The organism is Campylobacter sp. CH278, assembly GCF_004378845.1.
Classification (GTDB): Bacteria; Campylobacterota; Campylobacteria; order Campylobacterales; family Campylobacteraceae; genus Campylobacter_D; species Campylobacter_D jejuni.
On sequence record NZ_RYXZ01000001.1, the window covers coordinates 230686 to 288356 of the forward strand.

At 30.6% G+C, this 57671-nt stretch carries 54 protein-coding genes and 3 pseudogenes (2 of these 57 only partly in view); 37 read left to right on the forward strand and 20 right to left on the reverse strand.

The window, feature by feature from the left end; translation table 11 throughout:
• The 5 genes in view from ELQ04_RS01175 to fliW are tightly spaced (each overlapping or abutting the next) and all read right to left on the reverse strand, a layout consistent with a single transcriptional unit that may run on beyond the window.
• Window positions 1-244: the 5' portion of a hypothetical protein gene (locus ELQ04_RS01175; protein WP_044778066.1), read on the reverse strand. It extends 209 nt beyond the left edge of the window; the window shows 244 of its 453 coding nt (coding positions 1-244); it begins with the start codon at window positions 242-244; its stop codon lies beyond the left edge, outside the window.
• A complete protein-coding gene (locus tag ELQ04_RS01180; RefSeq protein WP_002936695.1) occupies window positions 241-903 on the reverse strand; it encodes a hypothetical protein in 663 nt (220 codons plus the stop codon). The genes ELQ04_RS01175 and ELQ04_RS01180 overlap by 4 nt, the downstream gene beginning before the upstream one ends.
• Window positions 900-1202: a type II secretion system protein gene (locus tag ELQ04_RS01185; RefSeq protein ID WP_002936694.1), complete on the reverse strand. Its 303-nt coding sequence runs from the start codon at window positions 1200-1202 to the stop codon at window positions 900-902. The genes ELQ04_RS01180 and ELQ04_RS01185 overlap by 4 nt, the downstream gene beginning before the upstream one ends.
• A complete protein-coding gene (locus ELQ04_RS01190) occupies window positions 1199-1930 on the reverse strand; it encodes a pyrroline-5-carboxylate reductase (RefSeq protein WP_002936693.1) in 732 nt (243 codons plus the stop codon). The genes ELQ04_RS01185 and ELQ04_RS01190 overlap by 4 nt, the downstream gene beginning before the upstream one ends.
• Window positions 1930-2319, reverse strand: coding sequence for a flagellar assembly protein FliW (gene fliW, locus ELQ04_RS01195; protein ID WP_002852982.1), 390 nt, complete (start codon window positions 2317-2319; stop codon window positions 1930-1932). Before fliW ends, ELQ04_RS01190 begins: the two co-directional genes overlap by 1 nt.
• Before the next feature lie 160 nt (window positions 2320-2479).
• On the opposite strand from fliW, the gene ELQ04_RS01200 reads away from it, so the two are divergent.
• Entirely contained in the window at window positions 2480-3127 is a 648-nt protein-coding gene (locus tag ELQ04_RS01200; RefSeq protein WP_002936691.1) for an outer membrane protein assembly factor BamD, read from the forward strand.
• A gap of 16 nt (window positions 3128-3143) precedes the next feature.
• On the forward strand, window positions 3144-5519 hold the full coding sequence (lon, locus tag ELQ04_RS01205; RefSeq protein WP_002936688.1) for an endopeptidase La: 2376 nt from the start codon (window positions 3144-3146) through the stop codon (window positions 5517-5519).
• 60 nt (window positions 5520-5579) lie between these two features.
• Here lon and rpsR read toward each other — a convergent pair whose 3' ends face one another.
• From rpsR to rpsF, 3 genes are read right to left on the reverse strand one after another with little or no spacing between them, the layout of a single operon-like run.
• Complete coding sequence (gene rpsR / locus ELQ04_RS01210; RefSeq protein WP_002853032.1) at window positions 5580-5840, reverse strand: 30S ribosomal protein S18; 261 nt, start codon at window positions 5838-5840, stop codon at window positions 5580-5582.
• A 10-nt stretch (window positions 5841-5850) separates the two neighbouring features.
• Window positions 5851-6402, reverse strand: coding sequence for a single-stranded DNA-binding protein (locus ELQ04_RS01215; RefSeq protein WP_002921394.1), 552 nt, complete (start codon window positions 6400-6402; stop codon window positions 5851-5853).
• An 8-nt stretch (window positions 6403-6410) separates the two neighbouring features.
• The gene (rpsF, locus tag ELQ04_RS01220) at window positions 6411-6788 is read right to left on the reverse strand and encodes a 30S ribosomal protein S6 (RefSeq protein ID WP_002812868.1); all 378 of its coding nucleotides are present in this window, start codon (window positions 6786-6788) and stop codon (window positions 6411-6413) included.
• A gap of 216 nt (window positions 6789-7004) precedes the next feature.
• On the opposite strand from rpsF, the pseudogene ELQ04_RS01225 reads away from it, so the two are divergent.
• Both ELQ04_RS01225 and ELQ04_RS01230 read left to right on the forward strand, forming a co-directional pair.
• Window positions 7005-8280 (forward strand): annotated as a pseudogene (locus ELQ04_RS01225) (MFS transporter).
• Window positions 8277-9278, forward strand: coding sequence for a sugar phosphate isomerase/epimerase family protein (locus tag ELQ04_RS01230; RefSeq protein ID WP_002936684.1), 1002 nt, complete (start codon window positions 8277-8279; stop codon window positions 9276-9278). The pseudogene ELQ04_RS01225 and the gene ELQ04_RS01230 overlap by 4 nt, the downstream one beginning before the upstream one ends.
• On the opposite strand, the gene ELQ04_RS01235 is transcribed toward ELQ04_RS01230, so the two are convergent.
• The 7 genes and pseudogenes from ELQ04_RS01235 to ELQ04_RS01265 all read right to left on the reverse strand — a co-directional run bounded on the left by ELQ04_RS01235 (window position 9271) and on the right by ELQ04_RS01265 (window position 14703).
• Complete coding sequence (locus ELQ04_RS01235) at window positions 9271-10131, reverse strand: VirK family antimicrobial peptide resistance protein (RefSeq protein WP_002936681.1); 861 nt, start codon at window positions 10129-10131, stop codon at window positions 9271-9273. The genes ELQ04_RS01230 and ELQ04_RS01235 overlap by 8 nt on opposite strands.
• Window positions 10124-11230, reverse strand: coding sequence for an RIP metalloprotease RseP (rseP, locus tag ELQ04_RS01240; RefSeq protein WP_002936679.1), 1107 nt, complete (start codon window positions 11228-11230; stop codon window positions 10124-10126). The genes ELQ04_RS01235 and rseP overlap by 8 nt, the downstream gene beginning before the upstream one ends.
• Window positions 11227-11763, reverse strand: coding sequence for a CDP-diacylglycerol--glycerol-3-phosphate 3-phosphatidyltransferase (gene pgsA, locus ELQ04_RS01245; RefSeq protein ID WP_002936675.1), 537 nt, complete (start codon window positions 11761-11763; stop codon window positions 11227-11229). Before pgsA ends, rseP begins: the two co-directional genes overlap by 4 nt.
• Before the next feature lie 124 nt (window positions 11764-11887).
• Entirely contained in the window at window positions 11888-12493 is a 606-nt protein-coding gene (locus ELQ04_RS01250) for an NAD(P)H-dependent oxidoreductase (RefSeq protein ID WP_002936673.1), read from the reverse strand.
• Complete coding sequence (locus ELQ04_RS01255; RefSeq protein WP_134224421.1) at window positions 12493-13113, reverse strand: NAD(P)H-dependent oxidoreductase; 621 nt, start codon at window positions 13111-13113, stop codon at window positions 12493-12495. Before ELQ04_RS01255 ends, ELQ04_RS01250 begins: the two co-directional genes overlap by 1 nt.
• A 63-nt stretch (window positions 13114-13176) precedes the next feature.
• Window positions 13177-13603: pseudogene (locus tag ELQ04_RS01260) on the reverse strand (GNAT family N-acetyltransferase).
• 11 nt (window positions 13604-13614) lie between these two features.
• A complete protein-coding gene (locus tag ELQ04_RS01265; RefSeq protein ID WP_002936670.1) occupies window positions 13615-14703 on the reverse strand; it encodes a CinA family protein in 1089 nt (362 codons plus the stop codon).
• Between the two features lie 98 nt (window positions 14704-14801).
• Between ELQ04_RS01265 and ileS the strand changes: the two genes are divergently transcribed.
• The 22 genes and pseudogenes from ileS to ELQ04_RS01375 all read left to right on the forward strand — a co-directional run bounded on the left by ileS (window position 14802) and on the right by ELQ04_RS01375 (window position 40182).
• A complete protein-coding gene (ileS, locus tag ELQ04_RS01270; protein WP_002936669.1) occupies window positions 14802-17555 on the forward strand; it encodes an isoleucine--tRNA ligase in 2754 nt (917 codons plus the stop codon).
• Window positions 17549-17659 (forward strand): membrane protein, encoded by a 111-nt coding sequence (locus tag ELQ04_RS01275; protein ID WP_002869114.1) that lies wholly within the window; start codon window positions 17549-17551, stop codon window positions 17657-17659. Before ileS ends, ELQ04_RS01275 begins: the two co-directional genes overlap by 7 nt.
• Complete coding sequence (gene gatA / locus ELQ04_RS01280) at window positions 17656-19017, forward strand: Asp-tRNA(Asn)/Glu-tRNA(Gln) amidotransferase subunit GatA (protein ID WP_002936668.1); 1362 nt, start codon at window positions 17656-17658, stop codon at window positions 19015-19017. The genes ELQ04_RS01275 and gatA overlap by 4 nt, the downstream gene beginning before the upstream one ends.
• Before the next feature lie 9 nt (window positions 19018-19026).
• Window positions 19027-20484: an IMP dehydrogenase gene (gene guaB, locus ELQ04_RS01285; protein WP_002936667.1), complete on the forward strand. Its 1458-nt coding sequence runs from the start codon at window positions 19027-19029 to the stop codon at window positions 20482-20484.
• Window positions 20481-20654 carry an exodeoxyribonuclease VII small subunit gene (xseB, locus tag ELQ04_RS01290; RefSeq protein ID WP_002853034.1) on the forward strand — a complete coding sequence of 58 codons (174 nt, stop codon included), beginning with the start codon at window positions 20481-20483 and terminating at the stop codon, window positions 20652-20654. The genes guaB and xseB overlap by 4 nt, the downstream gene beginning before the upstream one ends.
• Window positions 20647-21423 (forward strand): carbon-nitrogen hydrolase family protein, encoded by a 777-nt coding sequence (locus tag ELQ04_RS01295; protein ID WP_002936666.1) that lies wholly within the window; start codon window positions 20647-20649, stop codon window positions 21421-21423. Before xseB ends, ELQ04_RS01295 begins: the two co-directional genes overlap by 8 nt.
• An 11-nt stretch (window positions 21424-21434) precedes the next feature.
• Window positions 21435-23398: pseudogene (locus tag ELQ04_RS01300) on the forward strand (LTA synthase family protein).
• 63 nt (window positions 23399-23461) lie between these two features.
• On the forward strand, window positions 23462-24760 hold the full coding sequence (murC, locus tag ELQ04_RS01305) for a UDP-N-acetylmuramate--L-alanine ligase (RefSeq protein WP_079264650.1): 1299 nt from the start codon (window positions 23462-23464) through the stop codon (window positions 24758-24760).
• Window positions 24753-25103, forward strand: a complete 351-nt coding sequence (locus ELQ04_RS01310; protein WP_002936652.1) for a hypothetical protein — start codon at window positions 24753-24755, stop codon at window positions 25101-25103. Before murC ends, ELQ04_RS01310 begins: the two co-directional genes overlap by 8 nt.
• Window positions 25093-27303 (forward strand): endonuclease MutS2, encoded by a 2211-nt coding sequence (locus ELQ04_RS01315; protein ID WP_134224422.1) that lies wholly within the window; start codon window positions 25093-25095, stop codon window positions 27301-27303. The genes ELQ04_RS01310 and ELQ04_RS01315 overlap by 11 nt, the downstream gene beginning before the upstream one ends.
• An 8-nt stretch (window positions 27304-27311) precedes the next feature.
• Window positions 27312-31250 carry a restriction endonuclease subunit S gene (locus ELQ04_RS01320; RefSeq protein WP_002936646.1) on the forward strand — a complete coding sequence of 1313 codons (3939 nt, stop codon included), beginning with the start codon at window positions 27312-27314 and terminating at the stop codon, window positions 31248-31250.
• Between the two features lie 42 nt (window positions 31251-31292).
• On the forward strand, window positions 31293-31994 hold the full coding sequence (locus tag ELQ04_RS01325; RefSeq protein ID WP_002936643.1) for an NAD-dependent deacetylase: 702 nt from the start codon (window positions 31293-31295) through the stop codon (window positions 31992-31994).
• A complete protein-coding gene (locus tag ELQ04_RS01330) occupies window positions 31987-32586 on the forward strand; it encodes a LysE family translocator (protein WP_002861777.1) in 600 nt (199 codons plus the stop codon). The genes ELQ04_RS01325 and ELQ04_RS01330 overlap by 8 nt, the downstream gene beginning before the upstream one ends.
• Before the next feature lie 3 nt (window positions 32587-32589).
• Complete coding sequence (gene dapE, locus ELQ04_RS01335; RefSeq protein WP_002936635.1) at window positions 32590-33687, forward strand: succinyl-diaminopimelate desuccinylase; 1098 nt, start codon at window positions 32590-32592, stop codon at window positions 33685-33687.
• Window positions 33688-33696: 9 nt separating this feature from the next.
• Window positions 33697-33888, forward strand: coding sequence for a sulfur carrier protein ThiS (thiS, locus tag ELQ04_RS01340; protein ID WP_002936633.1), 192 nt, complete (start codon window positions 33697-33699; stop codon window positions 33886-33888).
• Window positions 33885-34688, forward strand: coding sequence for a thiamine biosynthesis protein ThiF (gene thiF / locus ELQ04_RS01345; protein ID WP_079264648.1), 804 nt, complete (start codon window positions 33885-33887; stop codon window positions 34686-34688). The genes thiS and thiF overlap by 4 nt, the downstream gene beginning before the upstream one ends.
• A gap of 2 nt (window positions 34689-34690) precedes the next feature.
• The gene (locus tag ELQ04_RS01350; protein WP_002936629.1) at window positions 34691-35467 is read left to right on the forward strand and encodes a thiazole synthase; all 777 of its coding nucleotides are present in this window, start codon (window positions 34691-34693) and stop codon (window positions 35465-35467) included.
• Window positions 35468-35469: 2 nt separating this feature from the next.
• Entirely contained in the window at window positions 35470-36615 is a 1146-nt protein-coding gene (gene thiH, locus ELQ04_RS01355; protein ID WP_002936626.1) for a 2-iminoacetate synthase ThiH, read from the forward strand.
• Window positions 36605-37210, forward strand: coding sequence for a thiamine phosphate synthase (locus tag ELQ04_RS01360; RefSeq protein WP_002868654.1), 606 nt, complete (start codon window positions 36605-36607; stop codon window positions 37208-37210). The genes thiH and ELQ04_RS01360 overlap by 11 nt, the downstream gene beginning before the upstream one ends.
• A complete protein-coding gene (locus ELQ04_RS01365) occupies window positions 37207-38097 on the forward strand; it encodes an AraC family transcriptional regulator (RefSeq protein ID WP_002936623.1) in 891 nt (296 codons plus the stop codon). The genes ELQ04_RS01360 and ELQ04_RS01365 overlap by 4 nt, the downstream gene beginning before the upstream one ends.
• A 62-nt stretch (window positions 38098-38159) precedes the next feature.
• Entirely contained in the window at window positions 38160-39011 is an 852-nt protein-coding gene (locus ELQ04_RS01370; RefSeq protein ID WP_002894502.1) for an ATP-binding protein, read from the forward strand.
• 7 nt (window positions 39012-39018) lie between these two features.
• Window positions 39019-40182, forward strand: a complete 1164-nt coding sequence (locus ELQ04_RS01375) for a CynX/NimT family MFS transporter (RefSeq protein ID WP_002894504.1) — start codon at window positions 39019-39021, stop codon at window positions 40180-40182.
• Here the strand turns inward: ELQ04_RS01375 and murG are convergent.
• Window positions 40153-41181, reverse strand: a complete 1029-nt coding sequence (gene murG / locus ELQ04_RS01380) for an undecaprenyldiphospho-muramoylpentapeptide beta-N-acetylglucosaminyltransferase (RefSeq protein WP_002936618.1) — start codon at window positions 41179-41181, stop codon at window positions 40153-40155. The genes ELQ04_RS01375 and murG overlap by 30 nt on opposite strands.
• Window positions 41178-42341, reverse strand: a complete 1164-nt coding sequence (ftsW, locus tag ELQ04_RS01385; protein WP_134224423.1) for a putative lipid II flippase FtsW — start codon at window positions 42339-42341, stop codon at window positions 41178-41180. The genes murG and ftsW overlap by 4 nt, the downstream gene beginning before the upstream one ends.
• Window positions 42342-42480: 139 nt before the next feature.
• Between ftsW and ELQ04_RS01390 the strand changes: the two genes are divergently transcribed.
• From ELQ04_RS01390 to ELQ04_RS01405, 4 genes are read left to right on the forward strand one after another with little or no spacing between them, the layout of a single operon-like run.
• The gene (locus ELQ04_RS01390) at window positions 42481-43926 is read left to right on the forward strand and encodes an acetyl-CoA carboxylase subunit A (RefSeq protein WP_002936606.1); all 1446 of its coding nucleotides are present in this window, start codon (window positions 42481-42483) and stop codon (window positions 43924-43926) included.
• Between the two features lie 3 nt (window positions 43927-43929).
• Window positions 43930-44181: a hypothetical protein gene (locus ELQ04_RS01395; RefSeq protein WP_134224424.1), complete on the forward strand. Its 252-nt coding sequence runs from the start codon at window positions 43930-43932 to the stop codon at window positions 44179-44181.
• Window positions 44181-44900, forward strand: coding sequence for an arginyltransferase (locus ELQ04_RS01400; RefSeq protein ID WP_002853863.1), 720 nt, complete (start codon window positions 44181-44183; stop codon window positions 44898-44900). Before ELQ04_RS01395 ends, ELQ04_RS01400 begins: the two co-directional genes overlap by 1 nt.
• Window positions 44901-45707 (forward strand): adenylosuccinate lyase, encoded by an 807-nt coding sequence (locus ELQ04_RS01405; protein ID WP_002936599.1) that lies wholly within the window; start codon window positions 44901-44903, stop codon window positions 45705-45707.
• Between the two features lie 22 nt (window positions 45708-45729).
• Here ELQ04_RS01405 and cmeF read toward each other — a convergent pair whose 3' ends face one another.
• Genes cmeF through cmeD form a run of 3 tightly spaced genes read right to left on the reverse strand, consistent with a single transcriptional unit; the run spans window position 45730 to window position 50761 of the window.
• Complete coding sequence (cmeF, locus tag ELQ04_RS01410; protein WP_044778074.1) at window positions 45730-48747, reverse strand: multidrug efflux RND transporter permease subunit CmeF; 3018 nt, start codon at window positions 48745-48747, stop codon at window positions 45730-45732.
• A gap of 2 nt (window positions 48748-48749) precedes the next feature.
• Complete coding sequence (cmeE, locus tag ELQ04_RS01415) at window positions 48750-49490, reverse strand: multidrug efflux RND transporter periplasmic adaptor subunit CmeE (protein WP_002861762.1); 741 nt, start codon at window positions 49488-49490, stop codon at window positions 48750-48752.
• The gene (gene cmeD, locus ELQ04_RS01420; RefSeq protein ID WP_002936591.1) at window positions 49487-50761 is read right to left on the reverse strand and encodes a multidrug efflux RND transporter outer membrane subunit CmeD; all 1275 of its coding nucleotides are present in this window, start codon (window positions 50759-50761) and stop codon (window positions 49487-49489) included. The genes cmeE and cmeD overlap by 4 nt, the downstream gene beginning before the upstream one ends.
• A 125-nt stretch (window positions 50762-50886) precedes the next feature.
• On the opposite strand from cmeD, the gene lepA reads away from it, so the two are divergent.
• The 7 genes from lepA to flgR all read left to right on the forward strand — a co-directional run.
• A complete protein-coding gene (gene lepA, locus ELQ04_RS01425) occupies window positions 50887-52683 on the forward strand; it encodes a translation elongation factor 4 (RefSeq protein ID WP_002936583.1) in 1797 nt (598 codons plus the stop codon).
• Window positions 52684-52759: 76 nt separating this feature from the next.
• Entirely contained in the window at window positions 52760-53404 is a 645-nt protein-coding gene (mapA, locus tag ELQ04_RS01430; protein ID WP_002936576.1) for an outer membrane lipoprotein MapA, read from the forward strand.
• Window positions 53401-53976, forward strand: coding sequence for a ComF family protein (locus ELQ04_RS01435; protein WP_002877707.1), 576 nt, complete (start codon window positions 53401-53403; stop codon window positions 53974-53976). Before mapA ends, ELQ04_RS01435 begins: the two co-directional genes overlap by 4 nt.
• Before the next feature lie 40 nt (window positions 53977-54016).
• A complete protein-coding gene (gene gyrA, locus ELQ04_RS01440; RefSeq protein WP_002936575.1) occupies window positions 54017-56608 on the forward strand; it encodes a DNA topoisomerase (ATP-hydrolyzing) subunit A in 2592 nt (863 codons plus the stop codon).
• A gap of 63 nt (window positions 56609-56671) precedes the next feature.
• Entirely contained in the window at window positions 56672-57187 is a 516-nt protein-coding gene (flgP, locus tag ELQ04_RS01445; RefSeq protein WP_002852972.1) for a flagellar assembly lipoprotein FlgP, read from the forward strand.
• Entirely contained in the window at window positions 57163-57612 is a 450-nt protein-coding gene (flgQ, locus tag ELQ04_RS01450; protein ID WP_002853668.1) for a flagellar assembly protein FlgQ, read from the forward strand. The genes flgP and flgQ overlap by 25 nt, the downstream gene beginning before the upstream one ends.
• Window positions 57613-57668: 56 nt before the next feature.
• Window positions 57669-57671: the 5' end (the start) of a fla regulon two-component system response regulator gene (flgR, locus tag ELQ04_RS01455; RefSeq protein WP_002892246.1), read on the forward strand. Its footprint extends 1299 nt past the window's final position; the window shows 3 of its 1302 coding nt (coding positions 1-3); it begins with the start codon at window positions 57669-57671; its stop codon lies off the right edge, out of view.

The window sequence follows — 57671 nt, forward strand, 5'->3', positions numbered from 1 at the left end:
TCAAAGCTTTTGCGTAATTAAAATATATATTATCTAAACATTCTTTATTTTCTTGCTTTGCTTGATATAAAAAATATTTAGAAAATTGTGTTGCATTGTGATTTAAAATTTGAGCTTGAAGGTAGTAATAACTATCTTGGATTATTTTTGGAGTATAGCTGGATATGTTTAAGGTCAAGCTCATCCATAGACTTATTAGCAGTATTAAAAAAATTGTCCAAATTAAAACATAAGCTTTTTTCATAGTAAAATTCTTTTTTCAAGACAATATTTTGTTTGTCTTTTTAGACAAATTTTTAATTTATTGTTTTGCAGGTTAAATGAGCTTATGTTTTTAGAAATTAATCCTTGTTGGTTTAATTGTTCATTAAATTTTGGCTTTATTTCATATATAAGTTCTTCATTTTGCAATTTGATAACTAATTGAGCTTGCAAAGGAATAAAACTACCTGTAAAATTTGCAGATATACCATTTTCCAAGATGGATATTTTTTCAATCTTATTAATTTTATAAGCATAGCTAATATGCTCATTGTCGTTATATAAATCTTTTCTATTTTGGAGTTGTGTTTTAAAATCAGAATGAGGTGAATAAAGTGTATGATTATTTTCTAAAATAAGAGCAGAATTAATAAGATAAAGTTTATTATCTTTTAGGCTAATTAACTCATCTTTTAAAAGACATTTTAATGTATTTTGTGAAAATGTAATATTAATACAATTTTGTATTAATTTTTCTATTTTAAGCAAGTTTAAATGTGCTTGAGTGATAAGATTGTTTGTATGCAAAGCAGTGAAATTTAAATGGTAAAAATCCATTAAAGGTTTTGAAAGCAAGCTAGTTATAAAAGTAAAAAGTATTAGTGATATTATAAGTTCAAAAAGTGTAAAAGCTTTGCTCATTCTTTAAAATAAACGCTATAATTTTGATCTTGAAGGTATAATTTTTGAAATTGAAATATACCATCATTAACAAACTGTTCTTGTAAAACTATAGGTTTTAAGGCTGAGGTTTGAAGTATGATGGTTTTAAAAATAGGCTTTTCATATAATTCTTCTTGAAGTTTATAGAGTCTTTCAAAAATATTTAAATTTTCATAGTTTTTGTAAAGTTGAGTATAGTAATAAAAAATACCAATGAAAATTAAAGATATGATCGTTATAGCACTAATGCTTTCTATAAGTATGAAAGCCTTTTTCATTTAGTGCTGCTAGCATTTATGGCTTCAAAAAAACTTCCGCGAATTCCTTTTTGTTCGAGTATTTTTATGCCTTTTATTGTAACTCCGCCAGGAGAGCAAATATTTTCTTTAATAATGGCTGGATGTTCATGTTCTAGCAAAGCGCTAGAGCTTTTAAATAAAGAGCGTGTAAGATTAAGACTAAGTTCTTTTGACAAACCTTCATAAACTCCAGCATTAGCAATACTTTCTGCTATAAGTGCTAAAAAAGCAGGAGCGCAGTCGCTAATCGCCATAGCTGCATTCATTTGCATTTCATTGTCTAATTTATAAGCTGAACCAAAAGTTTTTAAAATGTCTAAAATTTCATTTTCAAAATGAGAGTTTTTAAGTATATATGGTGTAGTTGAAGCCTTATATTTAGCTGCTGTATTAGGCATTATTCTAACATAATTTTGAGCTTTGATGGTTTGTAGTTTTTCAAAATCAACATTGGCTAAAACAGAGATTAAGATGCGTGCTTGTCCTTTTAGCATTTGGGCAATATTTTCTAAAGCATAAGGTTTGAAAGCCAAAATAACATCTTTGCCCTCTATGTTAAAATCTTTGTAAAGTAAGGTTTTAAAGCCTTCCTTGGCAAGAGTTTGAAGCTTTTCTAAGCTTCTTCCTACTATGCAAATTTCATAACTATCTTTTAATCCATAGGCTAAGGCTGTTGCCATAGCTCCATTTGCAAGTATATAGAGCATTATTTTTTAATATAATTAGCAATTTGATCAGCTTGAAAAAAGTCCGGATAATTAACTGTATCTAGTATCACTTGTACCATAGTATTATTATCAAGATTAATGACTACTGGAGCTAGAAAATTCACTGTCGATTCTTCAATGCTTTTTGCTATGGCTACTATATTAAAAATTTTCATATTAGATTCAGGTGTTAAAGAAAGAAGCTCTTGATAGTAAGTTGGTATATCAAATTCATAATCAGGTCTAATCAAATAAGGATTAATTAAAACAAAAGAAAAGTCTTTACCATCAAGACTTTTAAGTCTTACAAATACTTCATCGATAGTTGAAAATTCCATATTTTTGGTTTCTTCAAAACCTAAGATAGGGCATTTAACAGCTAGGGTCATGTTTTCTCCTCAAGTTATAATGTTTAATATTTTAACATAAAATAAGCAATAATCATTCCAAAATTTTAAATTATTTAATTAATTTTATTATAATTTTAGAAGAACATAATTATAAAATCGTTAAAATATAGATTTTTGAGAATATAAATCAAGGTGAAGTATGAAAAAAGGTATTTTTTTATTGGTTTTTTTAAGTGTTTTTTTTAATGCGTGTAGTACGAAAAATGATGAAGGTTTATACAATCTTAGTGCTAGTGAGTGGTATAAGCAAATTATTAAAGATTTGCAGGACAAGGATTTGGAAAAAGCCGATGATCATTATAATGGTATGGCAAGTGAGCATGTTGCCGATCCTTTATTGGAAACTACTTTAATTATTTTAGCACAAGCTCATATGGATGAAGAGGAATATAAGTTAGCTGATTTTTATTTAGATGAATATAATAAAAAATTTGGAAATTCACGCAATGCTGATTATATTCGTTATCTTAAAATTAAAGCAAAATTTGATGCATTTGCAGTCCCAAATCGTAATCAGGCTTTAATGCTTGAAAGCCAAAAAGAAATAGATACTTTTTTGAAAGATTATCCTTATACAGAATATGAACCTTTGGTTCAGACAATGCTTACAAAATTTAATTTAGCGGTTTTTTATCTTAATAGCACTATAGAAAATCTATACCAGCGCATAGGGCATGATGAAAGTGCACAAATTTATAAACAAAGACTTCAAGAAAGTGAATTTTATCAGCAAAGTATTATCAAACCTGAGCTTCCTTGGTATAGAAGTATATTTGAAAGATTTTAATAAACAAGGAAAATAAATGCAGATTGAAGAGATACAAAATTATCCAGCAAATTTACCAGTATTGGTTGAAGATGAATTATTTTTATATCCTTTTATGATAACTCCTATTTTTATTAACGATTCATCCAATATGAAAGCTTTAGATCTTGCGATTAAAAATGATAGCATGCTTTTTGTTGCACCTTCAAAGTTGGAAAATGGAAGAAATTTTGATGAAATTTATAATTGCGGAGTGATTGGGACTATCATGCGAAAAGTTCCTTTGCCTGATGGAAGAGTGAAAATACTTTTTCAAGGATATGCTAAGGGTAAAATTATAGAGCAAATTTCTAATAAACCTTTAGAAGCCAAGATAGAACTTATAAAAGAAGACTTTTTAGAAGGAACTAAAAAAGAAGCACTTCTTGAAGTTTTAAAAGAGAAAGTAAAAAATTTGGCAAATATTAGTCATTATTTTTCTCCAGATCTTTTAAGAACAATTGAAGAAGGTTTTGATGCATCTAGGATTTGCGATTTGATTTTAAATACTGTGCGTATTAAAAAACAAGTTGCTTATGAGTTTTTTGTTTTAACAGATCTTGAGCAAAAATTAGTAAAATTAATAGATTTAATTGCTCAAGAAATAGAAGCTAATAAAATTCAAAAAGAAATTAAAAATAAAGTACATTCTCGTATTGATAAGGTAAATAAAGAATATTTTTTAAAAGAACAATTAAGACAAATTCAAAAAGAGCTTGGTTCTGATACACAAAAAGAAGATGAGGTTAGAGAGTATCAAAAGCGTCTGGAGTTAAAGAAGAAATTTATGCACGAAGACGCTTATAAAGAAATCAAAAAACAAATTGAAAAATTCGAACGCATTCATCAAGATAATTCCGAAGCATCGATGATTCAAACTTACATAGAAACAGCATTAGATGTTCCTTTTGAAAAAATTTCTAAGAAAAAACTTGATATTAAGGAAGTTTCAAAACAGCTCAACCATGATCATTATGCATTAAATAAACCAAAAGAACGCATAGAAGAGTATTTTGCAGTTAGGGAACTTTTAGAAAAAAGAAAAATAGCAGAAAAAGATGGTGCTAAAGTTATACTTTGTCTTTATGGGCCTCCTGGCGTGGGTAAAACTTCACTGGCAAATTCTGTTTCAAAAGCTTTAAAAAGAGAGCTTATTCGTATAGCCTTAGGTGGACTTGAAGATGTTAATGAGCTGCGTGGTCATCGTAGAACTTATATAGGCGCTATGCCTGGACGTATTACTCAAGGACTCATAGAGGCAAAACAAATTAATCCTGTAATTGTATTGGATGAAATTGATAAATTAAATCGCAGTTTTAGAGGCGATCCAAGTGCGGTGCTTTTAGAAATTTTAGATCCAGAGCAAAATTCTAAATTTAGGGATTATTATTTAAATTTTAATATTGATTTAAGTAAAGTCATTTTTATAGCAACGGCAAATGATATTAGCAATATTCCTGCACCTTTAAGAGATAGAATGGAATTTATAGAACTTAGCTCTTATACTCCAAGTGAAAAATTTCATATAATGAAAAAATATTTAATTCCAGATGAACTTAAAAAACATGGCTTAAAATCCAATGAATTATTTATTGATGATGAAACTATAGAGCTAATCATTAGCGATTATACTCGTGAATCAGGAGTTAGAAATTTGCGTCGCAAAGTGGCAGAGTTGTGTCGTAAGAGTGCTAAAAAACTACTTTTAGAAAATATTAAAAAAGTCATTATTAATACAAAAAATTTGAATGAATTTTTAGATAAAAAAGTTTTTGAAATAGAAAAAAATAATGGAGAAAATCAAGTAGGTCAGGTCAATGGTTTGGCTTGGACAATCGTAGGTGGAGATGTTTTAAAAGTAGAGGCTGTAAAAATTAAAGGTAAAGGAGAATTAACGCTCACAGGAAGTTTGGGTGATGTAATGAAAGAATCAGCTAGAATTGCTTTTAGTATGATAAAAGTTTTAATCGATGAAGGAAAAATAAAAATACCTAAAAAAATAATTATTGATCCTAAAGTTAATGTTTATGATAGTTATAATATTCATATACATGTGCCAGATGGAGCTACTCCAAAAGATGGCCCAAGTGCAGGTATTACGATAAGCACAGCTATTGCTTCTATTTTTAGTGATAAAAAGGTTAAAGCAGATGTTGCAATGACGGGTGAAATAGATTTAAAAGGAAAAGTTTTACCAATAGGCGGATTAAAAGAAAAATTAATTGCAGCTTATAAAGCAGATATAAAAACAGCTTTAATTCCAAGAAAAAATTACGAAAGAGATTTAAAAGATATTCCTAGTGAGGTTAGAGACAATATGGAAATCATTGCTGTTGATACTTTCAGTGATGTTTTAGAATATACTTTGGTTTAACTTTATTTTGAGAATAAATGTATAAGAAAGCAAACTTTTTACAAGTTTGCTTTTAAAAGATTATAGTCCTTCAAAAGGATTATTGATTACTTCTTTTCTATCCACTATATAAGGGATAAGAGCTACATGTCTTGCACGTTTGATTGCAACTTCTACCATTTCTTGGTATTTTTTGCTTGTGCCTGTTAAACGGCGTGGCATGATTTTAAATCTTTCAGATAAAGCATGTTTTAACATTGCTGTATCTTTATAATCAATAAATTCAACTTTTGCTTCAGTGTATTTGCAATATTTGCGAGAGTATTTTCTTTTTTCTGCCATAGTTTATCCTTTAAAATGGTAAATTGGTATCATCGCTATCATAAGCATCGATATCAATTTCTTTTAATTTTTCTTCGTGTTGTGGGTTTTGGTTTCTTTGTGGAGCAGGGTTTGCTTTTGCTTTATTAAAATTTTGATTTTCACTCATATAAGGATCATAGCTTTGATTTTCATAGTTTCCACTATAATTGTTGTTTGAAAAGCTATTATTGCCAAAATTTCCGCCTTGTTGTGGAGCATTGGAATTGCCAAGCATTTCCATATTTTCAACTTGAATGCTATGTTTAGAGCGATTTTGTCCATTTTGATCACTCCATTGTTCAAATCTCAAACGTCCTTCTATGAGTACTTTTGAACCTTTTGTAAGGTATTGGTTTGCAACTTCTGCGGTGCGACCATAAAAGCTTATATCAATAAAGCAAGTTTCTTCTCTTTTTTCTCCATTTGTGGTAAATCTTCTTGTTACTGCTATAGCGGAAGCTCCAATAGCACTACCGCTTTGTGCATAACGCATTTCTATATCACGTGTAAGATTTCCAACCAAAACAACTTTGTTAAACATCTTTTTCCTTATTGAATTTCAGGAGCATCTAAAGGTTTGATTTCTTTTTTAGATTGCTTAATCCCGTGGCTTAGTTTTTCCCAAGCTGCAATTTCTTTTTTATTTTCATATTTTACGATTAAAAATCTTATTACTTCTTCAGTGATTCTTAACACCCTTTCAAGCTCAGCAATCAAGTTTGTAGGAGCTTTGAAATAAATCACAAAATAAGTTCCTCTTTCGTATTTTTTTATTTTATACGCTAATTTTCTAGTGCCCATTGGAACAACAGTTTCAATTTCTGCACCATTTTTGGTTAGGACTTCTTTAACGAATTCCAACTTCGCATTCACTTCCTCTTCGGTAAGTGTTGGTTTTAAGATAAATAAAACCTCATAATGTTTCATCTTTTCTCCTTATGGATATTAAAGCCCATTTTATGAGCAAGGATTTTGCATAAAGCAAGACTAGATTATATCAAAATATACTTAATTTATACTTCAATAAGTGTTGTAATTTTTTGTAATTACCTGTTTATAATTTAAAGGTGAAATTTTAACCTTTTATCTTAATCCGTGATATAATTAATTTAAGTTGAGAATTGTTAAAAAAGGAGGGTGGATATGAATAGTACAAAACCTATTCGTTGGTTTACTTTTATTGTTTTAGTTATTGGTGGAGGAACTGTTTTTAAACTTTCCTCTTTAAAAGATGCTTTTTATGTGCCTATGCAAGATTTATGAATCTTAGCAATATACAAATTGGACTTGCACTTTCAGTTTATGGTATAGTGCAAACGGTAGGAAATTTTGCATCTATATTATATAGCAGATAGATTTTCTAAAAAAATACTTATTCCTTTTTCATTGGTTTGCGTGGGTTTGGTTGGAATTTATATTTCTACTTTTCCCTTCTTTTTGTGGAATTTTAATAGCTTGGGGTTTGCTTTCTTTATTTGGAGAAGTTGTGTATTGGCCTGTTTTACTTAAAGCCATTCGCTTGCTTGGAGATTCTACTCAGCAAGGGAGACTTTTTGGATTTTTGGAAGCAGGGCGTGGAGTTATAGATACTATAGTTGCTTTTAATGCTTTGGGAATTTTTTTACTTTTAGGTTCTGGCGCAGGTGGACTTAAGGCTGCTATATTATTTTATAGCGCTTGTGTAATTATAGCAGGTATTTTGGCATATTTTCTACTTGAAGATGACAAAATCAAAACCCAAGATGAACAAGGAAATGAAATCAGCAGAAACAAAGCTGCTTGGAATGGAGTCATTAAAGCGATTAAAACTCCTGAAATTTGGGTGGTATCTTTGACTATTTTTACTATTTATTCTGTGTATTGTGGTTTGACTTATTTTATTCCATTTTTAAAAGATATTTATGGTATACCTGTGGTTTTGGTCGGTGCTTATGGTATTATCAATCAATACACTTTAAAATTAGTAGGTGGACCAATTGGGGGATATTTAGCAGATAAAACCTTTAAATCTTCAACAAGATATTTGCGTTTCGCTTTGATTTTAGCAGCCTTGGCCATATTAATTTTTGTTTTTATGCCCCATGAGAAATTAAATATTTATTTTGGTATGAGTTTAACCTTAGGTTTTGCCGCTCTTGTTTTTACTATGCGTGCAACATTTTTTGCTCCTGTGGATGAGATAGAAATACCTAGGGAAATTAGTGGAGCTGCTATGAGTATAGCTTGTATTTTTGGTTATTCTCCACAACTTTTTTGTTTTGCACTTTATGGTTTTATGATCGATCGTTTCAAGGGTTTATTAGGCTATCAAATTGTTTTTGTGTTAATGGGGATTTTTGCTATTTGTGGTGTGATTGTAACTACGATTTTACTTAAGATGATAGCTAGAAAAAAAGCATTAAAAGGAGTGGCATCATGAAAATAGGTTTAGAAACTGAAAGCATGTATTTATGGTTTCAAAATGGCAGGATGGATATATTTTCTTATATCGATTTTGCTAAAAATTTGGGCTGTGAGGGTGTGATTATAAATATCATTAAAGACTTTGGTTTGGATGAAGAATGGGGATGCTTAGGAAGCGATGACGAAAATCATCTTAAAAAAATTAAAGCCAAATTGGATGAATACAATATGTATTGTGAGATTGACTCTAAGGGTTTTAATAGGGATAAATTTGAAAAAATTGCTAAAGTAGCTTCTATTTTAGGCGCTAAAATTATACGCTCTTATGTGCCCTTAACCGATAAAAATAAAAAGGTTAAACATGCTAGCGATGGGGCTTATGATGATTCTAAAATTACTGCTAGATTCGATAAAGAAGGTTTTTTAGCTACAAAAGATGAAATAAAAGCTTTGATACCGATTTTGGAAAAATATGATTTAAAACTTGCTATAGAAAATCATGAGTATCAAACTTCAGAGGATTTGCTTGATTTGTTGAAATTGATCAATCATCCTAAAATAGGATTTTTATATGATTTTGGAAATTCCATGATGGCCTATGAAGATCCTATAAAAGCTTGCAAAGACATGGCTAAATATACTTTTAGCACGCATTGTAAGGATCATATAGTTTTCATTGAAGAGGGTGTAGAATATGTTTGCGGCGTTCCTTTGGGAGAAGGAAATTTAGACATTAAAACTTGTGTAGAAATTCTTAAAAAAGAAGGACTTGACCGTATTAATGTAGAGCAATGTTATCCTTATTGTGCGACTTTTAAAAGAAAAAAAGGAACAGGTGGGGTTAAAGAATTAGGCAAAGGGGCTTTTAAGATAGAAAAAGCTTTGTTTGAAGATTTAAAAGCTATGCAGTATTATTATCCTCAAGAAGTATCTCAAGAATGCTTAGAGAGGCTTTTAAAACTTCAAAAAAAAGGTTGTGAGAAAAGTGTAGGATATTTAAAAAGTATTATTTAGATAAAATTTGAAATAAATTTTGTTTAATATTTTCAAGCATAGCAAAACGTTTTTTATACATGGAGCGTTTTTGCGAAGGGATTTCTTCTAGGTTTTTTTGAGAGTGGTGGAGTTTATAGTATTTGTGTTTATTGATTTTTATTAATTCTCCACCATTTTCTAGCCAAATTTTTTGATAATCTACAAAATAGCCTTTTTCCTTTCCTTTTTGAGAGCGGATTTGATTTTTTTCATGTACACCTAAAGTAGCTTGAAGTTTTAAAATTTCACAAAGCATCTTAGAGCATTCTATAAGTAAAGCAACAGGGCGCAAACCATGACATTTTTTAGTTAAAATTTTATTAATTTCTAAAATATTAAAATCTTTGTATTTATACCCTTGTATACAAGAAAGTAGAAGATTGTTTTCTAAAGTAAAGCAAAAATTACATTGTAAGATTGTGTATTTTTTAAATTTTAAAGAAAAAGCCCAAAAACCTTCTTCGCAAACATTATAGTTATATCCTAAAAAAAGCTCAAAATCTTCATCAAAAGAAAAAATTATTTGTTCTTCGGGAAGAAATTTAAAACAAGCAAGTCCCTTATCAACATCATAAATAAGTGTTTTAACGCGTTCATTTGCTTTAAAACTTTTATCGCAAAATCTTCTTGTAGCATTGTAACAAGCATAGGGTCTTTGAGAGAAAAAGTCTTTTAAATGTTTATTTTTTTCTTTATTAAGCGTTTTTTCTAGAAGTCTTACTTGAGGAAAATATAAAATTTTTCTTGCTTGAAAACGCAAATAGCGCCAAAAGATTATACTTTTACTTCTATCAGTAAAATTTGGAATAGGGTAGGAAAATTTTTTATTCACCTATAATCCTTGATATATCATTATAAGTTGCAAAGAGCATTAAACTTAAAAGTATTGCCATGCCTGTATAGCTTAAATATTCAAAAGTACGCTGTGGAACTTTGCGTCTAAAAATCATTTCATAAAGATTAAAAAGTATATGTCCTCCATCAAGCATAGGAATAGGTAAAAGATTTAAAATGCCTAAATTTATAGAAATTAAAGCAGTGATAAATAAAAGCAAAGTAAAGCTATTTTGTGCAGCCTTTGAGGTAATTTCAGTCATGGTGATAATACCGCCTAAATTTTTTGCTTCAACTTCGCCACTTATGAGTTTTACAATACCCTTGATGATGAGTGTAGAAGCTTGAAAACTTTCTTGTGCGGCATATTTAAAACTTTCTAAACCTTGGTGTTTTACAAGAGTGCTTGTCCCATTTGGACTGACTCCAAGTTGAGGTTTTTCAACGATTTGTCCAAAGTCATTATATCCTTGTCCTATTTTTGGAGTTAAAATAAATTCTAAATTTTTTCCTTCTCTATTGATTAATATTTTCAAAGGATCTAAACTTAAATGCTTTGAAATTTCATCAAAGCTTTGAATTTTTACACCGTTAATTTCTAAGATAGTATCATTTTTTTGAAGTCCTATTTCTTGTGCAGCAGAGTTTGGCGCTATGTTTCCTATTTGCGGAGCAAGTTTGTTTAGACCTAAATTTCCTATGATAATATAAAGAAAAAAAGCTAAAATCAGATTAAAAAATGGCCCAGCAAAAAGAATATAAATCTTTTTTAAAGGACTTAAAATGCTATAGCTATCTTTGTCTAGATTTTCAAAACCAGGACGCATATCATCTTGTCCTTTAAGTTTAACATATCCTCCAAGTGGTAAAGCACTTAAGCGATAGTTTGTGCCTTTAAATTCACGCTCTATAAGACTTTTTCCAAATCCTATGCTAAAGACTTCAACTTTTACACCCAAAGATCTTGCAGCTAAAAAATGTCCTAATTCGTGAAAGAAGATTAAAAATGAGATGACTAAAACAGTTGCTAAAAATTCAATAGAATAAAATTTAATTCCCAAAATCAAAATAACAATTAAAAACAATAAAGATCTCATTTTTCTCCTTTTTTTTGAGCTTTTATATAAGTATAGATGTATTCAAATCCAGAATAAAGAGTTAAACTCAAAGCTATGTAAAGTAGAATTTCTCCGCCTATCCACTCCATGATTAAAAATCCTATCGCAGTCATTTGAAAAGTGGTTTTAAGTTTGCCTGCAAAAGAAGCATTGACATTTAAATTTTCACTGATCATTACAACTCTAAAACCCGTGATAAAAAATTCCCTTACTAGTATAATATAAATTACCCATTCGTTAGCTTTTCCTGTAAGTAAAAGCCCTAAAAAAGCTGCTAAAACAAGCATTTTATCAGCTAATGGATCTAAGATTCCGCCCAGTTTTGTAGTTTGTTTCCAAGTTCTTGCGATGTATCCGTCAAAAAAATCACTTAAAGCTGCTAATGAAAAAGTTAAAGCAGCAAAATAGTTAATCCAACTTTGATGAATGTTTTCAAATTTATGAATTAGTAAAAAAAATAATAAAGGTGCTAAAACCATTCTAAAAATCGCCAAGATATTGGGTAAATTCATAACAAGCCTTGTGAAATTAAATGTAAAATTATAATCAAAATTGTATAAAATTTAAGCAAAGACTTAGTAAAAATACAAAAAAGAATCAGTTTATTTTTATTTAAATTTTGCTTTTAAGCAAAATTTAAATAAATTTTACAACTTCATCAAAACTAAAACGATTTTTTTGAGGATTTTTTTCATCGTTGCAATATCCTAAAGCCACCACCAAACTTGATCTTTCTTTTTGAATATCAAGTGATAAATAAGAATTAAGCTTTTCTTTATCAAAGCCACCTATAGTGCAGCTTGCTATATTTAAAGCATTAGCACTGTAAAGTATGCTAGCTAGAGCTATATGAGCTTGTTCTCTTGCATAAGATATTTTTTGTTCTTGATTTAGAGATTTTAAAAAAGGCGTATAAGCATCTAAGCGTTTTTGAATTTCTGTTTGACTCATATCTCTTTTTCTAAGTTTTTCTTCAAAATAATCTAAAAAATCGAGTCTTGAAATGATGATAATTAATGCAGCACAATCTTTTACATGTTTTTGTTGGTTGCAAATTTTATAAAGTTCTTCTTTTCTTTTCTCATCTTGCACTACTATAAATTTCCAAGGTTCCAGTCCTAAGGAGCTAGGGCTTAATCTTGCTATTTCTAAAATAGAATTTAAATCCTCTTTTTTGAGTTTTTCATTTTTAAAATTTCTACAAGAATATCTTGTGCTAAAAATTTCAAGTTCTTTTTTCATTATTTTTCCTTGTAAAATTCGACGACTTCATTAAAATTTAAGCGTTGAGTAGAATATTTTGGTTCATGGGCTTTATATCCTAAGGATAAAATTACAGCAGTTTCAAAAGGATAAGTTAAATTAAGAAAATTATCAACCTTAGCTTTTTCAAAGCCACCTATCATACAAGAATCAATACCTAAGCTCATTGCAGCTAGCGACATTTGCATCATAGCAAGATAGCATTGAAGTTGTGCATAATGATAGAGTTCATTATCATTCATTGCATTGGTTTTATGGGTGTAAATTTCTAAAATTTTTTGAAAATTTTCTTCACTAGAACCTGAGAAGCGACGCACTTGTTTTTGTGCAAATTCATCTTTGCTTTGAAGATCTTTTCTTGCTAAAAAAATGATATTATGACTCGCACTTGCTACATTTTTTTGATTGTAACATAGGGTTGAGAGTTTAAGATTGTGTTCTTTTTGTTCTAATACTACAAATTTCCAAGGCTCAAATCCATGTGAGCTTGGGGCTAAGACTCCACTTTCTAAGATAAAATGCAAATCCTTTTCATTGATTTTTTTATCATTAAAAAGTTTACAAGCTCTGCGTTTTGAAATTAGTTCTTTAAAATTCATTTTATTCCTTAAAATCAAAAATAATAATATTAATTATAAAATGCAAAGCTTAATCAAAAAATATTATAGTTTGATATTTTTCTTAAAAACAAAACCGGATTTTTCAAAACCCATTTTTTGGATATAAAATTCATGAGCTTGTGTTCTAAAAAAACTTGAACTTAGTTCTAATTCTTCATATCCTTGATTTTTTGCCCAAATTTGGATTTTTGTCAAAAAAGCTTGAACCTATACTTTTTTCTCTTAAAGTTTCATCTACGACAAAATCACAAATATAAAGACAATGATTATGATAAAGTACATTAAAGGGCATGACTCCACAAGCTGCTTTGTAATTTCCCTCATTTTCGTAGGCAAAAAGTTTATAATGTTGAGTTTGTGTAGCAAGTTGGAATTTGTCTAAAAAATCTTTCAAAGATAGGTTATTTCTTAATTGTTTTATCAGGGGATAAATTTTTTCCAAGTCTTCTTTTAGCTTAATTTCTTTCATTTTTAAATCCTTTAAATTTCAAAAATCTCAGGTTTTAATTTTAAAAGTAGGCAAAAAGTTGCTAAAACGGCTTGTTCTTGCATAAATTCACGATCTCCATTTAAATAAAGCGTTTCTTGGATAAAAGTTCCATCTCTAAACATTGCACCTATATAAATAGTACCTGATTTTATTTTTCCTTCATCTTTTTCGCCAACTACTCCGCTAATAGCTAAGGCAAAATCAGGATTAGCTGTTTTAAAAATACCTTTTAGCATAAAATAAACACAACGTTCACTGTATTCGCCATTATTCTCTAAGACGCTTTCACTAATTCCAAGCCATTCGTGTTTGATGCGGTTGGAATAACTTACAATAGAACCTTCAAAAATTTCACTTACACCTGAAATTTTGGTTAAGGTACTTGCACAAAGTCCACCTGTGCAACTTTCAGCAAAAGAAATTTTTAATTTTTTTTCTAAAAGTTTAGAGCTTATAAAATGTATAGGATCTTTACCTAAAAACACCTTTTGTCCAAAAAGATTTTTTACGCTATTTAAAAAACCATCAAGTTTTCCAAAATTAGCACAAGTGGCCTTAATAAGCACAAGATTATCTAAAAGCTTAGTTGATTTTATACTTATCTCATAAGATTTTGTTAGGGTTTGCAGTAGCAATATAGCGCTTTCATCATCCATGCCAAAAATGCAAAAATATGCAAAATTTAATTTTATATGCCCAAGAAGATTGGGTAATTTTTCGCTTGGATTTATTTTAACGACATTGATTTTTGAATTTGAAAAATTACACACAAAGCTATTTTTACTAAATTCTGCTTTATCTGGAACCAAGGTATCATCTTTTAAGATAAGATTATCATCATTTAAAGTTGCTAAAATTTTAGCAACAGTCGCATAATGCAAAGAGCTTGTAAATAAAGTGATAAAATCATACTGATTTAAGAGGTTTTCAAGCAAAAATGGTAAATCTTTATCGGTTTTATTTTGTATGCGAATTTCGTTGATTTCTTTAAATTTTTCTTCATAAGTTCTATAAATATAATTTTTGAATTTTTCGTTTATAGTAAGCTCATCTCCTATAAGATAAAGCAAATGTTTCATAAATTTTCCTTTTTTTCTTATAATTATAGCCAAAAACAAAGTAGAAATTAAAGCTAATTTGAGTAGAATTTAAGATTATTAAAAATTAGGTGGAAAAAATGGACTACAAAGAAACTCTACTTTTGCCCAGCACCAGTTTTGCTATGCGGGCGAATTTAGCGGAACTTGAACCGCAAAGATTTAAAAAATGGTTTGAGCAAAATTATGCTTATGAAAAAATGAAAGAAAATCGCAAAAATGCGAAAAAAAGTTTTACCTTACACGATGGCCCCCCTTATGCTAACGGACATATCCATATAGGACATGCTTTAAATAAAATTTTAAAAGAAACTATTATCAAAACGCATTATTTTAAAGGTGAGAGTGTGCGTTTTACTCCAGGGTGGGATTGTCATGGTTTGCCTATAGAACAACAAGTAGAAGTAAAGCTTGGAGAAAAGAAAAAAAGCTTAAGCAAGAAAGAAATTCGTGAGTTTTGCAGACAACATGCGAGTGAATTTGTAGATATCCAAAGAGAAGAATTTAAAAATTTAGGCATTATTGCGGATTGGGATAAGCCTTATTTGACTATGAAATTTGAGTTTGAAGCAGCGATTTATAGAACTTTATGCGAGATTGCTAAAAAAGGCTTACTTTGTGAGCGTTCTAAACCTGTTTTTTGGAGTTGGGCGGCAAAGTCAGCTTTAGCAGAAGCTGAGGTAGAGTATCAAGATAAAGAAGATTATTCTATCTTTGTGGCTTTTGATTTAGATGCAAAAGCTTGCGAAAAATTAGGCGTATCAAAAGCAAGTGCAGTGATATGGACAACTACACCTTGGACTTTGGTGGCTAATCAAGCTATAGCTTTAAATCCTAATGAAAATTATGTGATCACCAAAGAGGGTTTGATTTTTGCAAGTGCTTTACTTAAAAGTATGGTAGAAAAAGGACTTACAAGTGGGGAAATTCAAAAAGAATTAAACGCAAAAGAATTTGAAAAACTTGAAGCTATCAATCCTTTAAATGGAAGAAAATCTGTTTTAATTATGGGTGAGCATGTATTGATGGATGGTGGAAGTGGACTTGTACATACTGCACCAGGACATGGCGAAGATGATTACTATGCTTGTTTGAAATATGACATTGAAGTTTTAATGCCTGTTGATGATAGTGGATGTTATGATGAAACTTTAAGAGCTAAAGGGCTTTTGCCTTCTCATTTGCTTGAAGAGTTTATAGGTCTTCATATTTTTAAGGCCAATGAAAAAATTTTAGAACTTTTAGGCGAAAAACTTTTACATTCTTCTAAATTTATACATTCTTATCCATTTTGTTGGAGAACGCATAAGCCTGTGATTTATAGAGCTACTAAACAATGGTTTATTTTAATGGATGAACCAAAACTTCAAGGAAAAACTTTAAGAGAGTGTGCAAAAGAACAACTTTTAAAAACAACCTTTTATCCACAAAGTGGGGTAAAAAGAATAGGTTCTATGGTGGAAAATCGTCCAGATTGGTGTATTTCAAGACAAAGGGACTGGGGAACGCCTATAGCTTTTTTTAGAGATAAAAACACTAAAGAAGTGATTTTTGATGATGAACTTTTTGACTTTGTAGCAGCTATTTTTGAAAAACATGGCGCTGATGCGTGGTGGGAGTTTGAAATCAAAGATTTAATTCCTGCAAATTCAAAATACAACGCTGAAAATTTAGAAAAAGTATATGATATTTTAGATGTTTGGTTTGATAGTGGAAGTACTTTTAATGCGGTTTTAAATAGCGGACTTTATGACGCAGGAGAAAAAAGAGCAAGTATGTATTTAGAAGGAAGCGATCAGCATCGTGGTTGGTTTCAAAGCTCTTTACTTGTAGGTACAGCGATCAATGAAAGTGCACCTTATGAAAGCATTTTAACTCATGGTTTTACTACGGATGAAAAAGGGCAAAAAATGTCTAAATCTAAAGGCAATGTGATCGCTCCTGAATATGTAGCAAAAACTTATGGAGTCGAAATTTTAAGACTTTGGGTGCTTTTAAGTGATTATTCAAGTGATTTAAAAATTTCAGATAATATCTTAAAGCAAGTAGGCGAACAATACCGCAAAATAAGAAATACTATAAGATTTTTGCTTGCCAATACAAATGATTTAAAAGATTTAGAGGTTGAAGAATTTAGCTTTATTGATAAATGGATATTAAGTCGCGCAACTAAAGTTTTTAAAGCAAGTAAAGAAGCATTTTTTGCTTATGAATTTGCTAAAGGTTTTAGTTTGCTTTTAAATTTCTTAAGTGCAGATTTAAGTGGGATTTATCTTGATATCAGTAAAGATAGACTTTATTGTGATAGTGAAAATGTCCAAAGAAGGAAATCTGCTCAAGTGGCTATGGCTTTGATAGCAAAAGAACTTTTAAATTTGCTTGCTCCAAATTTAAGCTATAGCGTAGATGAGGCTTTAGAACATGCTAATGTTTTAATCAAAGGCGGTGCAAAAGATGTATTTGATCTGAGTTTAACTCAGGATTTTGATTATGATTTTGGTATAGATGATACATTTTTAATGAGTGCTAGAGAGAAATTTTTTGAACAAATTGATATGCTTAAAAAAGATAAAATCATTAAATCTACTTTGGAATTAAATTTAAACATTAGTTTTAATAAATTCCCAAATGAGGAATTAGCCGATTGGTTTATGGTAAGTCAAATCAGCAATGAAAATGAAGAAATTTTGGCTGAATTTGAAGTAGAGAATGAGAAATTTAAAATCACCAAAGCTTCACTTTGTAAATGCCCAAGATGTTGGAAACTTCAAAGCAAAAATGAAGAAACACCTTGTTTAAGATGTGAAGAAGTTTTAAAAGGGATTCAATGCTAGAAAATCCTATTCCAAATAGCATTATCATCACAACTATAGCGGTGGTTTTAGCTTTTAGTGCTTTAGCAGTATTTTTGATCAAAAAAACAAAGGAAAATAAATGATAACTTTAAAAGAAGCTTTAAAATACTCCAAAGAAGAACTTGAAAATTTAAAAAAAGAACTCAATGAAAAAGCAAAAAAAGAAAAAAAAATAGGTGCTTATATTGAACAATTTTTAGATAAAGACTTAAGTGTTTCAGGTGAAGGTGTGCCTGTAGCTATAAAAGATAATATCAGTGTAAAAGGTTGGGAGCTTACTAGCGCAAGTAAAATTTTACAAGGTTATATCGCTCCTTATGATGCAAGTGCGATTGTTAATTTAAAAGCTAATGGTTTTGCTCCTTTTGGGCGTTGCAATATGGATGAATTTGCTATGGGAAGTTCAACAGCGAGTTCTTGTTATGGAAAAACTTTAAATCCTTTAAATTTTGAGCGTGTTCCAGGTGGATCAAGTGGTGGAAGTGCTGCTGCGGTAGCGGGTGGCTTGGCTTTGGCAAGTTTGGGTTCTGATACAGGAGGATCTGTACGTCAACCTGCAGCTTTTTGTGGTTGTGTAGGATTTAAACCGAGTTATGGAAGAGTGAGTCGCTATGGCTTAGCTTCTTATTCTTCAAGTTTGGATCAAATCGGGGTTTTAACGCAAAATGTAGAAGATGCGGCAATTTTATATGATGCGATTGCAGGATATGACAAAATGGATAGCACGAGTGCAAATATCGAGTTTATCAAAACCGCTCCAAATTTAAATGCAAATAAAAAATTAAAAATCGCAGTGATTGAAAATTATGTCAATGATGCAGATAGTGAAGTAAAAAACGCACTTTTAAAAACCATAGATATGTTAAAAGCTAATGGACATGAGATTGTATATAAAAATTTGCTTGATTCTAAGTTTGATATTGCGGCATATTATATCATCGCAACAGCTGAAGCAAGTGCAAATTTAAGTCGTTATGATGGGGTACGTTATGGCAAGCGTTCTGAAAATATTCAAAATTTAAAAGAAATGTATGTAAATACACGCAGCGAAGGTTTTGGTGAAGAAGTAAAAAGAAGAATTTTGTTAGGAACTTTTGTTTTAAGCAGTGGATATTATGATGCGTATTATATTAAAGCACAAAAAGCTAGAGCTTTTATCAAGGCAAAATATGAAGAAATTTTGCAAGATTGTGATCTTATTTTTATGCCTGTAACTCCTACAACGGCTTTTAAATTTGATACTCAAAAAAGCCCTATGCAAACTTATTTAGAAGATGTTTATACTATCTCTGTAAATTTAGCAGGGCTTGGAGGCATTAGTGTGCCTGTTGCAAAAGATAAAGAAGGGCTTAATATATCAGCACAACTGATTTGCAAAGCTTATGATGAACAAACCTTGTTAGACGGGGCTTTAAGTTTAGAACAAATGATTAAAAATTAAGGATGAAAGATGAAAATTGTAAAAAGAGCTTTAACTTTTGAAGATGTATTATTGCGTCCTGGGTATTCTGAAGTTCTACCTAAGGAAGTAAAAATTCACACTAAACTAACAAAAAATATCACTTTAAATATGCCTTTAATCTCTGCGGCTATGGATACCGTTACTGAACACAGAGCTGCTATCATGATGGCAAGACTTGGAGGACTTGGAGTGATTCATAAAAATATGGATATAGCCTCACAGGTTAGAGAAGTAAAAAGAGTGAAAAAAAGCGAAAGCGGGGTGATTATCGATCCTATTTTTGTAAGTCCTAAGGCAAGTGTTGCGGAGGCTTTAGAAATCATGGCAGAGTATAGAATTTCAGGTGTTCCTGTAGTGGATGAAAATCAAAAACTAATAGGCATACTTACCAATCGTGATTTAAGATTTGAGAGTGATTTTTCAAATTTGGTTGAAAATGTTATGACTAAAATGCCTTTAATCACTGCTCCAAAGGGTTGTACTTTAGATGATGCGGAAAAAATTTTCAGCACCAACAAAGTAGAAAAACTTCCTATAGTTGATGAACAAGGACGCTTGGAAGGACTTATCACTATAAAAGATCTTAAAAAACGCAAAGAATATCCCGATGCCAATAAAGATGGTTTTGGAAGATTGCGTGTGGGTGCGGCTATAGGAGTAGGGCAAATGGATCGTGTAGATGCTTTAGTTGAAGCTGGCGTTGATGTTGTTGTGCTTGATTCTGCGCATGGACATTCTAAAGGTATTATCGATACAGTAAAAGCAATTAAAGCCAAATATCCAAATTTAGATCTTATCGCAGGAAATATTGCTACCGCAGCCGCAGCAAAAGCACTTTGCGAAGCAGGGGTGGATGCGGTTAAAGTAGGTATTGGGCCAGGAAGTATTTGTACTACACGTATTGTTTCAGGTGTGGGTGTGCCTCAAATTTCAGCCATTGATGAGTGCGTGGAAGAAGCAAATAAATTTGGCGTTCCTGTGATAGCTGATGGCGGGATTAAATATTCAGGTGATATTGCAAAAGCTTTAGCTGTAGGTGCGAGTTCCGTTATGATAGGATCGCTTTTAGCTGGAACGGATGAAAGTCCAGGAGAGCTTTTTACTTATCAAGGAAGACAATATAAGTCTTATCGTGGTATGGGCTCACTTGGGGCTATGCAAAAGGGAAGTTCGGATAGATATTTTCAGCAAGGTACTGCTCAAGATAAACTCGTTCCTGAAGGTATAGAAGGGCGTGTTCCTTATGTGGGAAGTATAAGAAGCGTGGTGCACCAACTTTTAGGAGGTTTGCGTTCTTCTATGGGTTATGTTGGGGCTAAAGATATAGAAGATTTTCAAAAAAGAGCTGAATTTGTTGAAATTACTACCGCAGGGCTTAAAGAAAGTCATGTACATGATGTTACTATCACTCATGAAGCACCAAATTACAAGGTCAATCATCAATGAGTTTTGAAGAAAATTTAAAACACGCTAATGAATCTTTGGAAAAATTAAACAATCAAGAGCTTGCCTTAGATGAAAGTGTAAAAATTTACAAAGAGGGTTTAGAAAGTATCAAAAAAGCAAGACTTGAGCTTGAAAAAGCAAAATTAGAAGTGGAGCAAATCGATGAGTAAAATAGCGGCTTTACAGTTTCCAACTTTAGCTTTAAGTGAATCAAGGCTTGATTATTATCTCAAAGCTTCAAAAGACAATGGGGCAAATTTAGTAGTTTTGGGCGAATATGTGATCAACAGTTTTTTTACAGAACTTTTACATATGCCAAAAAATATGATAAAAGAACAAAGTGAAGCTAAAAAAGAAAGCTTGATTAAACTTGCTAAAAAATACGAATTAGAAATCATCGCTCCTTATGTAAGCGTTGAAGCTAAAAGTTATAAAAAACTTTGCTTAAAAGTGACTCCAAATGGTGTTAAAAGTTATGAACAGCAAATTTTAATGCCTTATGAACATTGGAATGAAGAAAAATTTTTCAGCAACAAAACTCCATCGGAATTAAAAATTTTTACTTTTAATTATGAAAAATTAAAATGTGCTTTACTTTTTGGTTTTGAGACGCATTTTGATATTTTTTGGCAGCAGATTATGGCGAAAAAAATTGATTTGGTTATCGTTCCTAGTGCTTGTACCTTTGAAAGCAAACAAAGATGGGAAGAGCTTTTAAAAACAAGAGCTTTTTTAAATTCTGCAAATATTTTAAGAGTCAATCGCATAGGCAAAACAAAAGATGAATGGAATTTTTACGGCGATACTTTGTTTATCAATGCTTTTGGCGAGATAGAAAGTAAATTAGGTTCTGAAGAAGAAATGCTTATTATAGAGCCTAAAAAAAGTGATGAAGCAAGAAAACTTTGGGGTTTTGATAAAATTCTTAAGAATTTTTAAAGAAGGTAAATATGAGAAAAATTTTACTTCAAATTTTTATTTTTAGCGTATTATTTATAGTAACTTTTGCCATTAATCGTATAATTCTTTCATCCCTACAGGTTTAATTAGTGATAAAAATGAAATCTTTTTAATGTATCTTTTGGGTGTTTTTCATGATATAAGATTTTTAAGCGCAGCGTTTTTACCATTCTTGCTTTGTGGTTTTTTAAGTTTAATTTTTTCTAATATAAAAATAAATAATAAGTTAGTAATATATAGTAAAAATTTTTATTTCATTTTTTCAAGCGTTTATATAATTGTTCTTTCTTGTCTTTGTATAGGATTTTCTTATGCAAAATACTATTATTACGAAATTTACAAGACTAAATTTGATATTTTTATGTTTACTCTAAAAGATGATAATACAAAAACTATTTTAAGTATTATTTATCATGATTATCCAATTTTAAAAATTTTAGCTTTAATGTTGATTTTTGGAGTTTTTGTATTTTTTTTAAATTTGAAAATATTAAATTTAAAGCTAAAACCTGTTAATTTAAGATTATTTCCCTTAATAGCTTTAAATTTAATATTAATTATTGTTTATGTTATAGCCTTAAGGGGTCCCTTTAAGCATGTGGCTATAAATGTGCAAAATTATTCTTTTAGTGAATATAGTGTTGTAAATGATACAATGTTAAATCCAATTATGGCATTTTCTTGGGCTTTAAAACAATATAAAGAAGAAGCGGCTTTGAAGGTTATCACACCTTTGAAAGCACAAGAACTTAAAGAAAAACTTTTTGATTATTTGCATCAAAGTCCTATAAATCTAAAAGCTGAAAAGAATCATCCTAGTGTATTTGTTAACTTAATGGAAAGTTTTGGGCTTAATTTGGCTGATTTTACAAATACAGAACATAATTTTTTAGGTTCATTAGATAAACATTTTAAGCAAGATTTTTTATTCAAACGCTTTTTGAGTTCTAGTAATGGAACTATACCAAGTTTTGCAAACTTATTTTTTGTAAGTCCATTTTCTAATATTTCTACAAGTAAATTTCAGAAAACTTATTTGGATTTAACACCTATTGCTGTTTATAAGAAAGCAGGATATAAGGTGATTTTTGTAAGTGCAGGTAATGGATCTTGGCAAAATATTAAAAATTATCTCAGTATTTTGGGAGTAGATGAGATTATAGATGAAAATATTTTAATGAAAGACTATAATGGAGCAAAAGATAGTGAAAATGGTTATGGGGTAGCTGATGAGTTTTTATATAAAAAAGTTTATGACTTGCTTCAAAAAAATCCACACAACACCCTTATAATTGCTCTTACTATTTCTAATCATCCACCTTATAAAATTCCACAAAATGATTTGCCAAAATTACAAAACATTCCACAAACTTTACTTAATATGCTTCCTTATGAAAAAGATAAACAAGATAATATTATCAAAGCTTATACTTATGCAAATAATGAATTTGGAAAATTTCTAGATAAAGTAAAACAAAGTCCATTTAAGGATAGTGTCATTATAGCGGCAACTGGAGATCATAGAGTACGCGAAATGAGTATGGATTTAAATTCCCAAAAAGCTTTTGCTTATAGTGTACCTTTTTATCTTTATATTCCTAAGGATTTGCAAGATAATATTTATTATGATAAAGATCGTGTAGGATCTCATAAAGATATTTTTCCAACTCTTTATGCTTTAAGTTTAAATAATGTTAAGTATTTAAGCGTAGGCGGAAGAAATATGTTAGCAAGACCAAGTGATGAGAAATTAGAATTTGGGATCAACGATGCTGTATGGATTGATAAAAAAGGTATTTATAGTGGCGGTAAAGGGTACTATTTTGAAAGTAATGATACTTTAAAAGATATGAATAAAGCTTTTAACCTTGATGGTTATACTAAAGACTTTGATAAATTTTATAGAGAGTTAAATTTATATCAATTAGCCGAGCGTTTAGGCATTTCAAAATAGGATTTATATTTTCTTTTTAGTAAAAAAGTGCTAAAATTTAACCTTTAAATTATAAAGGTTTAAATGATGCAAAATATCCATTTTATCGGCATAGGCGGTATAGGAATTTCCGCTTTAGCAAGATTTTTAAAAGAAAAGGGCTTTAAGATTAGCGGAAGTGATCTTAAAGAGAGTAAAATCACTAAAGAACTAGAAAAAGAAGGGGTTAAGGTCAGTATCCCTCATCATAAAGACAATATTTTAAACAAAGATTTAGTTATTTATTCTGCTGCTATCAAAGAAGAAAATCCTGAATTTAAACATGCTAAAGAATTAGGCATTAAATGCCTTTCACGCAAGGAGGCCTTACCTCTTATCTTAGAAGATAAGCGTGTTTTTGCGGTTGCAGGAGCACATGGAAAAAGCACGACTTCAAGTATTTTAGCTTCTTTACTTGATGATGCTTCTGTGATCATCGGAGCGATTTTAAAAGAATTTGGTTCAAATATGATTTATAAAGAAAGTCAAAACCTTGTTTTTGAAGCTGATGAGAGCGATAGTTCTTTTTTAAATTCAAATCCTTATTTGGCTATAGTTACCAATGCGGAAGCAGAGCATTTAGATCATTATGGTAATGAAGTTTCAAAACTTCATCATGCTTATACCCAGTTTTTAGATGTGGCTAAAATTCGCGTGATTAATGCTGAAGATGAGTTTTTGAAAAATTATAAAAATGAGTCAATCAAGCTTTATCCAAGTAAAGATATCAAAAACTGCACCATGTGTATAGAAAATTTCAAACCTTTTACAAGCTTTGAGTTAAAAGATTTAGGTGAGTTTAAAGTTTTTGGTATGGGATATCATTTAGCTCTTGATGCGTCTTTGGCGATTTTGGCGGCTCTAAATTTTTTAGATATAGAAACGATAAGAACCAGACTTAAAAATTATCAAGGTATTAAAAAGCGTTTTGATATTTTACATGCTGATGAAAATTTGGTTTTAATTGATGATTATGGTCATCATCCAACCGAAATAAAAGCGACTTTAAGTGCAGCACAAGAATACGCAAAATTAGGTAGATATAAAAAAATCACAGCTATCTTTGAACCCCACCGCTACACGCGTTTAGCTGCAAATTTAAAGGAATTTGCAAAGGCTTTTGAAGGTGTTGATGAGCTTGTAATTTTACCTGTTTATGCTGCAGGAGAAGAGCCTATAGAGCTTGATTTAAAAGCGGTTTTTCCTAAGGCTTTATTTGTAGAAGATATTAAAAGAGAGGGTAAATTTTTGGTGGCTTCTAAGGGGCAGGTTTTTGAAGAAGGGCTTATTATAGGTTTTGGTGCAGGAGATATCAGCAATAAATTAAGGCAAAAGAATGAGTAGGGTTTTTTTATATTTTTTAATTATTTTAATTTTAGCCTTAATCACTTTTGCTTTGCGTGAAAAATTAGGCAAAAAAACCAAACCTTTTTTTAGTATTTTACTTGTGATTTTTATTGTTTTAGCAGTATTTTTTGAATTTGAAAATACGCAAAAAAGTCATTTAAGAACAGATATTATCGTAGCTTTTAATCAAAATAAAAATATTTTATGTAAAGATATCAATGTTTCTAAGGCGTATTTTAATTATGAATTTGGTACAGGAAGTTTTATTTCAAAGGATAATAATCAAAGTTTTAATTCTTTAATCATAGATATTAAAGATTGTAGGTTAAATGATGAATGATACAAAAGAAGAATTGATCTCAAAGCTTGATTTAAACAGCTATTTAGAAGAGTTTAAAGCCCTTTTTGCAAGAGATAAAGAGATTTTTTTACAAGGAGATTCTAATCTTCATTTTAAACGCATACATGAGCTTTGCGAGGTGGAATTTCCTACTATGCCAGAGCTTAGTAATCTTGATAAAGCCTTAGTTCATTTAAGCAAGCAAGGAATTTTGCATTTAGATGAAATTTTTGAATTTGTAAAAATTTTTCGTTATTTTGAAAAGCTAAAAAAAATAAAACTAGGAACAAATTTAGACTCTTGGTTGCAAAAGATAGAATTTGTTAGCGGAGCTTTGGAGCTTTGTTTGAATTTCGATGAGAAAGGGGAATTAAAAGAAAGTTTAGATGAAAGACTTGTAAATCTTAATACTGCTTTAAGATTGAAAAACGAAAGCATAATAGCTGAGTTTAAGAAATTTTGCTACACAAAAGCTTTGATGCCTTATCTTATCGATACACAAATCCATCTTATAAACAATCTTGAAGCCTTGCTTGTAAGAGGTGGGTTTAATCACGCTATTAAAGCAAAAATCATAGGTAGAAGTAGTGGCGGTGGCTTTTATATCGTGCCTTTAAGTGTTGAGAATTTGCAAAATGATATAGAAAAAATCAAAAATCAAAAAGAAGAAATTTATTATGAATACGCTAAAAATTTCTCAGCTTTTTTAGCAAAAAACCTACCTTTTTTAAAATTTATCAATACAGCCTTTGATCTTTTTGATCATTATAGTGCTAGGGTTTTGCTTGCTAAAAAAAGGGATTTTGAATTTGTTTTGTGTGATCAAAGTACGGATTTGGTTCTTAAAAATTTCGCCCATCCTGCTTTAAAAAATCCAAAAAGCGTGAGTTTGGAATTTAAAAAACAAGTTTTAATCATCACAGGGGTAAATGCAGGCGGAAAATCCATGCTTTTAAAATCCATGCTAAGCGCAGCATTTTTAGCTAAACATCTTTTGCCTATGCATATAAAAGCAAGTGAAAGTAAAATTGGTACTTTTAAAGAATTTGATGCCATCATAGAAGATCCGCAAAATGTTAAAAACGACATTTCAACTTTTGCAGGAAGAATGTTGCATTTTTCTAGACTTTTTTCTAAGAAAAATTTGCTTTTAGGTATCGATGAAATAGAGCTTGGAACAGATTTTGAAGAAGCGGCTTGTTTGTATAGTGTGTTGATTTCAAAACTCATAACTAATAATCTTAAAATCATCATCACCACACACCACAAACGCCTTGCTATGCTTTTAGCAAAAAACGAGCAAGTTGAACTCATCGCTGCCTTATATGATGAAGAGCTTTCACGCCCAAAATACGAGTTTTTAAAAGGCACCATAGGAAAATCTTATGCCTTTGAAACGGCTTTGCGTTATCAGATTCCGCCGAATTTAGTTAGTGAGGCTAAAAAGCTTTATGGCGAGGATAAAGAAAATTTAGAAGAGCTTGTGGGTAAAAATATCAATCTTGAATTAGAACTAAAAGCTAAGCTTGAAAATGTTGAGAAAAAAGAGCAAAAAGTCGATGAAATTTTACTTTCTTTAAAAGATCAAAAAGAAAAAAATGAACAAGAATTTCGTACGAGTTTAAGAAATTTAGAATTTAAATTTCACAAAGCCATAGAAGAAGCTAAGAAAACCATACAGCTTAAAGACACAAAAGATAAGCAAAGAAGTCTTAATAAAGCCAATGAGCTTAAAAAAGAAATCATCTTGCCAAGTATGGAGCAAAATGAAGAATTGCGTGTGGGGGATTTTGTAAAATATGAAAAAATTAAGGGTAAAATCATAAGCATTTCCAAAAACGATGCTATGGTTGAAAGCGATGGGATTAAACTTCGTGTGCCTTTAAAACTGCTTAAAAAAAGCACTCCTACACCTAAAATAAGTCCAAAAACAAGTATTAGTGTGGCAAAACCGACTAATCTTAGCGTTAGCTTGGATTTGCACGGGCTTAGGAGTGATGAAGCTATTTCAAGGCTTGATAAATTTATTTCAGATGCTTTGCTTGCAGGCTTTGATGAAGTTTTAGTTTACCATGGTATAGGAACAGGAAAGCTTGCCTTTGCGGTAAGAGAGTTTTTAAAAACCCATAAAAGTGTTAAAGGCTTTAATGACGCACCGATCAATCAAGGAGGTTTTGGTGCTAAGGTGGTAAAATTATAAGGAAATAAATGATTACAAAAGATAATTTCAAACAAGTTTTAGAAAACTTAGGCTTTAAAAATAAAAATGAAAATTATGTAAAAACAATCAATAATTACACACTTTTAATAGATTATAAAAACCAAAGTATTAATTACCCAAAAGAAATAAAAATTCACGATAAAACTACTTCTAATTTTTCACACCCTGAAAATTTTGTAGTTTTTGAATGTGTGCATAGACTTTTAGAAAAAGGTTATAAGGCTCAACATTTAGAGTTAGAGCCAAAATGGAATCTTGGCAGGGATAAAAAAGGTGGTAAGGCTGATATTTTAGTAAAGGATAATGAAAACAATCCTTATTTGATTATAGAATGTAAAACCACAGATTCTAAAAATAGTGAATTTATAAAAGAATGGAATAGAATGCAAGAAGATGGTGGGCAGCTTTTTTCTTATTTTCAGCAAGAAAAAGGTGTAAAATATCTTTGTCTTTATGCAAGTGATTTTAGAGATAAGTTAGAATATAAAAATTACATCATACAAGCTTACGATAACGAAGAATATCTAAAAGAAAAAGAATTACAAAATTCTTATAAAAAATCTAATAACAATATAGAACTTTTTAAAACTTGGAAAGAAAGTTATGAACTGCAATATTTCGAGCAAGGTATTTTTGAAGCAAATGTCAATGCCTATAAAATTTTAGAAATTACTCCAACTTTTGATAATCTTAAAGAACTTAAAGAAGAAGGCAAATATCACGAATTTGCAAAAATTTTACGCAAGCATAATATATCAGGCAAGGAAAATGCCTTTGATAAACTTGTAAATATTTTTCTTTGCAAAATTTATGATGAAACTTTTAATAAAAACAATCTCAAATTTGGATATTTTGGCGTAATGGCAGATACTTATGCAAATATGCAAGATAGATTAATGTGGCTTTATAAAGAAGCTATGAAAGAATTTTTAGGAGAAAAAATTACCTTTGTATCTAATGAAGATATAGAAAAAGACTTTAAGCAATTAAAGATAAAAACTTTAAAAGAAGTAATGCAAAATTACATCAAAGAATTAAAATTTTATTCAAATAATGATTTTGCATTTTTAGAAGTGCATAATAAGGAATTATTCTTAAAAAACGCACTTGTATTAAAAGAAATAGTAGAGCTTTTTGCAAATTACAAGCTTACTCAAAACTCTACAAATCAATTTTTAGGCAATCTTTTTGAACTTTTTTTGCAAAAAGGTATGAAGCAAGATGAAGGGCAGTTTTTTACTCCTGTTCAAATTTGTGAATTTATTATGTATTCTTTACCGCTTCAAGAAATGTTAAGTAAAAACTCTAAAGCTTTAAGGGTGATTGATTATGCTTGTGGTGCTGGACATTTTTTAAACACGTATGCTAATGAGCTTAAGCGTTATCTAACAGAAGATGAGCTTAAAGAGCATTATAAAAATATTTATGGTATTGAAAAAGAGTATCGCTTAAGTAAGGTTTCTAAGGTATCAAGTGCAATGTATGGGCAAAATGAAATCAATATTTTATACGCTGATGCACTTGCTTCTTTTGAATTAGCAAATACAAATAATTTAGAAGGAGAAAAAGCAAAACCACAAATAGAATCAAATAGTTTTGATTTGCTTATAGCAAATCCGCCTTATTCTGTAAAAGGATTTTTAGAAACTTTAAGTGATAAATCTAAAAATACCTATAAACTTTTTAACGATGATATAAACATAGAAACAAATAGTGCTATTGAATGCTTTTTTTGTGAGCGAGCAAATCAAATTTTAAAAGATAATGCTAAAGCTGCCATTATTTTGCCAAGTTCTATTTTAAATAAGGATTCTATTTATAAAAATACAAGAGAAATATTGTTTCAAAATTTTGATTTTATTGCCATTGTTGAGCTTGGAAGCCAAACATTTGGTGCAACAGGGACAAATACGATTATTTTATTTTTACGCAAAAAAGAAACTTTTAAACAAGAAAATCATCTTATTTCTCAAGATTATAGTTTGATTAAAGAACGCATAGAAACTGAAAATTTAAAAGACAGTGAAAACTTTTATCAAAATTATCTAAGTGCGTATTGTGATTTTAGAAAATTTGATAAAGAGCTTTATAGCAATTTTTTAAATGGCAGCTTAGATTCTAAACTTGCAGAGTTAGAAGCCTTTAAAGATTATCACAATGCATTTAGGCAAACAAGTGATTATAAAAAACTTAAAGAATCTAAAATTTATAAAGAAAGTAAAGATAAGCAAGATTTAGAAGATAAAGCCTTTTTAGCCTATACTCAGGCAATCGAAAAGGATAAATTACTTTATTTTTGCTTAAGTTTTAATCAAGAAGTTTTAATCATAAAATCCCCAAGTGATATAAAAGAACAAAAGAAATTTTTAGGTTATGAGTGGAGCAATAGAAAAGGCGATGAAGGTTTAAAAGAATTGCACGAGCCTTATTTGAGCCCACTTTTTGAAAGAGGCAATCCGCAAAATGAGACCAAACTTAATACTTTAATTTGTAAAGCATTCTTAAAAACTCTTAGCGATATACCAAAAGATTTGCAAGGCTATGCCAGTAAAGCAAGGCTTGTTGATATGATGGATTTTGAAAAAGTGGAATTTAATAAAGCTATAAATTTAAACGTAAAATCAAAAGATGAGTTAAATCCTTTTAAGAATTCTAAGTTTGAGTTGGTGAGATTAGGAGATATTATACAAAGTAAAGGCAAGGGAAAAAGACCTGCATCCTTTGCAAATCCTAATGGAATATATCCTTTTATTAAAAGTTCTAAAATATTGGAAAAGTGTGATGACTTTGATTTCTATTTTGAAGCTTTAATTATAGGCGATGGAGGCGGGGCAAATATACATTATATAAATGGCAAATTCTCAAGCTCAGATCACACCTATATTTTTACAAATAAACAAGATTCAAAAATACTTTTAAAATTTATTTATTATACAATCAATTCAAATTTAGAACTTTTAGAAGCAGGATTTAAGGGTATAGCTTTAAAAAATATATCAAAAACTTTTATAGAAAATATCCAAATTCCTTTACCACCACTTGAAATTCAAAAACAAATCGTAGCAGAGTGTGAAAAGGTAGAAGAGCAGTATAATACTTTAAGCTTGAGTATAAAAGAGTATCAAAATTTAATTAAAGCAATACTTCAAAAGTGCGGTATTATAGAGGACAATCAAGAATATGAACTAAATTCTATTTTAGAAAATTTGCAAAAATTAGAATCTAAGTTTGATTTTAATCTCTTGTTTTCATTTATAGATGATTTTACTAATGCAAGGCAAGAAGACTTAAAGAAATTTAAAGAATTCATCAAGAATACAAAAGCTATTTTAGACACCCTTTTAACATCACCAAAACAAGGTTGGAATAAAGAAAAACTAAATGAAATTGTTAGCATTCAAAGCGGAGGAACACCTGATAGAAAAATTAAAGAATATTGGAATGGAAATATCAATTGGGTAAAATCTGAAGTATGTCAAAATTGTTATGTTTATGATTATCAAGTTAAAGAAAAAATTACAGAATTAGGGTTACAAAAATCATCGGCAAAATTATTAAAGAAAGAAACAACATTAATTGCATTAGTTGGTGCTACTATAGGTAAAATCGGTTTTTTAACTTTTGAAAGTGCAACAAACCAGAATATTACTGGCTTATATCCAAAAAATCTAAAAATCTTAAATACCAAATATTTATATTATGCTTGTATGGGCTTGTATGGCCAATTTAGAAAATTAGGAGATTTTGTTATGGCTAATTCTAATTTTATAAAAAATCTTACAATCCCACTCCCACCGCTAGAAATTCAAGAAAAAATTGTTCAAAGCATTGAATTAGTAGAACAACAAATTGATTTTCTTAATCTTAAATTAGAATTTTTAGAAAAAGAAAAAGAAAAAATCTTGCAAAAATATTTATTTTCTTAAAGCATTTTTCGCTAAACTTTGTAAATTTTATAAGGTTTAGCGATGAAAAACATTATGATATTAAGCGGAGCGGGTTTGTCTGCTCCAAGTGGGCTTAAAACTTTTAGAGACAATGACGGGCTTTGGGAAGAATACGATGTGATGGAGGTTTGCTCTGCAACAGGTTTTAGAAAAAATCCTAAAAAAGTACTTGATTTTTACGATGCAAGAAGGGCGCAACTTCAAAATGTAAAGCCAAATCACGCTCATGAAAAAATCGCACAGTTAAAAGAAAAATGGGGTAAAAACCTTTTTGTCATCACGCAAAATGTAGATGATTTGCTAGAGCGTGCAGGGTGTAAAGATGTGATTCATTTGCATGGCTTTTTGCCTGAACTTCGCTGCTTAAAATGCGAAGAAATTTTTAATATAGGTTATGAAAAAATCACAGATAAACAATGCCCAAAATGCAAAAGTAAGGATTTAAGACACAATATAGTCATGTTTGAAGAGCAAGCTCCTGCTTATGCTACGCTTTATTCTTTGTTAAATCAAACTTCGCTTTTTATCAGCATAGGCACAAGTGGGGCGGTTTTGCCTGTAGGGCGTTATGCTTCAATGTGCGAAAAAAGTATTTTAAATATCTACGAAAAAGATGCGAATTTAGAGCGGTATTTTGATAAAATCTATATAGAAGATATTATAAGCGCTATTGATAAAATCGCACTTGATATAGAAAATTTTATGAAAGATGGTAATGTTTGATTCTTTTTTAAGTGGAGTTTTTTTGGGCTTTGGAGTGAGTGTGCCTTTTGGACCTGTAAATATTTTGATTTTAACTTATGCGCTAAAAGCTTTTAAAAATTCCATAGCTGTAGGACTTGGAGCATTTAGTATAGATATGCTTTATCTTTTTTTGCTTCAATTTGGGCTTTTAAATTTCTTAGACAATGTTATTTTTATGCGTTCTTTGGCGATTTTTGGTTTTTGTTTTTTAACTTATATGGCGTATTTGATGCTAAGAAAAAAGAAAGAAAGCTTAAATTTAGAGCATAAAGAATTTAAAGAAAGTCTTTTGAAAAGTTATATTAAAGGAGCTTTTTTAAATGGTTCAAATCCTTTTGTGATAGGATTTTGGCTTAGTGCTGCAAGTGTGGTTTTAAGCAGCGATCATGCTTATTTGATGACTTTAGGGCTTGTTGTGGCTATACTTTTTTGGGTAAGTGCTTTAGCCTTTGTGGTGGCAAGATATAGTCATGTTTTTAGTGCAAAAGTTGTTTTTATAATCAATATAATTTCAGCTATAATTATAGAGTATTTTGCTCTTAATTTATTATATAAAACTTTCTTAGGATAAAAAATGAATGCAAAAGAATTTTTAATCGAACTTTTAAAATTTAAATCTGTTACGCCAAATGATGATGGAGTTTTAAATTTCATCGCTATGGAACTGAGTGATTTTGAAGCTTTTTTTATAGAAAAAGAAGGCATTAAAAACCTTTTACTCACTAAAAAATTTAAAGATGAAGGCGAGCATTTAGCTTTTGGTGGGCATGTAGATGTGGTGCCTGCAGGCGAGGGTTGGAGTAATAATGCTTTTGTGCCTGTGGAAAAAGAAGGCTTTATTTATGCAAGGGGTGCTCAAGATATGAAAAGCGGAGTAGCAGCCTTTGTGGATGCGGCAAAGAATGCGGATTTTAAAGGAGCAAGACTGAGTCTTATTTTAACAAGTGATGAAGAAGGCGAAGCTATATATGGAACTAAGGCTGTTTTAGAATGGATGCAAGAAAGAGATATGCTACCTGATTATGCTGTGGTTGCCGAGCCAACCTGTGTTAAAAAAATCGGCGATAGTATTAAAATAGGGCGTCGTGGTTCTATCAATGGAAAACTTTTAATCCGTGGAAAACAAGGGCATGTTGCTTATCCTGAAAAATGTATCAATCCTGTGCATGATTTTGCGCCAGTTTTAAAGCTTTTAGCGGGTTTTGATCTTGATCCTGGAAGTGCTGAATTTAGTCCTTCAAAAATCGTTATAACTGATATTCGTGGAGGTATGGGGGTGTGTAATGTTACACCAAATGATTTAAAACTTATGTTTAATGTGCGTAATTCCCCTGATACAAGTTTAGAAGATGTAAAAAGTTATGTAGAAAAAATTTGTCATGGTTTAAACTATGAGTTAGAGCTAAAACAATCAAGTGAAACTTTTTTGACAAATATCGACAATAAAATCGTTCAAAAAATGAATGAAAGCGTTCAAAAAATCACCCATGAAGTACCAGAGCTTAATACCAAAGGCGGTACAAGTGATGCAAGGTATTTTGCAAAATACGGTGTAAAGGTAGTGGAATTTGGGGTTTGTAATGATAGAATTCACGCTATTGATGAAAGGGTAAGTATAGAAGAATTTGAAAAACTTTGTCTTGTTTTTAGGGATTTGGTAGAGAATTTTTAAAGGTTTAGAATGATTATCAATGGAGAAAAATTTGAATTTAAAGAGCTTGGATTTATGGATTTTATCAAAGAAAAAGGCTTGAAAATAGAACTTATCGCTTTAGAATTAAATGGAGAAATTATACCAAAAAGTGAATTTGAAAATTTGATTTTAAAAGAAAACGATAAAGCTGAAATCGTAAGCTTTGTAGGAGGTGGATGATGAGAGTGAAATTTAATGGCAAAGAACTTGATACAGACTTTAAAACAAGTTTGGAATTTTTTGAAAATATCAGCAAAAATGAAAATGATGTATGGATTATCAATGGTTTTGCAACAAAAGAGAATATCGCTTTAAATGAAGATGATGAGCTTTTTTGTATAGAAAGAAATACTTTACCTCCAAAAGATGCACTAGATGCTATGATGAGAGCAAGACACACTCCAAAACTTCACGATAAACTTAAAAATGGGCGCGTGGCGGTGTGTGGTTTAGGCGGACTTGGATCACATATAGCGATAAATTTAGCAAGAAGTGGAGTGGGGTTTTTAAAGCTGATTGATTTTGATGTGATTGAGCCTAGTAATTTGAATCGTCAAGCTTATCGTGTGAGTGATTTGGGTAAATTTAAAACCGAAGCTTTAAAAGAGCAAATTAGCGAGATTAACCCTTATATCAGCGTTGAAATTTGCACTTTAAAAATCGATGAGGATAATTTAAAGTCTTTATTTAAAGATATAGATATAGTTTGCGAAGCTTTTGATAGTGCTATCGCAAAAGCGATGATGGCGCAAAATTTTCATAGATTTTACAAAGATAGTATTTTAATCTGTGCTTCAGGGCTTGCGGGCTATGGTGATAGCAACAGCATACAAACAAGAAAAATTGCTAAAAATTTCTATGTGTGTGGGGATTTGGTAAATGGTGCTAAGGTGGGAAATGGACTTATGGCACCAAGGGTAAATATTTGTGCAGGACATCAAAGCAACCTTGTTTTAGAGCTTTTAGCAAATAAGGAGTAAAAATGCAAGAAAATTTAAAAAATGATAAATTAAAAATAGGCAAATACGAGTTTGATTCAAGATTTATTTTAGGTTCTGGAAAATATTCGCTAGAGCTTATAAAATCAGCTATAGAAGAAGCTAAAGCACAGATTATCACTCTAGCCTTACGCCGTGCAAATACAGGGGAAATTGCTAATATACTTGATTATATCCCTAAAAATATCACACTTTTACCCAACACTTCAGGCGCAAGAAACGCCGATGAAGCTTTACGCATTGCAAGGCTTTCAAGAGAGCTTGGTTGTGGAGAACTTATCAAGATAGAAGTGATAAGCGATAGTAGGTATTTGCTACCTGATAATTATGAAACGATTAAAGCTTGTGAGCTTTTAGCTAAAGAGGGTTTTACGCCCTTACCTTACATGCATGCTGATCTTTACGCAGCTAGAGCTATGCGTGATGCAGGAGCTGCGGCTATCATGCCTTTAGCAGCACCTATTGGAAGTAATAAAGGCTTATGCGCTAAGGAATTTATACAAATTTTGCTTAATGAAATTGATTTGCCTATCATTGTAGATGCGGGTATTGGAAGTCCTGCGCAAGCTTGTGAAGCTATGCAAATGGGAGTAAGTGCGGTGATGGTAAATACGGCTATAGCTGAAGCTAAAAATATAGCCTTGATGGCTAGAGCTTTTTCTTTGGCGGTAAATGCAGGAAGAGCAGCTTTTTTAGCAGGTTTGGCAAGTGTGAGTGAAGCTAAAGCAAGTTCTCCATTAACAGGCTTTTTAAGGGATTGATTATGCAAGATTATATGCAGCATTTACCTCACATGCAGGAAATAAAAAGCGAAATTTTAAATAAGGTTTTAAGTCAAGTTCAAAGCTATGATGAGAGTCAATTTAGCGCTAAAGATGTTAAAAATGCTTTAAATCAAACACATTTAAGTATAGAGCATTTAAAAGCCTTGCTTTCAAGTGCAGCAGAAGATTTCATAGAAGAATTAGCCTTTAAATCCGCTAAAGTCAAGCAAAAATATTTTGGAAATTCTATCTCTCTCTTTACTCCACTTTATTTGTCAAATTATTGTAATTCTAAATGTGTTTATTGTGGTTTTCAAAAAGGTAATAAAATCGCAAGAGCTAAGCTAAGTGAAGCTGAAATTCACGAAGAAATGCAAGCCATTGCTAAAAGTGGTTTAGAGGAAATTTTAATGCTAACAGGCGAGGGTAGGGAGTTTGCAAGTGTAGAATATATAGCAAATGCTTGTAAGATAGCTAGAGAGTATTTTAAGGTTGTGGGCGTTGAAATTTATCCTATGAATGAAGATGAATATAAAATTTTGCATGAAAAGGGTTGTGATTATGTGACTGTTTTTCAAGAAACTTACAATCCTTTAAAATATTCTAAAATTCATTTAGCTGGCGAAAAACGCATTTTTCCTTATCGCTTTAATGCTCAAGAAAGAGCTTTAAAAGCAGGTATGCGTGGAGTGGCTTTTGGGGCGCTTTTAGGCATAGATGATTTTAGAAAAGATGCCCTTGCTACGGCACTTCATGCGCATTTTTTACAACAAGCTTATCCTCATGCTGAAATTTCTATTTCAGTACCACGTTTAAGGCCTATTATCAATAATGCTAAAATCCATCCTAAAGATGTGAGTGAAAAACGCCTTTTGCAAGTACTTTGTGCTTATAGACTCTTTTTGCCTTTTGCGGGCATTACCATTTCAAGTCGTGAAAGAATAGGCTTTAGAGATGAGGTTATCAAGCTTGGTGCTACCAAAATAAGTGCAGGAGTAAGCGTGGGTATAGGTGAGCATAAGGGTGAGAAAAAGGGCGATGAGCAGTTTGAAATTTCAGATGATAGAAGCGTGGATGAAATTTTAGCTATGCTTAAAAGATCCAATTTACAAGCTGTGATGAGTGATAGTATCTATGTGGGATAAAAAAATCATCGCTATAAGCGATAGAAAATGTGTAGAGATAGACTTTTTAAAGCAGATTGAAAAACTTGCTAAGGCTAAGGTAGATGCTATAGTTTTAAGAGAAAAAGATTTAAGCGAATTTGAGTATTATGATTTAGCAAAAGAAGTTTTAAGCATTTGCGCAAAGCAAAAAGTGACTTGTTTTTTGCATTTTTTTGATAGGGAGTGTTTAAAATTGGGGCATCGTTATTTTCACGCACCGCTTTCTTTGCTAAGAAAAGAGCCTAAATTAATAAAATATTTTCATATACTTGGCACTTCAGTCCATAGTAAAGAAGAGCTTTTAGAGGCGATGAGTTATAAGGTAAATTATGCTTTTGTAGGGCATATTTTTGAAAGTTCTTGCAAGGTGGGTTTAGAGCCTAAAGGGATTGATTTTTTAAAATCCTTGCTTGAATTTAGTCAAATTCCACTTTATGCTATAGGCGGTATCAATGCTCAAAATATAGAAAATTTTAAAGATATAAATATAGCAGGCGTTTGTATGCGTGAAATTTTAATGAAAGAAAAAGATCTTAAAAAGTATCTTTTAGAATGTAGGCAAAATTTACGATGAATAAAATTCTTTCTTTACCAGAAGATTTAAGGCAATTAAAAGGTGTCAATTATAAAAAAATTAAATCTTGCACTTTTGCTAAATATACACAAACGGATACTTCGCATTCTACTTTTGTTAATGTAGGAAGTCATCTTTTAACTTTTGTTCGCAAAGGATATAAAATTTTACATACTGCATCAAAAGATTATAAGATTAACTCTTATGAAACTTTGTTTTTAAAAGCTGGGAGCTATACTTTAAGCAATGTAGGACTTAGCAAAGGAGTTTATGAAGCTTATTTATTTTTTTTTGACAATGCATTTTTAATTGAACTTATTTATAAGTATAAAGATTTTTTTAAACTAGATCAAAAGTTTCAAAACTATGAAATTTTTTGGGTAAAAAATGATAAGATTTTGCAAGGAATTTTGGAAAGTTTTTCACCGCATTTTGAAGAAAATACGCAAATTTTAGATCCTATAGTGAGTTTGAAATTTGAAGAGATTTTTTTACATTTACTTTTAAATAAGAATATTTATTTTATTAGTTTTTTATCAGGAATTTTAAAAGAATTTCGCCTTGATCTTTCCCAACTTTTTGAGTATTGCGGTAGAGAATTTTTAAGCGTAAATGAAATGTCTAATTTTGCGAAATTAGATTTAGCAACTTTTTCTAAAGAATTTAAGAAATGTTTTGGACAAAGTCCTAAAAAATGGTTAGATGAAAAAAGGTTGCAAAAAGCAAAGATTTTACTTAAATTTTCTAAAAAAAATATCAATGAAATAGCTAATGAGTGCGCTTTTTCTTCGGTAGCTTGGTTTATTGAAAGATTTAAAGAGAAATATGAGCAAACTCCTAAGCAATATCAAAAGACAAAAAACTTGTATTTTTTATCAAAAAACTAGCACATTTTTTTTATCCAAATAAATATAATTCAATGAAAATATTTTTAAATAAAGGAGAAAATATGAAAAAATATGTTTTAAGTTTAGCGCTTCTTGGAAGTTTGCTTGGTGCAAGTGAATTAAAATATCAAGAATTTGATGGTTTTAAAAGCCCTGAAAGTATTTTTGTAGATAAAAACTATGTTTATATATCTAATGTAGGAGAAAAACTTGAACCTTTGGCGAAAGATAATGATGGATTTATTTCTAAGCTTGATAAAAATGGCAAAGTGCTAGAATATAAATTTTTAACCCATCTTAATGCACCAAAAGGCATGATGGAGATTGGAAAAACTCTTTATGTGGTAGATATCGATGTTTTACGCGGTTTTGATCTTAAAACTAAAAAAGAAATTTTTAATTTACCTATTAAAGGTGCAATCTTTTTAAATGACATAGAAAAATTAGACGACAATACGCTTTTGGTTAGCGATACTGGCACAGGACTTATTTTAAAGGTTGATTTAAAAACTAAGCAATATGATGAATTATTAAAACTTGATTTAGCAAAATTTGGCGGTCCAAATGGGTTATATCTAGATAGAAAAAAACATAAGCTTTTTATAGCTGGTTATCATCCTGATGGTGTAAGTGGCGGTGTTGTAATGGCTTATGATTTAAATACAAAAGAACTCAGTATAATTAAAAATGAAAAAGAATCTTATGATGGAATAGTTCCTTATAAAGATGGTTTATTGGTAAGTTCTTGGGGAAATAATCTAAATGGATATATTTATAATTTAGATAATGTTAAATCTGTAAAACTTGAACTTCCTTTGATGAAAGGTCCTGCAGATATATTTATTGAAGGTAATATTTTATGGATTCCTAAGATGGCAGAAGGTAAAATATTCAAAGTAGAACTTAACAAATAAGGCTTTTATGGCTTCTTTTAAAAAGATATTTTGGATTAATGTTATTATTGTTATTATTGTAGCTTTTAATCTTAGAGCCCCAATTACTGCAGTGGGGCCTATTATTGATATTATTAAAGATAAGTATTATTTAAACTCAACCGTAGCGGGCATACTTACAAGTCTTCCTTTGATAGCTTTTGGAAGTATTTCTTTTATTGTGGGGTATTTTTCTCCTATTCGTGCTATTGTTTTTGGAATTTTTTTAATTTTTTTAGGCGAAATTATTCGTTCTTATTTTGGTGTATATGGCTTATTTTTAGGAATGTTAGCAATGGGCTGTGGTATTGCAATTGCAAATGTTTTACTTCCTAGTTTTATTAAAGAAAAATTTCCAAAAAAAATGGCAAGTATAATGGGAATTTATAGTCTTGTTTTGAGTATTTCTTCGATTATGGGTATTGCTTTAGCTATACCTTTGCTTAGTGTATTTGATTTAGCTGGAGCTATGTTTTTCTGGGCTATTTTTTCTTTTATAGCTTTAGTAGTTTACTATCCTCAAGCTAAAAATGGTAGATTTTTTCGCATTAAGAAAAAAGCTCATAAAAAAATCAATCTTTTTACAAATTTAACAACTTGGAAAATTACTCTTTTTATGGGATTTCAAAGTTTTTTAGCTTATTCTTTGTTTTTTTGGTATGTTCAAATTGTTGTAGAAAAAGGATTTGATAAAGAATTTTCTACAAGTATGGTTTTATTTGCTCAACTTGTTGCAGCTCCAGTGTCTCTTTTTGGCCCTTTACTTTTAGGAAAATTAAGACAAAATTTACATACTTTTTACATAGCAGGTTTGTGCAGTATGTATGTGATCGCTTTTGGTATGCTCTTTATTTTTGATAGCAAAATTTCTATTATTATTAGTGCTTTTATCATGGGTTTTCCATGGGGTGGAGTTTTTGGCATTGCGTTGCTTTTTATTGCACAAAAAAGCTCTAATGCTCAAATAGCAGCGAGACTTTCTGCTTTAGCTCAGGGTTTTGGATATTTAATTGCAGCACAAGGACAATGGATTATAGGTTTTTTGCATGATAAATTTGAAAATTTTTCATTTGCTATTTTGATGTTAGTTTTTGTTGGAATTTTAGTAAATATCTTTGGATATTTATCTTATAAAAGTCAAATTATCAAATAAAGCTTTTTGGATTAGCATATCTGCGCCGTTTTTTTGGGTTATATTTTGCAATCTTGTAGAAATATTTTCTAGATTTAGTTTTAATATTGACTTAAAAAATTCATCAAGATTAATAGAGTTTTGCATAAAAATTTGACATAAAGCTTGATCTTGTAAAAATTTAGCATTAAAGTATTGATGATTTTTAGCTGCATAAGGATAAGGTATAAAAATAGTAGGTAAAGTATTAGCGCAAAGTTCAAAAAGAGTACTTGCACCTGCTCTTGATATAGCTAGATCTGCATTTTTCATTTTTTCTTCCAAATTTAAACTAAAATCAAAAATATCAGCTTGGATATTTAAGCTTTGATAATGTTTTTTGCACTTTTCAAAATCATTTTTTCCACATTGATGGATGATTTTGATATTTTGTTCTTGAAGTTTTGGTGCTAAATTTAAAGCTAGTTCGTTGATAAATTGAGCTCCTTGTGATCCTCCTAGGAAAATAATATTTTTTAATTCTTTGCGAATCCTAGCATTATCAAAAAATTTATCTGCTACAGGATAAGGGCTAATTTCTTTTTCAAAGGCGCTAAAAAATTTTGTAGCGAAAGGTTTTAAAAGCATATTTAAAGAGCCGCTTTTTGAATTTTGTTCATGTATAAAAAGAGGCAAATGTGAGAATAAAGCTGCAAAAGATGCAGGAGCTGCACTATATCCACCTACACTAAAAACGGCTTGGATGTGGTATTTTTTAAAAATTTCTCTACAATCTTTGGAGAGTTTTAAGGTGTGGAGTAAAGAACTGATTTTGCCAAATTTGCTTTGATTAATCACTCCTTTAGAGCTTAAAAAAAATTTTTCCTTAAAGCGTACTTCATTTTCAAACCAAGCTTTATCTTGACCATTTTGACTGCCTATGTATACACATTCTATATTTTTTTTAATCGCACTTTCTAATAAGCAACGCACTATGGCCAAATGTCCTCCAGTTCCACCACCTGTTAAAGCTATTGTCATAATTTAACCTTTTTTGAAATCATTAATACATATCCTATGCCTATACAAATTGCCCACATTGAACTTCCTCCATAGCTTAAAAGTGGAACCGCTACACCTTTTAGTGGAGTAAGAGAAATAATACCAAAAGCATTCATAAAGAAAGAAAAAAGTAAAAGTAAAGCTATACCTGAACAGAAAATAAAATCTTGTTTAGCTTCACATCTTCCTGCAATTCTAAAAATTCTTAAAATCATCCAAAGATAAATATAGCAAATAACTCCAAGACCTAAGAGTCCTATTTCTTCAGTAATTCCTGAAAGAACAAAGTCAGTATGCACTTCACTTAAAAAGCCTAATTTAAAAGTTCCAAGTCCTAGGCCTTCGCCAAACATTCCTCCATGGGCTATAGCATTTAAAGAGTGTGAAATTTGATAAGGCTCGCTATTGCTGCTTACTCTTAAAGCATTTGCCAGCCAATCAGGAAGCATAGGTAAAAAAGCATCTTGTATATTCCCCCACCAAGAAGCGATTCTTTGAATTCTCCTTTGGTTGCTAAAAATTACCATTATACCTATCATCATAATGATTAAAGTTCCAAAAGCAAAAAGCCTTTTACTAGCTCCTGCAAAAAAAGCTAAAGCTAGAATCAAAAAGAAAGAAATTACGCTTTGTCCTAAATCGTTTTGAGTGATATAAATATATCCTATAACTATAGAAGCTAAGATACAATAAGGCAGAAGAATTAAAGCCTCGTATCTGATAGCTTTTTTGCTATCATCAATACGCCTTGTATAGCTCCATGCTAAAAAATAAATCAATCCTATTTTAAAAAATTCCACAGGAGAGATAGAGAGTGGGCCTAAGCGTATCCAGCGTTTAGCTCCTCCGCTAGCTGTTGCTAATACAGAAGGTAAAAATGGCAAAATGATGATAAATATAAAAGAAATAATCAAAATAGCTAAAATAATTTTTTTAGAAAGTGCTTTATCAGGATCCAATCGAGAAATAAAAAACATTATAAGTATGCCACTAATTCCAAAAAAAAGCTGACGAATAAAAAAATGAAACTCGCTATAGTCAAGAAAAAGAACAGTAAAAGCTGTAAGAGAGTATGAAAATACTATTCCTATGGTGATTAAAATACAACTTAAATAAAATAATCTTTTATCAGCAACCATTATAATTATAACTTTTCTTTATTGGAATTAAAATTTTAAAAAGTTTTATTATAACTAAAATAAATTAATTTTTTTGCTAAGTTTTTGTAAGGAAAATTTGCTAAAATTAACAATAAAAATATAACAAAAAAGGCAAATTATGAATCAAATCCATAAAATTCTCATAGCAAATAGAGCTGAAATAGCTGTTAGGGTAATCCGTGCTTGTAGAGATTTACATATTAAAAGTGTTGCAGTTTTTACAGAGCCTGATCGTGAATGTTTGCATGTAAAAATCGCAGATGAGGCTTATCGCATAGGAACAGATGCTATAAGAGGATATTTAGATGTTGCTCGTATTGTTGAGATTGCTAAGGCTTGTGGTGCTGATGCGATCCATCCTGGTTATGGATTTTTAAGTGAGAATTATGAATTTGCTAAGGCTTGTGAAGATGCTGGAATTATTTTTATAGGTCCAAAATCTGAAGTAATCCATAAGATGGGAAATAAAAATATCGCTCGTAAGTTAATGGCTAAAAATGGCATACCTATTGTTCCAGGGACTGAAAAATTAAATTCTTATAGCATGGAAGAAATTAAAATTTTTGCTGAGAAGATTGGCTATCCTGTTATTTTAAAAGCTTCAGGTGGTGGAGGTGGACGTGGAATTCGCGTTGTTCATAAAGAACAAGATCTTGAAAATGCTTTTGAATCTTGCAAAAGAGAAGCTTTAACATACTTTAATAATGATGAAGTATTTATGGAAAAATATGTAGTTAATCCTAGGCATATAGAATTTCAAATTTTAGGAGATAACTATGGAAATATTATCCATCTTTGTGAAAGGGATTGTTCTATCCAAAGAAGACATCAAAAGGTAATTGAGATAGCACCTTGCCCTGGAATTTCAGATAATCTTAGAAAAACCATGGGTGTTACAGCTGTGGCAGCTGCTAAGGCTGTAGGTTATACAAATGCTGGAACTATAGAGTTTTTGCTCGATGATTATAATCGTTTTTATTTTATGGAAATGAATACAAGAATTCAAGTTGAGCATCCAATTACTGAAGAAATTACAGGTATTGATCTTATTGTAAGACAAATTCGTATTGCAGCAGGAGAAATTTTGGACTTAGAACAAAGCGATATTAAACCTAGGGGTTTTGCTATTGAAGCTAGAATTACTGCTGAAAATGTATGGAAAAATTTTATTCCAAGTCCTGGAAAAATAGGAGAATACTACCCAGCTCTTGGACCATCTGTTAGGGTTGATAGTCATATTTATAAAGACTATATTGTACCGCCTTATTATGATTCCATGCTTGCAAAGCTTATTATTAAAGCAACAAGTTATGATTTAGCGGTTAATAAACTTGAGCGTGCTTTGAAGGAATTTGTGATTGATGATATTAGAACAACAATACCATTTTTAATTGCCATTACAAAAACAAGAGAATTTAGAAGGGGGTATTTAGACACCTCTTTCATAGAAACACATATGCAAGAATTATTAGAAAAAACAGAAGATCGTCATCAAGAAAATAAAGAAGAAGTTATAGCTGCAATAGCTGCTACGCTTAAAAAAATACGAGAAAGTAGAGAATAATAGATGGATTTTTTAGACAGTCTTAAAAGTATTAAAAAAGAAATGCAAGCTAACACCAATACTCCAAAATTATCGGAGAAATCAAGCAAGAGTGGTGCAAGTGTAAAAAATTTAGAAAAACTAGCTAAAGATATTCGCGAAAAAAATCAAGAAACAAACATAGATAAGGAAATGCAAGAAATTTTCTTAAAGCAAGAAAAACTACAGGATGAATTTTCCGAATTTATCAAAAATGCAGATATTAAGAAAATTTAATGCTTGAGATTGGTTTTTGTACTCTTGAAGATCAGTGTCCTTACTTAAAAGATAAACGCTCAAGAATAGAGTATAAATACATTGAAAATTGCCCTAAAGAAATCAATAATGAGCTAATAAAACGAGGTTGGCGTCGTTTTGGTAGGTATTTTTCACGTCCTATTTGTAAAGATTGTGATGAATGTTTAAGTCTTAGAATTTTAGTTAATGAATATAATTTTTCAAGAAGTGAAAGAAGGGTTGTAAATAAAAATATTAACACCAAAGTTATACTTAGAACACCCAATTTAAGCAATGAACATTTGTTTTTATATGATAAATACCATCGTTTTATGGAAGAAAAAAAGAACTGGAAGCGTTATGATTTAAGCTTTAAACAGTATTATAATCTTTATGTCGATGGTTTTATGAATTTTGGATATGAGCTTGCATTTTATATAGAAGATAAGCTCGTTTGTGTTGATTTGATTGATATTTTAGAGGATGGAATTTCAAGCATTTATTGTTTTTATGATCCTGATTTTTCGTATTTTTCTTTGGGTAAATTTTCTTTGCTCAATGAAATACAAATAGCTAAAAAAATGAACTTAGATTATATTTATCTTGGGTATTTTGTAAAAAAGTGTCAATCTTTATCTTATAAAGCCGATTATACACCCAATGAAATTTTAAAAGGCACTAAAGAGCTTTTTGAAAATGAGGTTTTATGGGAGAAATAGATGCAAATCGTGCAAACTTTAGAAACTATCAATGTTAATACAGATGATATTAGCGTATTTCAGTATTTTAAAGACTTGATTACCAAAAATTTCACAAAGGTCATAGGACGAAAAAATAAAATTTTTTCTTTTTTTGAAGAAAATGAAATTCCTCAGCGCCGTTATTTCTTAAAAGTTTTAGATCAAAAATATCGCAAAAGCACAAATGAAAGTATAGAGAATTTACAAGATGCTCATTTTAAAACTTTTAGATTAAATTTTGAGCAAAATAATATGCTTAAGCCTATGTTGTTTATCAAGATTGATTTTGCTGCGGGTAGAATTTTGATGAAGTTAAGCTCTAATGAAAAATTATTTGTTACTTATATAAGAAATTATTTTCAAGATCATAATATAGAATATAATGAAATGACAAATATTCTAATTTTAGAATATAAAAACGAGAATACCCTTGAACTTTTTGAAGCTTTTGCAGATGAGAGCGAGCATTTAAAATATTGCGTGAATTTTGAAGTTGACCGTGAAGAGTATAAAAAATTTCGCCAAAATATTCACAATAAAGAAAATATGAAATGGAAATTTAATGCTTTAGCTAAGCTTTTTAGTAATTATTTTAATACTTTAGAATGTACTCCGCAAAATGATCTTAGTGAAATTAGACAAAAATATTTGATTTTGGTAAAACTTTATCATCCTGATTTTCATCAAGGAAAAAGTGCAATAGAAAAAGCTTACGCAAGAGAGCAGTTTGAAAAAATACAAATTGCCTATGATAACTTAAAAGCACTTTATAAGAATAATACTTAAAAAATTAAATTAATCATTTTGGTTAATTTAATTTTTCTCTCTCATAAATTTTTCTTAATTTGCTATCTAGTTTAAAACAAAATTTAAAAAGCGCAGGAACTACGAGTAAGGTAAGTAAAGTCGAACTTATAAGCCCAAAGATAATGGCTATTGCCATAGGAGAATTAGCTTCATAGCCTGCACCCCTTGAAAGAGCAAGTGGGAGCATAGCAAAAATCATAGCAAAAGTTGTCATCAATATAGCCCTTAAGCGTGATTTTCCAGCGATTAAAAGAGCTTTATCAGGATCTAAACCTTCATGGCATTTTTTATTAGCTACATCTACGAGTAAAATAGCATTTTTCCCCACCATACCAAAAAGTAAGATGATGGCAATAAGTACAAAAAGTGAAAAATTATGCCCTGTGATAAAAAGCCCTATAGAAGCTCCGCCAAAGGCTAAAGGCATGGTTATCATGATGATTAAAGGCAGAATAAAACTTTCATAAAGTGCGGCTAAAACAAGATAAATTAAAACAAAAGCAAGTACTACTGCTATAGCAAAACCTTGCACGGTTTCACCTAAAAGATTGATAAAGCCTGAAAAAGCATAGCTAAGACTTGGATTGTTATTTAAAATTTTATCCATATTATCTAGTAAAAGTTTTTGCACCGCTCCTAAGGAAAGATCATTCACTCCAGCTGTGATTTTCACAGAGCGGTTTTTATTGTAACGATTGATAGTTTTTAAATCTTTGCTGTATATAAAATCCACCACGCTTGAAAGTTCTAAATTTATACCTTGGTTGTTTTTAATGCTAATGCGTTTTAAAGCTTCTATGTCTTTTTTAAATTCTGGAGCAAAACTTAGGATAATATCATCTTTTGAATTGCCTCTATCCATACTTCCTACGCTAAGTTGCGAGAAAGAATACCCTAAAACCCCAGCGATATATTCAGGATTGACATCTAAAAGTTTGGCTTTTTCTTTGTTGATGTGTAAGGCTACTTCATCTTTTGTAGCATTAGCATTATCGCTTATATCTACAATGCGTGCATTAGTGCCTAAAATTTCTTTTGCCCGAGAAGCAGCTTCTTTTAGAGTGTTTAAATCATCTCCTAAGATTAAAAATTGCACGGGATCATCAATGCCTGCACCCTCTATCTTTGGAAGTTCTAAAATTTTGATTTTTAAACTTTCATCTTGAAATTTTTGACGATATAAACTTACTATGGCACTTTGTCTTAAATTTCTTTCGTCTAAATTTTTAAGTTTAACATAAATTTTAGCCTTTGTAGCATCTTTAGCATCATCATAGCCTACAAGTAAAAAAGCGTATTTGACATTGCTATCATTTTTGATTTTTTCAAGCAAATTTAAACTTTTTTCTTTCATGGCTTCTAAACTTAAATCCTTTTTACTTTCAAGCAAAACTTGAATTTCACTATCATCTTCCATAGGTAAAAAATCAAGCCCTATACGAGTAGCTAAAGCAAAAGAAAGCCCTACAAAAACAAGAGTGGCTAGGATAAATTTTGCTTTATTTTGTAAAATTTTATAGAGTAAATTTTCATACTTTTGTTCTATTTTTTCAAAAAAAGCTTCTGTTTTTTTATAAAACTTGCTTTCTTTTGGATTTAAAAATCTTGCTCCAACACTAGGTATTAAAAATACAGAAACCAAAAAGCTTATAACTATCCCACTTGCAACGCTTATGCCCAAGGCATTGAAAAAAAGCCCTGATATAGAGTTCATATAAGAAATAGGGATAAAAACACAAAGTAAAACTATACTTATGCTTAAAACGCTAAAACCTATTTCATTAATACCTAAAAAAGCAGCTTGTAAAGGCGGATAAGTTTTTAGTTTTTTGGCAATATTTTCAATCACTACTATAGCATCATCGATAAAAATTCCTATGCTTAAGGTTAAAGCTATAAAAGTTAAGCGGTTTAAATCATAGCCTAAAAGATCGATAATAAAAAAAGTTGAAATGATAGAAGTAGGTATAGCTATGCAAGCAATGAGAGTTGCACTTAAATTTCTTAAAAATAAAAATACGATAACAAGGGTTAGAAAAATCCCCAAAACCATATCAAAAATCACTTGAGAAAGGTGCTTGTGGATATTTAAGCTTTTATCATAAAGCACATTAATGCTTATATCTTTTGGAATTTGTTTTTCTAAAATAGGCAAGGCATTTTTGACATTTTTAATCATTTCAAGGGTATTATAATTTGTGATTTTTCCGAGTTCTAAAAGCACCCCTTCTTTACCTTCATATAAAGCACTTTGTTTTTCATCTTCATAAAGGCTTGAAATATTAGCAATATCGCTTAAAAATACCCCTGTTTTTATGCGAAGATTGCTAAGTTCTTCTAAATTTGTGGCTTCAAAATAGCCTTTGATGATATAGTTATCTTGATTGTTATTAAGTTCGCCAAGGGCTTGTTTAAAATTTTGACTTTTGATAATGTTTGCTACATCAAGGGCGTTAAGATTGTATTTTCTAAGTTCATTTGGTTTTAATTCTATGCGAATTTGGGGTTCTAAAAACCCCTTAGCTTCGATTTTACCTACTCCTTCAACTCTTTGCAAAAAAGGCTTTATTTTATCATTGATTTCACGCATGAGTTGTAATTTATCTTTAGAATATAAAAAAAGCGAAATAGCAGAACCAGAATCTGAACTGATTTTTTCAATTTCAGGCTTAGAAGGTAGGCTTAAAGTTCCTATTTTATCACGCACATCATTGGCAGCTACTTCAAGATTTTTACCTAGTTTAAACTCGACTACACTCACACTAAAATTATCATACGCAGCTGAGGTTATGGTCTTTACTCCATCGATTTCACTTAGAGCATTTTCTATTTCTTTGGTGATTTTTGATTCTACGAAATTTAAATCCCCATTTACCTTGCTTGTGATTTTTATAAGAGGTATGGAAACATTAGGAAATAAATTTACACTCATGCTAAAAGCAGAGATTAGCCCAAAAATCATAAGAGCTAAGAAAAACATTAGCACGGTAATTGGTCGGTTTATGGCTAGTTTAAACATTTTTAATCTTTAGTGATGATTCTACCTTCGCCAAAAAGCCCTGGTGTTAAATTTGTAGTTTGCACTTCAGCATAAATTTTTCTTGTTTTTACTTCTATACTTGGATAGATAAGGCTGATTTTTCCTTTAAATTCTGTACCATTTTGATCGATTTTATAAAAGAAATCATCGCCTAATTTAACCTTATCTTTGTATTTTTCATCAAAACTTAAAATCAGTTTGCTTTGTGGATAGGAAAAAATTTCTATTAAAGGTTGAGCTACTCCTCCTACTCCTTCGCCAACTTGTATAAATTTATTTGCGATGATAGCATCATAAGGTGCGCGCAATTCTTTTTTTGTCATGATATTTTTATAATAAGCTATATTGATTTTTGCTTTGTTTAAATTTAAATTAGCAGCATCAAACTTAGCTTTCATATCTTCATAGCTTTGTTTGTCTATAACATTTTCTACAGCTTTGATTTTTTGCATTTTGCTTTTGGTATTTTCGTATTCTACAAGGGCAAGTTGATAAGAATTTTGGGCATTTTGAAGAGCTATTTTTTCACTTTCTTGATCAAGAGCAAGTAAAAGTTCTCCTTTGCTGACTTTTTGTCCAATTTCTACAGGAATTTTTTGAACTAAACCTATGCTTTCAAGGGCAAGTTTGCTTTGTTTTGATGCTTCTACATTGAAACTTGCGTAAATTTCTTCGCCAAAGGCGCAATTAAAAGCAAGAAGTAAAAATAGAATTTTTTTCATTCTTTAACCTTTGAATTAAGATCTATACCCGCATTAAAATAATAATTTGCTTTAGTAATTTCAAATTCATTTTTAGCAAGCTCTAAATCGCTTTGTGCTTTAAATTTAGCCTCTAAAGCTTGAAGATATTCCACATAAGAAACAAGTCCTGCTTGGTATTTTTTATCTACGCTTTCAAAAGCCAAATTTGCAGCATTTAAGCTAATATTAAGAGCTAAAATTTGTTCTTGTAAAACTTTTAAACTTTTGTCTAAATAATTTAATTCTTCTTTATTTTTTCTCTCACTAAATCTTGCGTTTGCATTGGCTATTTGAACGTTTAAACGCTCTTTTTCAACTTCTTTAGCCCTTGCATTGAAATCAAAAATTTTCCATTCCATACCTAAAATAAACTGATTACCTTGAGAATATTTTTCTAAGAATTGATCTGCTAAGTTTACAAAAGGAGCTGGAACTTTTGGATTATAATTGTTTTTATAAAAATTAAAATTATCTTGAATATAAAATTTTGGAAAATATTCAGCTTTTGCTAAATTTACACTTTCTTTAGCAAGATTGATTTGTTCTTTAGCTATCATTACTTCATAGTTTTGACTTTTTTCTTGTTGCGGATTTTCTAAAAAAGCATTCCCTTGCACTTTAAAATCTGTATTGCTTAAAATTTTAATCTCTTTTTGTATATTGGCAAGTTTTAATTCATTTTGACTGAGCTCTAATAAGCTTAAATGATATTTGGCTTTAATGCTTTCAAGTTCATCTTTAGGGCTAAGTCCTGCATCGTAAAATTTTTGCAATCTTTCAAAAGTTGATTTTAAAAAAGCTACTTTTTGTTGATTGGCTAGTAAAATTTTTTCAAGACTTAGGGTGTTAAAATAAAGTGTGATTGCATTTAAGGCAAGGTAATTTTTGCTTTGTTCTTTGTCTAAAAGGCTTAATTTTTCTTTGCTTTCTAAAGCCCTTAAATTGGCCTCTCTAGCACCCCCATCAAAAAGCAAAAAATTAAGAGAAACTTTAGCAAATAAACTTTCTTGTGGATCGATAATGAAGCGATCTTTATTGTTGGCTACATAAGCTGAGTTTAGACTAAGAGAGGGTAGGTAATTTCTAAAAGCTTGTTCTTTGTCCAAATTTGCTTGTTCGCTTTGCATTTGTTTAATGAGATAGGACTCATTATTTTGACTTAGTGCTATAAATTCGTGCAAATTAGAAGCTAACATTGCTAAGGGATAAAGAGCTAAAAACATAGCTGATTTTAAATATTTTTCAAACATTTGATATTTTAGTATGCTTTATATAAATTTCAATTGAAGTTTTTTATATAAAATAAAATTTATTTGTTTTAAACATAAATTTTGTTAAAATCCTAGCTTTAAAATTTTATATTTAGGATGAAATTTTGTCGGTAAAAAATATTAGAAATTTTTCTATTATAGCTCATATAGATCATGGAAAATCTACTCTTGCAGATAGGATTATTAGCGAGTGTGGTGCTATTAGTGATAGGCAGATGAGTTCGCAAGTTATGGATACTATGGATATAGAAAAAGAGCGTGGTATCACCATAAAAGCACAATCAGTGCGTTTAAATTATAAATTTAATAATGAAAATTTTGTTTTAAATCTTATTGATACTCCTGGCCATGTGGATTTTTCTTATGAAGTGAGTCGTTCTTTGGCAAGTTGTGAAGGGGCTTTACTTGTAGTAGATGCTTCTCAAGGTGTTGAAGCACAGACCATAGCTAATGTTTATATAGCACTTGAAAATAATCTTGAAATCATTCCTGTAATTAATAAAATCGATTTACCTAATGCTGATGTTGAAAAAGTCAAGCATGAAATCGAGCATATTATAGGTATAGATTGTAAAGACGCAATTTGCGTGAGTGCGAAAACAGGAGTGGGTATAAAAGAGCTTATAGAAACAATTATTACTAAAGTTCCTGCGCCAAAAACAGATGATGAAGCTCCTACTAAGGCTTTAATTTATGATTCTTGGTTTGATAATTATTTGGGTGCTTTGGCTTTGGTTAGGATTTATGAAGGAAGTATTGCTAAAAATGATGAAGTTTTAGTGATGAGTACGGATAAAAAACATATAGTTCAAGATCTTTTTTATCCCCATCCTTTAAGCCCAATTAAAACTCAATCTTTACAATCAGGCGAAGTAGGCGTGGTGGTTTTAGGACTTAAAACCGTAGGCGATGTACAAGTAGGCGATACCATCACTTTAGTAAAAAATAAAGCTAAAGAAGCCATAGGCGGTTTTGAAAAAGCTAAAGCTTTTGTGTTTGCGGGACTTTACCCTATAGAAACGGATAAATTTGAAGATTTAAGAGATGCTTTGGATAAGCTAAAGCTTAACGATAGTTCTATTACCTATGAGCCTGAAACTTCTTTGGCTTTAGGCTTTGGTTTTAGGGTAGGGTTTTTAGGACTTTTACATATGGAAGTGATCAAAGAAAGACTTGAGAGAGAATTTAATCTTGATTTGATTGCTACAGCTCCAACTGTGACTTATGAAATTTATCAAACCGATGGAGAGCTTATTAAAATTCAAAATCCTAGCGAACTCCCTCCTGTTAATAAAATCGATCATATAAAAGAGCCTTATGTCAAAGCCACTATTATTACCCCAAGTGAATTTTTAGGAAATTTAATCACTCTTTTAAATCGCAAAAGAGGAGTGCAGGTTAAAATGGACTATATCACACCTGAGCGCGTTTTGCTAGAATATGATGTGCCTTTAAATGAGATTGTGATGGATTTTTATGATAAATTAAAGTCCTTAACAAAAGGCTATGCGAGTTTTGATTATGAGCCTATAGAATTTAGAGTAGGGGATTTGGTAAAACTTGATATTAAAGTGGCAGGTGAAAATGTTGATGCGCTAAGTATTATCGTGCCTAATGAAAAAGCGCAAAGTAAAGGAAGAGAACTTGTTAGTGCCATGAAAGAAATAGTTCCTAGACAGCTTTTTGAAGTAGCCATTCAAGCAAGTATTGGAAATAAAATCATCGCAAGAGAAACCGTTAAATCCATGGGCAAAAATGTGACAGCAAAATGTTATGGTGGGGATATTACTAGAAAAAGAAAGCTTTTAGAAAAGCAAAAAGAAGGTAAAAAAAGAATGAAAGCTATAGGTAAGGTAAATTTACCTCAAGAAGCTTTTTTAAGTGTTTTAAAGATAGATTGATGATAAATTTAAAACTTGGCTTGAAATTTGCTTGTATTTTTAATACAATTTTAAAATAATTTTCTAAGGAGAAAAAATGTTTAAAAAATTTTTGATTTTTATAGTGCCTATTTTATTTTTGAGTGCTTGTGCAACTAAACAAGATACTTTTGCTCAAGTTAATCAAATTTCTAAAAATTCTCAATGCAGTTCTTGTGAAAGTCCTGATGGCTTTGAAGCAAAGATTAAAGGGCTTTTATACATTAGTGATGTTGGAATTCAATGTTGTGCAAATAAACGCACTTTAGACACTGGTATTGCTTTAAAAAAGGTTTATTTACATAGATTTTATGATTTAAAAGAAGGGCAAAAAGTTTTAAATGCTAAAGGGAAAAAGTTATTTGTTGATGTGAATTTTAATGCGGTATTTTATACTTATTTAAAACAAGAACTTGAAGCTAGAGGAATAGTTGTGCTTGACAATAACGATCAAAATTCACCTTATGTGAGTAAGATTGATTTAGAATTTATATCTTATGGAGCAACTCAAGATACTGCAGGATTACATTCAAAACTAGTAGGAGTTTTACAAGTTAGCGATATAAACAAAAATAAGAAATTTACAATCCGCACCAAGCAAGATGTACAAGGTTTTGATGATCTAAAAGAAACAACTTTTTATACTCATTTGTTAATAAAACAAATGGCAAATAAAGCAGCTAGTTTAATCTCTGAACTTTGAGGTGTATAAATTGCGGAGCTTTTGCTCTGCTCTGCTTTTGTGATTTATGTGAGCTAGAGCTTTCTGAATTTTCCTTAAATGTAAGAAAGCTTGATAATAATTTCAAAGTCTATTCTTTTTATAAATACCATGAAATACAACACTTGCTTCACTCTAAACATTATTTTTATGGTTATTTTGTTTATAAAATGCTTGCTAAATTAAGTTTTGCAAAATTTAAAGATTTTTTTGATCCTAGAATGACAATTAATGTTATAGCCTTAGATGATAAGGTTGAAGATATGCTTTATTCGCATTCTGCTATTTTAGCTAGATATCTTAAAACAAAATTTGTAAAACCTGTTTTTAATGTTTTAAAAGCACAAAATCATATTAAATATTCTGGAAAAAGTTTAGAATTTCGTCAAAAACATAAAAGAAATTATAAACTCTTAAAAACCATTCAAGAACCTGTAATTTTGGTAGATGATATTGTAACGACTGGTTCTAGCCTTTTGGAAGCTAAAAAAGTTTTAGAAGAAAATAAAATTTCTGTACTTTTTGCTCTTGTTTTAGCTGATGCAAAAGTTTAATATGCTATAATCAAAACTTTGAACTAATAGAAGGATTTTTATGGAGAATATTTTTAGCAAAGATTCTGATATTGAACTTGTAGATATAGAAAATTCTATAAAAAGTAGTTATTTAGACTATTCTATGAGTGTTATTATAGGTCGTGCTTTGCCTGACGCAAGAGATGGTTTAAAGCCTGTTCATAGAAGAATTTTATATGCTATGCAAAATGATGAGGCAAAAAGTAGAACAGATTTTGTCAAATCAGCCCGTATAGTGGGTGCTGTTATAGGTCGTTATCACCCACATGGAGATACAGCAGTTTATGATGCTTTGGTTAGAATGGCTCAAGATTTTTCTATGAGATATCCAAGTATTACAGGACAAGGCAACTTTGGATCTATAGATGGTGATAGCGCCGCTGCGATGCGTTATACTGAAGCAAAAATGAGTAAACTTTCTCATGAACTTTTAAAAGATATAGATAAAGATACGGTCGATTTTGTTCCAAATTATGATGGTTCAGAAAGCGAACCTGATGTTTTACCTTCTAGGGTTCCAAATTTATTATTAAATGGTTCAAGTGGTATAGCTGTAGGTATGGCGACAAACATCCCACCCCATAGTTTAAATGAGTTGATAGATGGACTTTTATATTTGCTTGATAATAAAGATGCAAGCTTGGAAGAGATTATGCAGTTTATTAAAGGTCCAGATTTTCCAACAGGTGGAATAATTTATGGTAAAAAAGGCATTATAGAAGCTTATCGCACAGGGCGTGGTCGTGTGAAAGTGCGAGCTAAAACTCATATTGAAAAAAAGACAAATAAAGATGTTATTGTTATAGATGAGCTTCCTTATCAAACCAATAAAGCTAGGCTTATAGAGCAGATTGCAGAGCTTGTTAAAGAAAAGCAAATTGAAGGAATATCTGAAGTAAGAGATGAGAGTAATAAAGAAGGAATCCGCGTTGTTATAGAGCTTAAGCGTGAAACTATGAGTGAAATTGTTTTAAATAATCTATTTAAATCTACCACTATGGAAAGTACTTTTGGTGTGATTATGTTGGCAATTCACAATAAAGAACCTAAAATTTTCTCTTTGTTAGAACTTTTAAATCTTTTCTTAACCCATAGAAAAACAGTTATTATTAGAAGAACGATTTTTGAACTTCAAAAGGCAAGAGCAAGAGCTCATATTTTAGAAGGTCTTAAAATTGCACTTGATAATATAGATGAAGTGATTGCTTTAATTAAAAATAGTTCTGATAATAATACCGCAAGAGATTCTTTGGTAGCTAAATTTGGTCTTAGTGAGCTTCAAGCCAATGCTATTTTAGATATGAAACTAGGTCGTTTAACAGGACTTGAAAGAGAAAAAATCGAAAATGAACTTGCAGAATTAATGAAAGAAATTGCAAGACTTGAAGAAATTTTAAAAAGTGAAACCTTGCTTGAAAATTTAATTCGTGACGAGCTAAAAGAAATTAGAAGCAAATTTGATGTGCCACGTATTACTCAAATTGAAGATGATTATGATGATATTGATATTGAAGATTTGATTCCTAATGAAAATATGGTTGTAACTATCACACATCGTGGTTATATTAAGCGTGTGCCTAGTAAACAATATGAAAAGCAAAAACGAGGCGGAAAAGGAAAATTAGCCGTTACGACTTATGATGATGATTTTATAGAAAGTTTCTTTACGGCAAATACACATGATACGCTTATGTTTGTAACAGATCGTGGACAGCTTTATTGGCTTAAAGTTTATAAAATTCCTGAAGGCTCAAGAACGGCTAAAGGAAAAGCAGTGGTAAATCTTATCAATTTACAAGCTGAAGAAAAAATCATGGCTATTATTCCAACCACGGATTTTGATGAGAGTAAATCTTTATGTTTCTTTACTAAAAATGGTATTGTAAAGCGTACAAATTTGAGTGAATATCAAAATATCAGAAGTGTAGGAGTTAGAGCGATTAACCTAGATGAAAATGATGAGTTGGTAACTGCTATTATTGTTCAAAGAGATGAAGATGAAATTTTTGTCAGTGGTGGTGAAGAAAATTTAGAAAATCAAGAAATTGAAAATTTAGATGATGAAAATCTTGAAAATGAAGAAAGTGTAAGCACACAAGGTAAAATGCTCTTTGCAGTAACCAAAAAAGGTATGTGTATCAAATTCCCACTTGCTAAAGTACGTGAAATCGGTCGTGTAAGTCGTGGGGTGACGGCTATTAAGTTTAAAGAGAAAAATGACGAATTAGTAGGTGCAGTTGTTATAGAAAATGATGAGCAAGAAATTTTAAGCATAAGTGCAAAAGGTATAGGAAAACGCACCAATGCTGGAGAATATAGATTGCAAAGCAGAGGTGGTAAGGGTGTAATTTGTATGAAACTTACAGAAAAAACCAAAGATCTTATTAGCGTAGTTATAGTAGATGAAACTATGGATTTGATGGCTCTTGCAAGTTCAGGCAAGATGATACGTGTTGATATGCAAAGCATTAGAAAAGCAGGGCGTAATACAAGTGGCGTCATCGTGGTTAATGTGGAAAATGACGAGGTGGTTAGCATCGCTAAGTGTCCTAAAGAGGAAAATGACGAGGATGAGTTAAGCGATGAAAACTTTGGTTTAGATTTGCAATAAGTTTAAAGTTGGAACGCTTATTGCTTTTTATTTTACTAATTACAATATTTTGAAGGTGTAAAAATGAAAAAAATTTATTTTATGCTAGCAATAGCAGGAATTTTCGCTGGTTGTGTACCAAGTGCAAACAGTGCAACTAAAAATTCAAGTGCAAATAGCACTGCTCCATCTCAAGATGTTATCGTGCAAAAAGTGGATAAAGATGATGTGCGTGATATTATCAGAGAAGAAAAAATGTTGGCTCCAGATGCTAGCGAAACGGAACTTAGTTTTACAGCAGTTGGTGAAGGAATTGCTCCAATGAATACAGTTTCTACTGCTCAAGCCCTAGCTTTAGCAAAAAGAGCAGCGATTACAGATGCTTACAGACAGCTTGCAAGTAAGCTTTATGGTGTGAAAGTGAATGGTAAAGACACTGTAAAAGATGCAATGCTTAGAAGTTCAACTATTACTGCGCAAGTAAATGGTTTGATAAAAAATGCAAGTATTATTGATGAGAATTTTAATCAAGGGCTTTATAGAGTAAACTTAGAACTTAAAATCGATGCAGACAAGTGGAAAGAATTGTTTGCTTATTAATTTTTCTTAGCTTTAAGCTTTTTGCCCAAGATGAATTTATTTTTTGGGCAGAGCTTTCTAGTAAAAATTTCATTCTCTTTCATCAAAATCAAAATTTATCCTTAGCAATGACGCAAAGTGAAAATGTTGAAGAACAATGGGTATGTGAAATTTCTTATAGTGATCAAGATTTAAAAGTTTTACCTCGAACTTCTTTAGGATTAATTGATGATAATATGCCAAAAACAATTAAATTTAATTTTTTAAATTCTCATAAAGATGAGCTAAGTGATTGCTTTATAGGAGCTAAAATCAGTGTTAAGGATATTGTTAATACCGACTTATTACGTGCTCAAAGTGAAACTTATATTAAAATTTTACCCTTGCGTTTTACCGTGGAATTTGGCGAACAAAATGCGATAATTTATTATCTTAAAAAAAAGTAAATTCAAAATTAAGCGCAAATTGGATACTATAGCAGAAATTTTTTAAAAGGCTTAGGATG

Bases quoted from the DNA above. Each gene is read 5' to 3' on its own strand.
- ELQ04_RS01180 (WP_002936695.1), bottom strand. From the start codon at position 903: ATGAGCAAAGCTTTTACACTTTTTGAACTTATAATATCACTAATACTT.
- ELQ04_RS01185 (WP_002936694.1), bottom strand. From the start codon at position 1,202: ATGAAAAAGGCTTTCATACTTATAGAAAGCATTAGTGCTATAACGATC.
- ELQ04_RS01190 (WP_002936693.1), bottom strand. From the start codon at position 1,930: ATGCTCTATATACTTGCAAATGGAGCTATGGCAACAGCCTTAGCCTAT.
- fliW (WP_002852982.1), bottom strand. From the start codon at position 2,319: ATGACCCTAGCTGTTAAATGCCCTATCTTAGGTTTTGAAGAAACCAAA.
- ELQ04_RS01200 (WP_002936691.1), top strand. From the start codon at position 2,480: ATGAAAAAAGGTATTTTTTTATTGGTTTTTTTAAGTGTTTTTTTTAAT.
- lon (WP_002936688.1), top strand. From the start codon at position 3,144: ATGCAGATTGAAGAGATACAAAATTATCCAGCAAATTTACCAGTATTG.
- rpsR (WP_002853032.1), bottom strand. From the start codon at position 5,840: ATGGCAGAAAAAAGAAAATACTCTCGCAAATATTGCAAATACACTGAA.
- ELQ04_RS01215 (WP_002921394.1), bottom strand. From the start codon at position 6,402: ATGTTTAACAAAGTTGTTTTGGTTGGAAATCTTACACGTGATATAGAA.
- rpsF (WP_002812868.1), bottom strand. From the start codon at position 6,788: ATGAAACATTATGAGGTTTTATTTATCTTAAAACCAACACTTACCGAA.
- ELQ04_RS01230 (WP_002936684.1), top strand. From the start codon at position 8,277: ATGAAAATAGGTTTAGAAACTGAAAGCATGTATTTATGGTTTCAAAAT.
- rseP (WP_002936679.1), bottom strand. From the start codon at position 11,230: ATGAGATCTTTATTGTTTTTAATTGTTATTTTGATTTTGGGAATTAAA.
- pgsA (WP_002936675.1), bottom strand. From the start codon at position 11,763: ATGAATTTACCCAATATCTTGGCGATTTTTAGAATGGTTTTAGCACCT.
- ELQ04_RS01250 (WP_002936673.1), bottom strand. From the start codon at position 12,493: ATGAAAAAAGAACTTGAAATTTTTAGCACAAGATATTCTTGTAGAAAT.
- ELQ04_RS01255 (WP_134224421.1), bottom strand. From the start codon at position 13,113: ATGAATTTTAAAGAACTAATTTCAAAACGCAGAGCTTGTAAACTTTTT.
- ELQ04_RS01265 (WP_002936670.1), bottom strand. From the start codon at position 14,703: ATGAAACATTTGCTTTATCTTATAGGAGATGAGCTTACTATAAACGAA.
- ileS (WP_002936669.1), top strand. From the start codon at position 14,802: ATGGACTACAAAGAAACTCTACTTTTGCCCAGCACCAGTTTTGCTATG.
- ELQ04_RS01275 (WP_002869114.1), top strand. From the start codon at position 17,549: ATGCTAGAAAATCCTATTCCAAATAGCATTATCATCACAACTATAGCG.
- gatA (WP_002936668.1), top strand. From the start codon at position 17,656: ATGATAACTTTAAAAGAAGCTTTAAAATACTCCAAAGAAGAACTTGAA.
- guaB (WP_002936667.1), top strand. From the start codon at position 19,027: ATGAAAATTGTAAAAAGAGCTTTAACTTTTGAAGATGTATTATTGCGT.
- xseB (WP_002853034.1), top strand. From the start codon at position 20,481: ATGAGTTTTGAAGAAAATTTAAAACACGCTAATGAATCTTTGGAAAAA.
- ELQ04_RS01295 (WP_002936666.1), top strand. From the start codon at position 20,647: ATGAGTAAAATAGCGGCTTTACAGTTTCCAACTTTAGCTTTAAGTGAA.
- murC (WP_079264650.1), top strand. From the start codon at position 23,462: ATGATGCAAAATATCCATTTTATCGGCATAGGCGGTATAGGAATTTCC.
- ELQ04_RS01310 (WP_002936652.1), top strand. From the start codon at position 24,753: ATGAGTAGGGTTTTTTTATATTTTTTAATTATTTTAATTTTAGCCTTA.
- ELQ04_RS01315 (WP_134224422.1), top strand. From the start codon at position 25,093: ATGATGAATGATACAAAAGAAGAATTGATCTCAAAGCTTGATTTAAAC.
- ELQ04_RS01320 (WP_002936646.1), top strand. From the start codon at position 27,312: ATGATTACAAAAGATAATTTCAAACAAGTTTTAGAAAACTTAGGCTTT.
- ELQ04_RS01325 (WP_002936643.1), top strand. From the start codon at position 31,293: ATGAAAAACATTATGATATTAAGCGGAGCGGGTTTGTCTGCTCCAAGT.
- ELQ04_RS01330 (WP_002861777.1), top strand. From the start codon at position 31,987: ATGTTTGATTCTTTTTTAAGTGGAGTTTTTTTGGGCTTTGGAGTGAGT.
- dapE (WP_002936635.1), top strand. From the start codon at position 32,590: ATGAATGCAAAAGAATTTTTAATCGAACTTTTAAAATTTAAATCTGTT.
- thiS (WP_002936633.1), top strand. From the start codon at position 33,697: ATGATTATCAATGGAGAAAAATTTGAATTTAAAGAGCTTGGATTTATG.
- thiF (WP_079264648.1), top strand. From the start codon at position 33,885: ATGATGAGAGTGAAATTTAATGGCAAAGAACTTGATACAGACTTTAAA.
- ELQ04_RS01350 (WP_002936629.1), top strand. From the start codon at position 34,691: ATGCAAGAAAATTTAAAAAATGATAAATTAAAAATAGGCAAATACGAG.
- thiH (WP_002936626.1), top strand. From the start codon at position 35,470: ATGCAAGATTATATGCAGCATTTACCTCACATGCAGGAAATAAAAAGC.
- ELQ04_RS01360 (WP_002868654.1), top strand. From the start codon at position 36,605: ATGTGGGATAAAAAAATCATCGCTATAAGCGATAGAAAATGTGTAGAG.
- ELQ04_RS01365 (WP_002936623.1), top strand. From the start codon at position 37,207: ATGAATAAAATTCTTTCTTTACCAGAAGATTTAAGGCAATTAAAAGGT.
- ELQ04_RS01370 (WP_002894502.1), top strand. From the start codon at position 38,160: ATGAAAAAATATGTTTTAAGTTTAGCGCTTCTTGGAAGTTTGCTTGGT.
- ELQ04_RS01375 (WP_002894504.1), top strand. From the start codon at position 39,019: ATGGCTTCTTTTAAAAAGATATTTTGGATTAATGTTATTATTGTTATT.
- murG (WP_002936618.1), bottom strand. From the start codon at position 41,181: ATGACAATAGCTTTAACAGGTGGTGGAACTGGAGGACATTTGGCCATA.
- ftsW (WP_134224423.1), bottom strand. From the start codon at position 42,341: ATGGTTGCTGATAAAAGATTATTTTATTTAAGTTGTATTTTAATCACC.
- ELQ04_RS01390 (WP_002936606.1), top strand. From the start codon at position 42,481: ATGAATCAAATCCATAAAATTCTCATAGCAAATAGAGCTGAAATAGCT.
- ELQ04_RS01395 (WP_134224424.1), top strand. From the start codon at position 43,930: ATGGATTTTTTAGACAGTCTTAAAAGTATTAAAAAAGAAATGCAAGCT.
- ELQ04_RS01400 (WP_002853863.1), top strand. From the start codon at position 44,181: ATGCTTGAGATTGGTTTTTGTACTCTTGAAGATCAGTGTCCTTACTTA.
- ELQ04_RS01405 (WP_002936599.1), top strand. From the start codon at position 44,901: ATGCAAATCGTGCAAACTTTAGAAACTATCAATGTTAATACAGATGAT.
- cmeF (WP_044778074.1), bottom strand. From the start codon at position 48,747: ATGTTTAAACTAGCCATAAACCGACCAATTACCGTGCTAATGTTTTTC.
- cmeE (WP_002861762.1), bottom strand. From the start codon at position 49,490: ATGAAAAAAATTCTATTTTTACTTCTTGCTTTTAATTGCGCCTTTGGC.
- cmeD (WP_002936591.1), bottom strand. From the start codon at position 50,761: ATGTTTGAAAAATATTTAAAATCAGCTATGTTTTTAGCTCTTTATCCC.
- mapA (WP_002936576.1), top strand. From the start codon at position 52,760: ATGTTTAAAAAATTTTTGATTTTTATAGTGCCTATTTTATTTTTGAGT.
- gyrA (WP_002936575.1), top strand. From the start codon at position 54,017: ATGGAGAATATTTTTAGCAAAGATTCTGATATTGAACTTGTAGATATA.
- flgP (WP_002852972.1), top strand. From the start codon at position 56,672: ATGAAAAAAATTTATTTTATGCTAGCAATAGCAGGAATTTTCGCTGGT.